This window comes from Luteibacter sp., from assembly GCF_036499525.1.
In the GTDB taxonomy this organism is placed as follows: Bacteria; Pseudomonadota; Gammaproteobacteria; order Xanthomonadales; family Rhodanobacteraceae; genus Luteibacter.
In genome coordinates this window covers 1-42,148 of the sequence record NZ_DASYDO010000007.1, presented here as the reverse complement: position 1 = coordinate 42,148, position 42,148 = coordinate 1, and the positions used below count along the sequence as shown (strand labels likewise).

The window sequence follows — 42,148 nt, the reverse complement described above, 5'->3', positions numbered from 1 at the left end:
GGCGACCAAGGTGCTGGGTCCGATCCTCAAGGAACAACCCACACCGCTGGCCCTCGACGACATGGACCAGGACTTCGACATCGGCACGCGCATCGGCGACACCGGCATCGCCTCGCCCTTCGTGCAGATCGCCCTGGCCACGATGGCCAGCTACAAGCTCGGCGGCCCGTCGGCCACCGTGCATCGCCGCGAGAACGGCGATGTGACCTTCACCCTGATCAGCCCGCCCGATGAGAAGACCAAGGCGGCCTGGGAAGGTGAGGAGAAACGCAATCCCTTCTACGCCCATGTCCGCTAGCGGATCGGTAGCGGAGCAACACGCGAAGGTGGAACGTTTTGACATCGAGTCGTGGGTGTCGTACCTGGTCACATACCTGGACCCCGGCATGCCGTCTTGCGCACCTCGCGCGTACACGCCATTCTGAACGCTTCGCCATCACTGCCGCCTATCACCGCCATGGAAAACCCAGGCTACGCCCGACGTCTCACCCTCATGGACGCGGCGCTCATCGTCGTCGGCGGCATCATCGGCGGCGGCATCTTCCTCAATCCCGGCATCGCCGCGCAGCGCACCGACTCGGGCCTGGTACTGCTGGCCCTCTGGGTAGGGGGTGGCCTGCTCACTCTCGTCGGCTGCCTCTGCTACGCCGAACTGGGCGCGCGCCGGCCCGAAGCGGGCGGCAGCTACGTCTACCTGCGCGAGGCGTTCGGCCGGCTGGCCGGCTTCCTGTTCGGATGGACGATGCTGCTGGTGATCTACAGCGGCAGCAGCGCCGCCGTGGCGACGATTTTCGGCAGTTACGCCACCTCCGTCTTCGGCCTTTCGCCCACGCTGGTGAAGCCGCTGGCCGTGGGCGCGCTCGTCTTCGTCACCGGGCTGAACCTGTTCGGCATCCGCTTCGGCGCCCAGGTGCAGAACGTCTTCGCGATCCTCAAGCTCACCGCCATCGCGGTGCTGGTCGTCACCGGCCTCGCCTTCGCGGGCGCCGGCACCACGCAGGCCCTCACGCCAAGCCCCACCCATGTGGCGGGCGGCCTGGCCGGTGCCCTGTTGCCGGTACTGTTCGCGTTCTCCGGCTTCAGCTACCTCAACAATCTCGCCGGCGAGGTGCGCGATCCGCAGCGCACGCTGCCGCGCGCCCTCATCCTCGGCATGCTGGTGGTGATCGCGGCCTATGTGCTCACCAACTACGCCTACCTCGCCGTGCTCGGCCACGACGGCCTCGCCGCCAGCCAGGCGCCCGCCGCCGACGTGATGAGCCGTGTGTTCGGTGACACGGGAGCAAAGATCATCGCCGTCGGCATCGCGATATCCACGCTCGGCTTTTGCAACATCACCCTCGTGGCCGGCGCGCGCGTGCTCCAGGTAATGGGTGAGGATGGCCTGTTCTTCGCCAGCGTGGCGAAGCTGCATCCACGCTACCGCACGCCGAACATCGCCCTGATGGCGCTGTCGCTCTGGGCCATCGTGCTGGTCTTGGCGGCCAATTATGGCCAGTTGCTCGATTTCGCCACCTTCGGCGATTGGGCCGCGTACGCCGTGACCATCGCCACGCTGTTCTGGTATCGCCGCCATGCAAAGGGACGGCCGGCATTCGTCACGCCCGCCTACCCGCTGCTGCCGCTTGCCTTCCTCCTCACGGTGATCGCCGTGGTCGTGGCCTATGCGTGGGACAAGCCGCTCAGCGCGGGCGTGGTCTGCCTCGTGGTATTCGCCGGCCTGCCCGTGTACGCCGTGTGGCGTCGTCTGTTCAGGCCGGGGACACCCTAAGGCTCGCTGATCCCGGGCACGGATGCCACAATGCCCGGGATACCCTGAGGAAAGCAGATGGCACAGCAAGGCCCGACGTCGCCCGTATCCGTTCCGCCCCGCCAGGCGGCCGGCCAGCCCGCGCCCAAGCCGGTACGTGAAGGCATCGACGTCATCGTCAACGGCAAGCGCTACCGCCACACCGGCGACGAAGCCATGCCCCTGCTGTGGTATCTGCGCGATGTCCTGCGCCTCACCGGTGCCAAGTACGGCTGCGACCAGGGCGATTGCGGTTTCTGCACGGTCATCGTCGACGGCAAGGCCGTGCCCGCCTGCCAGGCGAAGATGGAGAAGATGCGCGGCAAGCGCGTCACCACCGTCGAAGGCCTCGCCGGCGACGACGGCAAGCTCCATCCCGTGCAGCAGGCCTGGATCGACGAGGACGCGATCATGTGCGGCTACTGCCAGCCCGGCCAGATCATGGCCGCGGTGGACCTGCTCTCGCGACAGAAGAATCCTTCCGATGCGGATATCGACAAGATTGGCAACCTTTGCCGCTGCGGCAGCTATGGGCGCATCCGCAAGGCGATCAAGCGCGCCGCCGGCGCCATGAAGGATGGCAAGGCATGAGCGGTGAGGTTCGCCTGTCCCGCCGCCGTTTCCTGAAGTACGCCGCCGGTACGGCAGGCGGGTTGATCGTCTGCGTCGGCACCGTTGGCGCGGTGGATCGTCCGCTCCCGCTGGGCCTGCTCGGCGACGCGTGGACACAGGTGGGTCCTTATCTGCGCCTTGCCGCTGACGGGCGCATCTTCATCGGCGTGCGCGACCCCGATAACGGCGAAGGCACGGCCACCTCGCTGGCCCGGATCATCGCCGAGGAACTCGACGCCGACTGGACCCGCGTGATCGTCGAACCACTGGGCCTTGGTGTCACCATGGGCAACGGCGAACCGAAATTCACTTACGGCCGTCAGCGTAGCGGCGACGCCACCAGTATCCCCGCCGCCTGGGCCGACCTGCGCCAGGCCGGCGCGCTGGGTCGCTGGCTGCTCCTGCAGGCTGCCGCACGCCGCCTTGGCGCTCCCGCGGAAAAGCTGCACAGCGAGAACGGCATGGTCGTAGCGGCCGATGGCCGGAGGCTTTCCTACGCCGATCTGGCGTCCGCCGCCGCCGGCATCGACGCACCGGCCACGCCACCGCCGCTCAAGTCGCCCGACCGCTACCGTCTCGTCGGCCAGCCAGCCGGCGATGTCGACGCGCTCGCCGTGGTCACCGGCATGCTGCGCTACGCCTTCGACGAGAGCATCGGCGATCCCGTCATCGCGGTGCTTGCGCGCTGCCCCTATCCGGGCGGCACGCTCGACCATGCCGACCGCGAGGCCGCGAAGAAGATCGAGGGCGTCTACGATGTCATCGACGTCGCGTCGCAACCGAACCAGCTTCCCGGCATGACAGTCCAGGCGCCGGCGCTCGCCGTGCTGGCACGGGATACCTGGTCGGCGCTGCGGGGGCGCGCGGCACTGAAGGCCACGTGGAAGGCGGACGCGAATCCCGAGCCGGCGTCTTCCGCGCTCGAGCAGCAAGCTGTCGAGGCGTTCGAGGACGAAGCCGTCACCCCTTCCATCCTGCGTAACGATGGCGATATCGCCGTAGCGCGCAAGAAAGCGGCGCATGCGCTCGAAGCCACCTATTTCCAGCCGTGGGTCGCGCATGCCACGGCGGAAACCCCGAACTGCGTCGTGCGCCTCGATCCCGGGGCAAGCGTCACGGTGATCGCCGCCACGCAGTCGCCGCGCCAGGTCTACACGCTGGTGCAGCGAATGACCGGCTTCCGCCCTGACCAGATCGACATCCAGGTGCCGCGCGGGGGCGGCGGTTTCGGTCGTCGCCTCGAGCAGGATTACATCGCCGAAGCCCTGACGATCGCGCTGGCGAAGAAGGCCGACGAGATCCGCAACCGGCCCGTGAAGGTGCTCTGGACTCGCGACGACGACCTCGCCCGCGACTTTTACCGGCCGCTGGCCGTGCACCGGCTCAATGCCTCGCTGGATCGCAAGAAGAAGATCGTCGGCTGGCACCAGCGCATGGCGAGCCCCTCCGCGACGGCCGGTCGCGGCACGGCGGACAACCGGCTGTGGCAGTCCGAACTCATGCCCGACGCGCTGCCGGCCGGCCTGGTGCCGAACTTCCGCAGCGACTGGTATCCATTGTCGTCCCGGCTTGCGCGTGGCGACTGGCGCGGCTCGCCCCATGTCACGCCGACCTTCGCCATCGAGAGCTTCATCGACGAGCTCGCGCACGCCACGAAAATGAATCCGCTCGACTTCCGCCTGGCCTTGCTCGGCGATCCGCAACAACTGCCGTACAACGGCCGCGGCGGTCCCATCGACACGGGCCGCATGATCAACGTGCTGAAACTGGCCGCTGACAAGCTCGACTGGAGCCGCTGGCTGCGAAGCGAGAACGGCCTTGGCATCGCCTGCGCTTACGTGTTCGGCGCCTATGTCGCGCACGCCATCGAGGTGGCGCCGACCACCGACGGCATCGACATCCACCGCGTGGTCTGCGTGGCCGACGTCGGCCGGGTCATCAATCCGCTCGGGCTCGAGGCACAACTCCAGGGCGCCACGCTGGATGCGCTTTCCACTGCCCTGAACCTCGCCATCACGGTCAAGGACGGTAAGGTGCAGCAGAGCGGTTTCCGCGACTATCCGATCGCCGCCACCCAGCCCATGCCCTATGACGTGGAGACGGTGGTCGTGCCGTCGACCGCCGAACCGACGGGTGCCAGCGTGGTGGCCGTGCCGTCGGCGGCACCGGCGCTGGCAAATGCCGTGTTCCGCGCGACCGCGGTACGCGTGCGGCGCCTGCCCCTCCTGCATGAGCTCGCGCGGTTGCGCTAGTTCGTCCCTATCCCGAGGTACCGCATGACCATCGCATCGTTCACCTCGGGCCCGCCGACACAGCGGACCGACGCCGACCTGATCGGCAGCAACAAGCGCTTCTACGACGCCCTCTGGTCGGAGGCGAAGCTGTTTTCGCCGGAGCAGTTCAACACCTGGCCGCTCGTGGCCGACCTGGTCGCCGAAACCACGCGGCGGCTCGAAGTCGCCCCGGGCCTGCGCCCGCGACTGCCGCTGACGGACACCCAGTTCGTGGACCTCAGCCGGCCGGCGCTTGCCGAGCTGGGTCGCCACGGCGCCCGCGTGGCCAACGCCATGATCGGCGCGCTGCCATTCCGCGACGCGAGTTTCGACTTCGTCTGTGCGTTCGACATCCTCGAGCACGTGGTGGACGACGAAGGCGCGCTGGGCGAGCTGGCCCGGGTGGCGGAGCCCGGGGCGCGCCTGCTGATCTCGGTGCCGCTCCATCCGGAAGCCTGGACCGCCTTCGACGATTTCGTGGGCCATTACCGCCGCTACGAGCCGGATGCGATCCGCGACCTGCTCGCCCGCCACGGCTTCGCCATCGAGCGCAGCGCGGTGTACGGCATGCAACCGAAGTCCTCGAAGCTGCTTGACCTGGGCCAATGGTTCCTCACCCACCGGCGGGCTCGTGCGATGTGGTGGTACAACCGCGTGTTCATGCCGCTGGGCGTCCGCTTCCAGAAGCCTCTGGCCTTCACGCCGGGATTCGAGCCGGCCTCCGGGGTGGACGAGGTTTTGCTGGTCTGCCGCAAGGCTATGACCTAAATCGAGCAAAAACAGGGGCTTTACACATGGCGCGGCGCAACTGGTTATGATGCGCGCCATCCCCCTGTCCCGGACGCAGCTGCATGCTCTACCTCATGCACGAATGGCAACGCTCGATGCTCAGCCCGCTGTCCTACTGGGCCGAGGCGGGAGCGAAGATGTTCGGCGACATCGCCAGCCCCTTCGCCCGCATGCCGGGCGCCGACCGGGCCGCGGCGGGTTGCGAGCTGATGTATCGCCTGGGCAAGGCGTACGAGAAACCCGCGTTCGACATTCATAGCGTTCATGCCCATGGCCACGACGTGGCGATCGTCGAACAGGTCGCCATGGCGAAGCCCTTCTGCACGCTGAAGCGCTTCAAGCGTTTCTCCGACGACCAGGCCACCGTGGACCGCATGAAGCACGATCCCGCCGTGCTGGTGGTCGCGCCGCTGTCGGGCCACCACTCCACCCTGCTGCGCGACACCGTGCGCACGCTGCTGCGCGACCACAAGGTGTACATCACCGACTGGGTGGATGCGCGCATGGTCCCGCTTGACGAGGGGTCGTTCTCGCTGGCCGACTACGTGTCGTACGTCGAGGAATTCATCCGCCACGTGGGCGTGCATCGCGCGCACGTGGTCTCCGTCTGCCAGCCGACCGTGCCGGTGCTCGCGGCGGTGTCGCTCATGGCAGCGCGCGGCGAGCCCACTCCCGCCACGCTGACGCTGATGGGTGGTCCGATCGACACGCGCAAGAGTCCCACCAGTGTCGACAACCTCGCGACGACGCGACCGCTGTCGTGGTTCCGCAACCAGCTGATCCACAAGGTGCCCTACCAGTACCCGGGCGCCGGGCGCGACGTGTACCCGGGTTTCCTGCAGCACGCCGGCTTTATCGCCATGAATCCGAGCCGCCACGTCATGTCGCACTGGGATTTTTACGAGAACCTGCGCAAGGGCGACCTCGACGACGCCGATGCGCATCGCAAATTCTATGACGAGTACAACGCCGTGCTCGACATGCCAGCCGAGTATTACCTCGACACCATCGAAACCGTGTTCCAGGAACAGCGCCTGCCCAAGGGTACCTGGGAGGTGAACGGCGAGCTGGTCCGTCCGGCGAAGATCAAGGATACCGCCCTGCTCACGATCGAAGGCGAGCTCGACGACATCTCCGGCCTCGGCCAGACCGAGGCGGCGCACGACCTGTGCAAGGGCATCGCGAAAAAGCGCCGCAAGCACATCACCGTGGAGGGAGCCGGCCACTACGGCATCTTCAGCGGCCGCCGCTGGCGCGACGTCGTCTATCCCGATGTTCGCGATTTCATCAAGGCGTTCGACCGCGGCAACAGCAACACGGGCGCACAGGGCATCCGGAAAGCCTGAGGGCTGAGCGGTAGGAGCGCGCCCTGCGCGCGACAGACTTTCGCCGCTGTCTGCAAATTCACGCGCCAGCGCCGAGGCCCGGCCCCAACACATGTCGCACGCAGGGCGCGCTCCTACAGCAGCAGCCAGCCGATCGCCCCGACCACTGCGAAGAACGGCAGGGACCACAGATGGAACGTGCCCCACGCCCCGCGCTCGCCGAGCAGCCGTAACGCGATGAGGTTCGCCAGCGAGCCCAGCACGAAACCGAACCCACCCACGTTCACGCCGAAGGCGATCGTGCGCCAGTCGTGCGAATACTCCGCCAGCAGGATCGCCGCCGGCACGTTGCTCACTGCCTGCGAGGCGAGAGCGCCCGCGGCATAAAGATGCGACGCCTGTGACAGGCCCAGCCCGCCGACTAGCGACTTCACCGTATCCAGCCCGGCCAGCAAGCGCAGGTCGACGAACATCAGCACGAAGGTAAGCAGCAGTCCCCAGTCGATACTCACCACGACGCGCCGGCGCAGGGTGAGGAACACGATCGCCACACCCAGGAGCCCCCATCCCGCGTAACCCAGGTCGGCGAGCAGGATGAAGGGAACATAGAGCAGCGCGGCGGCCAGCAGCATCGTGTGATCGACATGCGCCTCGATACGCTCATGCACTTCCAGCGACGTGGCAGGAAAGGCGAACGCGGTGAGTGCGAGCAAAAGGACCAGAGCCGCGGCGGAAAGCGGCAGCATCGCCCAGACGAACCCACCAAAACCATTGTTCCACTGCTGCCAGAGGAACAGGTTCTGCGGATTGCCGATGGGCGTGAGCATCGATCCCGCATTCACCGCCAGCGCTTCGAACACCACGATCCGCGTCGCGGGCATGCGCGCGATGCGGCACATGCGCAAGGTAAGCGGCACCACCACGAACAACGCCACGTCATTCGTCAGTAGCATCGAGAGAAGCGCCGTGGATGCCACGAGCCCGAGCGCGGCGACGCGGCGTGTCGACGTGCGATCGATCAGCCAGTGTCCCGCGACGTCGAGCGCACCGCTCGATTCCACCGCCTTGGTAAGCAGCAGCAGGCCGGCCAGTGCCGAGAGCGTCGGCCAGTCGACCAGCCCCGGCCATGCCGGAAGGCGCGACGGCATGGCGATCGCGAACAGGATCGCCATGCCGAGCAGCACGAGGAAGAAGACATCGCGACGCAACTGGCGCAGCGATCCGGGCAACCACGTCATCAAGATAGATCCCGCCGGTGAAGGCGGGATCATAACGGAAGGCTCTGTGGGTTCAGTCGTTGTCGCGCGGGACGTCGACCTTGCCGGTGATGCCGTGCTGGTGGACATCGCCGCTTCCGACCGTGCGCACGGTGAGATCGCCCTTCACGTTGTTCACGTTGAGGTCGCCCGAGCCGATCGTGCCGACCTGTACGTTGCCTTGGGCATCCTCGATGGTGGCGTCGCCCGAACCGACGGTGCCGATGCGTACCCGGCCCGCGCGCTTCGCACCGAAATCGCCGGAGCCGACGGTGTCGATGTCCACCTCGCCGGTGTCCTCGAGCTTGAGGTCGCCCGAGCCCACCGCGCCGCGCACGGCGCCCTTGATGTCGTGGGCCTCGAGGTCGCCCGATCCCACGTCGACGTCGAGCGAGGCCACGTTACGCACCTTCGCATCGCCGGAACCCACGTTGATCTTCACGGGAATATCCGCGGGGATCGTGGCCTCCACCTTCAGGTCGCTGTAGTGGCTGCCCCAACCGTTGAACCAGCCGTGGTCGCGCTGGTCCTTCAGTTCCACCACGAGGGTGTCGCCATCCCGCTGCTGGGTGACGACAAGGTTGTCCACGGTCTCCTGCTCGGAGGCGCAGGCCTTGCCGCGCACCGTACCCTTGCCGGCGGAGGCGCCACCAGACACGAGCAGGTCGTAGGCGTTCGTGATGAAGCGGACGTTATGGACGCCGCGAAGATCGAGGTCCAGGTTGCGGTCCGCGTGGAACTTGCACTGGACCTGGTCGGCCATGGCAGCCGCGGGCAACAGGAGCAGAGAGGCGAGGATGAGTTTGCGCATGGGGTCTCCCCTTCGGATGAGTACGATGACTGGTCATGGATGCGGGCCGGCCGCGAAAGGTTGCAGCCGCGTCTTCACGCGAAGCTGACCGGACGGCAACGAGCCCGTCAACCGGCACGGGGGCGGCACGTTTTTCCCCCTGCAACACCCACCCGGAGACCACCCTATGCAACGCAAGACCCTCCTCGCCAGTGCCGCTTCCCTCCTCCTCGCCGGCTCGGCCGCCTTCGCGTTCGCGCAGGATGCCTCGCCCAACGCCCCCAACGCCCCGGCAGCCCAGTCCAGCCAGACCCGTGACCACCAGGGCATGAAGTGGAATCGCGGCGACCGCGACCACGACCACGGCCGTGGGCAGCACGGCGGCTGGGGCCACCATGGCCGCGGTGGCATGCGCAACGCCGGCGTGATCGGCGACCTGCGTGCCCTCGAGCGTGTGTATGTGATGAACGGCCGCACCAAGGAACTGCCGGCGCTGTACAACGAAGTACTGGCCAAGTCGCAGAACCCGATGGTCCGCGATTACGCCTACCGTCACCTGGCCCGCGCGCAGATGCAGCCGCAGAACGTGGATGCGGCCATCTCCACGCTGCGCAAGAGCCTCGACGAGAGCCTCGCGCAGGACCAGAAGCGCCATGAGGAAATGCAGGCGTTCAAGCAGCGCATGCAGGAACGCGCCTCTGCGAAAAAATAAGCGACATGGCGGGGCCCTGAGGCCCCGCTTCCTTTCGTAGGAGCGCGCCCTGCGCGCGACAGCCTTTTGCCAGGCGCAGCAGGTCCTGCTGCGCCTGGCCTCAAAACATGTCGCGCGCAGGGCGCGCTCCTACGGATCAGATGCCTTCGCGCTTCACGCGGGTCCAGAGGGCTTCCTGGTCTTCCAGGGAATACGAGGACAGGTCGCGTCCCTCGGAAGCCGCGACCGCTTCCATCGCCCGGAAGCGCCGTTCGAATTTCGCATTCGCAGCACGTAGCGCCCGAGACACGTCCACCTTCGCATGTCGCGCCAGGTTCGCAGCGACGAACAGTACGTCGCCGATCTCGTCGGCCAGGCGTTCCTCGTCGGCGCCGTTGTCGAACTCGTGCCGTACTTCCTCCAGCTCCTCGGCCAGCTTGTCCAGGACGGGCCGGTGGTCGGGCCAGTCGAAGCCCACGTTCGCGGCGCGCTTCTGCAGTTTCACGGCACGCTGCCACTCGGGCAGGCCACGTGAAATGCCTGCGAGGGCACTGCTATCGGCTGAACCCTTCGCCGCACGCTCCTCGGCTTTCAGCCGATCCCAATCGCGCGACCGCGCCCCGTCGTTCGCATGTGTCATGTCGGCGAATACATGCGGATGCCGACGCAGCATCTTGTCGCAGATCGATGCCACGACATCGCCGAACGCGAAGTGTCCCGCCTCTTCCGCCATGCGCGCATGGAAGATCACCTGGAGCAGCAGGTCGCCCAGTTCGTCGCGCAAGTCGTGCATGTCGGCGCGATCGATGGCGTCGGCAACCTCGTAGGCTTCCTCGATCGTATACGGCGCGATGGTGGCGAAGCTCTGCTTCACGTCCCAGGGGCAACCGCTTTCCGGATCGCGCAGCCGCGCCATGATCGCGATGAGTTCCTCGACGTGCCGTGTCACGCGCCCTCCTCGGGGTCGATGAGCCGTGCGGGCCAGTCGATGGTGGTGTCGCCGCAGGCGATGAATTCGGGATTGATGAGCGAGTCGCGCGTGTTGTAGCGGAACGGCCGGCCGGCCAGGTCGAGCACGGCGCCGCCGGCTTCCTCGAGCACGCACTGAGCCGCTGCCGTGTCCCATTCCGAGGTGGCACCTAGGCGCAGGTAGATATCGGCGTCGCCGCGCGCGATCATGCAGAACTTCAGTGACGAACCCAGGGCGAAAGTTTCGTGCGGCCCGAGCCTATCCAGCAGTGCCATGGTGCGGCCCGTACCGTAAGAGCGGCTTCCTGTCACCATCAGCATACCGTCGGCAGGCCGTGTGGCGAGCCGTTCGCGTGCGGCATCCGGCGTGCGCTGGCGCCAGGCGCCCTCACCGGCTGCCGCGGCGTAAAGATCGCCGGTGACGGGCGCAAGCACCACGCCCAGCACGCTGCGATGATCTTCCACCAGCGAGATGTTCACGGTGAACTCGCCGTTGCGTTTCACGAACTCGCGGGTGCCGTCGAGAGGATCGACCAGCCAGTGGCGGCGCCATGTACGTCGGTCCGCCCAAGGCGCGGCGAGGGCCTCCTCCGAGATCACGGGGATACCCGGGGCGAGCGCGTGCAGGCCTTCCTGGATGACACGCTGCGCCGCGAGGTCGGCGGCGGTGACCGGCGAATCGTCGTCCTTGCACACTACCTCGAAATCCTGCGCGTAGACGGCAAGGATCGCCTGTGCCGCGCAACGCGCGATGGCGCAGACGGGGTCGAGCCACTGGCCGGGCGACACGGTCACGCGGGGCGGTAGCGGCCGGCGAGGTACTCGCGGGCCATGAACAGCGCCGCGATGGAGCGGCCTTCGGTAACGTCGTCGCGCACGAGCAGTTCGTGCAGCTTGTCCATCCGCCAGGGCACCACCTCCAGTTCTTCCGGTTCGTCACCTTGCAGGCGTTCCGGATAGAGGTCCTCCGCGAGAACCACATGCGCGAGGTGAGTCATGTACGAGGGCGAGAGCGAGAGCGTGCCGAGGATCTTCAGCTTGCGCGCGCCGTAACCCACTTCTTCCTTCAGCTCGCGGTTCGCGCCCTGCTCGGTGGTCTCGTCGCGGTCGAGGCGACCCTTGGGTACGCCGAGTTCGTAGCGGTCCACGCCCACGCCGTACTCACGCACCAGCAGTACCGTGTCCGGATCGCGCATCGCGACGATGAGCACGGCGCCGAAACCGCTGCCCTTCAGGCGTTGGTAGGTGCGTCGCTCGCCGTTGGAGAATTCCAAGTCCACCTCTTCCGCGCGGCGGAGAGGACTGTCCGGTGCATCGCGCGTGCCGAGGATCGTGGGGCGTTTGTTCATCGGTCGATTGTAGCGCCGCCGAGCCGGGCGAGCGCCTCGGCATGGATGGCGGGCGTGCCGGCGAGCACACTGCGCGTGTCCAGGCTGGGCGCGCGGCCGTCGAGGTCCGTGAACAGGCCGCCCGCTTCGCGCACGATCACGGCGAGCGCGGCAACGTCCAGGATGCTCACGTCGGATTCGATCACGAGGTCGAGGCCACCGCGGGCCAGCAGATGGTAATGGCAGAAATCGCCGTAGCCACGGATGCGGCTGCTGTCACGGATCATGCCGCCTAATGCATGCCAGCGCGCATCCATGGTCAGGCTCTTCACGTTGCCGGTGGAGATCGACGCATCGCGCATCGCCGCCGTCGGCGCCACGCGCACGGGCTCGCCGTCGAGGAACGCACCGCGACCGCGCACGGCCCACATGCGTTCGCCGTAGAGCGGTGCGGAGGACACGCCGAGTACGAGCTCGCCGCGATGCATGAGGGCGATCTGCGTGGAGAAGAACGGCGTGCGGCGGACGAAACTCTTCGTGCCGTCGAGCGGGTCCACCAACCAGAGGTACTCGCGCGAGGTGTCGTCGGCACCGTATTCCTCGCCATAGATGCCGGCTTCCGGCAACGCCTGGGCAAGAATGCCGCGGATCGCGAGTTCGGCTTCGCGATCGGCGACCGTGACCGGGGTGTCATCGCCCTTCACGATCACGTCCACGCCGGCACGCCAATAGTGCAGGATGATTTCAGCCGCCGCGCCGGCGGCGTCGCGCGCCGCGCCGAGCGCCTTGTCGAGAACGTCGGTCATGGCTCGATCCGGGGTGCGAGCCCCGCCTTGCGTTGCAGGTTGACGGAACCGTCGCGGCCCGGCGGGCCGAAACGTGCGATGAGATGAGAAAGCGCGCTGTCGGAAAGCCGCGGCACGAGCTTGCCCTCCATGCGCCAGCCCAGCGGCGAGGCGGCGAGCACGGCGTTCACCGCGAGCGAACCCTCGCCGTTATCGCTCAAAGTCGCCCGCAATACGCCACCGGCGCTGGCTGCCTTGAGGCCGAGCCCACCCAGGCCGATGTACCCCTCGGGCGTACGCAGGGCCGCCTTGCGCCAGGCGATCTCGGCGTCCAGGACCACCGGCCAGTTGCCCTGCAGCTCCGCGCGCGGAATACGGCCTTCCACCACGCCGGCGGGCACGAGGTCGGGTGGCAATCCCGCACCGGCAAGAGCCGCGGCATCCAGTCGAAAATCCACGCCGGACCAGGTCATGCGGTCGTCGACGCCACGTTCGAGATGTCCGTCGAAGCGCCCCGCACGTCCATCGAGGTGCAGGTCCAGGTTTGTGCGGCCGAGGATCGCGTCGCGGCCAAGCCGCCAGGTGGCCGTCCCCAGCTCGCGCCCGTCGACCAGCGCCACCCTGCCCGCGCGGCCGTTCCACAATGTTCCGGACAGGTCGTCAAGGACCAGGCCATGCGCGCGCTGCGCAAGCAGGGGCGCGGCCACGGACGCCGGGAGGAACCAGTAGAACAGGCCAGCCGCGGCAACCAGCAGGGCCACGGCCAGGGCGATCCAGCGGAACCACTTCAAACCATCACCTCATTCCAAGGGGGATATCATGGGCGGATGACCTCAGACGCTCTGGTCGCTCGCGACCTCTCCATCCTCTGGCACCCGTGCACGCAGATGCACGACCACGAAACCTTGCCCATGGTACCCGTCGTGCGCGGCGAAGGGGCGTGGCTGGTAGGAGCCGACGGCAAGCGCTACCTGGACGCCGTCAGCTCCTGGTGGACGAACCTCTTCGGTCACGCGGAACCGCGCATCGGCGCGGCGCTCAAGGACCAGCTCGACAAGCTCGAGCATGTGATCTTCGCCGGTTTCACCCACGAACCGGCGCTGGAGCTGGCCGAGGAACTGGTGCGCATCACGCCGCCTGGCCTCGAACGCGTGTTCCTGGCCGACAACGGTTCGGCGGCCATCGAAGTCGCGCTGAAGATGAGCTTTCACTACTGGCTGAATCGCGGCCACGGCGAAAAGACCCGTTTCATCGCCCTGACCGGCAGCTACCACGGCGAGACGCTGGGGGCGCTTTCCGTCAGCGACGTGGCGCTCTATCGCAAGACGTATGCGCCGTTACTGCTCACACCCGAGCTTGCGCCGTCGCCCGATACGTACGAGGGCGAGCCCGGCGAGTCGCCGAAAGACATTGCGGCGCGGCGCCTGGGCGAGATGCGCGCGATCCTCGATCGCCACGCGCACGAAACCTGCGCGGTGATCGTCGAGCCGCTGGTGCAGTGCGCGGGCGGCATGCGCATGTACGATCCCTCGTACCTCACGGGCCTGCGCACGCTCTGCGACGAGTTCCAGGTCCACCTCATCGCGGACGAGATTGCCGTGGGCTTCGGCCGCACCGGCACGCTGTTCGCCTGCGAGCAGGCCGGCATATCCCCGGACTTCATGTGCCTGTCCAAGGGCCTCACGGGGGGTTTCCTCCCGTTGTCCGCGGTACTCACGACGCAAGACGTCTACGCGGCTTTCTATGCCGAATACGCGTCGGGCAAGGCCTTTCTGCACTCGCATAGCTACACGGGCAATCCCCTCGCCTGCCGCGCCGCCACCGCCACGCTGAAGATCTTCCGCGACGATCCCGTGCTCGAGCGCAATCGCGTGCTCGCGGCACACATGGCTGCGCGCATCGCACCGCTGGCAGAGCATCGGCACGTGGCCGACGTGCGTCAGACGGGCATGATCGCAGCCATCGAGCTCGTCGCCGACAAGGCATCGCGCACGCCCTTCCCGTCCGCGGACCGGCGTGGTTTGCGCGTCTATCGTCACGGCCTGGAGCATGGCGCCCTGCTGCGCCCGCTGGGCAACATCGTTTATTTCATGCCGCCGTACGTGGTCACGGAGGAGGAGATCGATTTCATGGTCGACACCGCGATCGCGGGCATCGCGAAGGCCGTCGCCTAGGACACGCTAGAACCGCGAGATACCCACCGGCAGTTCGCCGAGCCGGGCCATCTCGCCCTCCGCGAACATGTCGGGACGGGTCTTTACGTCCGGCGCACCCAGGGCGGCACGGCTGTCGGCGATGCCAAGCGACGCGGCCAGCGGTTCCAGCGCTTCCGCCGTATCCGCGGCGCGGCCATGCGCCCATATCCATTCGAAGATAGCGCCCACGGTATCCAACGGGTCTCCCGCGGTGACGTCCGGACGATAGCGGCCCCGGCGCCTCGCTACAATGCACTTTCCGTGACACAGGGCTCATTCATGCGCACCATCCGCATCCACGTCGATATCCCCCTCGCCAGCGGCAGCGATGTCGTCCTGCCCGCCCAGGCCGGCGAGCACGTGGCCCGCGTGTTGCGGCTGGAGGCCGGCGCGCCGGTGGTGCTCTTCTCCGGACAGGACGGCATGGAGTACGAAGCCACGCTGGTCGGTGTCGGCAGGCGGGAAGTGGTGGCGTCGGTCGGCGCGGGCCGGGCGCCCGGCAACGAATCTCCCCTTGCCCTGACCCTGGCGCAAGGCGTGGCGCGCGGCGAGAAGATGGACCTCATCGTGCAGAAGGCCACCGAACTGGGTATCGCGCGCATCGTGCCAATCCTCACCGAACGCTCCGAAGTGAAGCTCGATCCGGCGCGTGCGGAGAAGCGACTGACGCACTGGCGCGCGGTGGCGGCGAGCGCGTGCGAGCAGTCCGGGCGTGCTCGGCTGCCGATGATCGAACCCACGGTATCGCTCACCGCGTGGCTGGGTTCGCTGGGCGAAGGCGGCCCGATGCGCCTCGCGCTGCTGCCCGAAGGCACGAAACGGCCGGGCGAACTCGCCCTCGCCGACGCGGCGATACTCGCGATCGGCCCGGAGGGCGGCTTCGGCGAACGCGACCGTGCCGCTCTTGCGAGCGCGGGCTTCACGGGCCTGAAGCTCGGGCCTCGCATTCTTCGGACGGAAACCGCGGGACTCGCGGCTATTGCGGCGCTGCAGGCGCTATACGGCGACGTGTAGGAGCTATACGGCGACGTGTAGGAGCGCGCCATGCGCGCGACAGGTTGTCGCGAGAAGCTCCAGGCCCTGTTGCTTGATCGCAAAAAACTGTCGCGCGTAAGCGCGCTTCTACAGGACGGCCGCGGCGATCTTGGCCATCACTAAATCATTCAGCAGCGGCACGGCGTCGAGTGCCTTCAGGTTTTCCTCGAGTTGCGCGACCTTGCTCGCGCCGAGGATCACCGTCGAGACGTTCGGATGCTTCAGGCACCAGGCCAGCGCGAGTCGCGACATCGGGATGCCGAGGTCGTCGGCGATCGGTGCCAGTGCGCGCACGCTCTTCAGGCGCGCGCCGTCGTTTTCCAGCAAGGCATCGCGCAACCACGCGTAGTCCGGATGACCAAGGCGCGAATCGTCCGGAACGCCGTTGTTGTACTTGCCGGTCAACAGGCCCGAGGCGAGAGGCGACCAGATCGTGGTGCCCATGCCGTAGCGGTCGTAGAGCGAAGCATATTCCTGTTCCACGCGCTCGCGATGCAGCAGGTTGTACTGCGGCTGCTCCATCGACGGCGCGATGAGGTTCCGCTCGCGCGCCACGCGATGGGCCTCCTCGATCGCATCGGCCGGCCATTCGCTCGTGCCCCAGTAAAGTACCTTGCCCTGGCGCACCAGCGTGTCCATCGCCTGCACCGTTTCTTCCACCGGCGTTTCCTCATCGGGCCGGTGGCAGAAATACATGTCGAGGTAATCGACGCGCAGCCGTTCGAGTGCCTGGTGGCAGGCATCGAACACGTGCTTGCGCGAAAGGCCCCGCTGGGTCGGGCGCGGATGCTCCGTCGCGCCAAAGTACACCTTGCTCGACACGCAGTACGCATCCCGCGGCAGGTGCAGGTCTGCGATCACGTCGCCCATCAGGCGCTCGGCGTCGCCGGCGTTGTAGGTTTCGGCGTTGTCGAAGAAATTGATGCCACGGTCGTACGCGAGCGCGATCAGTTCGCGCGCCGCGGAACGTCCCACCTGGCGTCCGAAGGTGACCCAGGCACCGTAGGACAGGGCGGAGATCTTGAGGCCGGTCGAGCCGAGGCGACGGTATTCCATGGGGATCACCTGGTGGATACATGGAGGATCAGGAACAGTACGATGGCGGCGAAGATGCCGGCGATGACGTCGTCGAGCATGACGCCGACCCCGCCCTTCACGCGGCGATCGAACCAGCCGATCGGCCATGGCTTCCAGACGTCGAACAGGCGGAACAGGACGAAGCCGCACACCACGGCCCACCACGGCGCCAGTAGCGCGGGAAGCAAGGCGATCCACTGGCCGACGAACTCGTCCCACACGATACTGCGGTGGTCGTCGAGGCCGAGAATGCGACCGGCTACGCCGCAGGCCCATACGCCGATCGCGAACGCGACGACGACGATGGCCAGCCACGCAGTAACCGAAAGGTCGCGCAGCAGCAGCCATGGCAGAAGCGCCGCCAGCGAGCCGAACGTGCCCTGCGCCTTCGGCGTCAGACCGGAACCGAGCCCGCACGCCAGCCAGCCGGCCGGGGAAGCGAGAAGCCGGCGGCGGTCGGCCGGATCGAGGACATATTTCGTGCTCATGCGGCGAAGTGATTCCAGCCGGCGCGTGCCGGCTCGTAGACGTTGCCGTTCCCGTCGAACACGCGCACGCCTGACCCATCGACGATGCGTCCCACGCGCGTGGCGCCGCAGCCCAGGCGGGCCATCGTCGCCCCGACCTCGCCCGCGCGGTCGGCGGGAACGGTGAAGCAGAGTTCGTAATCGTCGCCGCCACCCAGCGCGAAATCCAGTGCGTCGGCATCGGCGAAGTGCGTGAGCAGCGCGGAGGATCGCGGCAGCATCGCCGCATCGATGTCGGCACCGACGCCGCTTGCCGCGCAGATATGGCCCAGGTCGGCGACGAGACCATCCGAGACGTCGATACAGGCGGTGGCGATGCCACGCAACGCCTGCCCAGCCGATACACGCGGCGTGGGGCGGTTCAACCGCTCGACCAGCCCGGCATAGGGCAAGGCATCGGATTCGGCGAGGCAGCGCAGGCCAGCCGCGGCATCGCCCAGCGTCCCGGTGACCATCACCACGTCGCCCACCCGGGCGCCCGAGCGCAACAGCGCTTCGCCGGGCGCGCTGAATCCGTGCACGACCACCGTCACCGTCAGTGGTCCGCGGGTGGTATCGCCACCGACGAGCGCGAGGCGGTACGGCGTGGCGAGTTCCGCGAAGCCGCGCGCCAGCCCGTCGAAGAAGGCCTCGTCGCCGTCGGGGGTGGTCAGGGCCAGAAGCGCCCACGCCGGGGTAGCGCCCATGGCGGCGAGGTCGGAGAGATTGACGGCCAGGGCTTTCCAGCCGATATCGACCGGTGTCGTGTCCACCGGGAAATGCACGCCCTCGACGAGCGTGTCCACGGCAATGGCGAGTTCGCGGCCGGCGGGCACCGCGACCACGGCGGCGTCGTCGCCGATGCCCTCGACGACGTCGTCGCGATTGACCTCGGTATGCCGGCGGATCCGTTCGATCAGATCGAATTCCATGCGTTTCCCTTCAGGAGAGCGCGCGGGAATCGCGGCGCCGGGGGTCAGGATCGCTTTTCGGCCGTACGCCAATGCGTCGCGAGTTTGTCGAGCACGCCGTTCACATAACTATGCCCGTGGTCGGCGCCGAAACGCTTGGTGGCCTCCACCGCCTCGTTGATGACAACGCGGTAAGGCACGTCCGGGCGGTATTTCAGTTCGTAGGCGCCCATGCGCAGCGCGGAGAGTTCGATCGGATCGATCTGCATCACTTCGCGGTCGACGAACGGCTTGATGCCGTTATCGAGTTCCTTCACGTGCTGCTCGACGCCACGCAGGATGTCCTCGAAATACTCGAGATCGGCCACTTCCATGTCCTGCTCGTGGCGAAACTGCTCGATGACAGCGGCCATCTTGCTACCGCCGACCTGCCACGCGTACAGCGCTTGCAGGGCGCGGCGACGGGCGCGTGAGCGCGCGGCAAGATCGAGGCCGTGCGGAGGCGTGGGGCTCATCGGTCGAGTGTCGCGTAGAGGTTGGCCATCTCGATGGCGACCATGGCCGCGTCGGCGCCCTTGTTGCCGGCCTTGGTGCCCGCTCGCTCGATGGCCTGCTCGATGCTGTCGGTGGTCAGCACGCCGAAGCACACCGGCACGCCTGAAGCGTAGGCGGCCTGCCCAAGACCCTTGGCAGCTTCGCCGGCGACGTAATCGAAATGCGGTGTGGAACCGCGGATGACCGCGCCCAGGCCGATGACGGCGGCGTAGCCGCCCGAGCCGGCGACCTTGTGGGCCGCCTGCGCGATTTCCCAGGCGCCGGGAACGCGGATCAGGTCGATCGCGTCGTCGGCCACGCCGTGACGGCGCAGTGTGTCGCGCGCGCCTTCCACCAGCGGTTCGACGACGAACGCGTTGAAGCGCCCCGCGACGATGGCGAAGCGGCCCTTGGGAGTGGCGAAATCGCCTTCGATGATCTTCATGCTCGGAAAGTCCTGTGACGGTCGGCCGCCGCGCGGCCGGTCATTTTACGGGGTTTTCGGTCTGGGGTGACCGCTGAAACGTAACGTGGCCTTGCCGGAAGCGACCGCGAGCCGGGCCGGGGCGCCGAACGGCAGGGTGAGCTTGGCCGGCCCATGGCCGAACGGCAGTCCGCGGACCACGGGGATGCCCGCGGCCTCGGCGATGCGGTCGAGAACCACGTCAACCTCGTAGCCGTTGTCGTAAGCGGAGACGCGATAACCCGTGAAGTCGCCCACGAGGAGCGCCTTCTGGGTGCCGAGCACGCCGGCGTGGAGCAGGTGGTAAAGCATGCGTTCCACCCGGTAAGGCGGTTCCGCGATGTCCTCGACGAAGAGCAGGCCGCCCTCGATCCGGGGGAAATACGGTGAGCCCGCCAGGCCGCCGAGCATGGCGAGGTTGCCGCCCCAGAGGATGCCCTCGGCGGCCAGTTCCGTCGCTTCGGGTGTGGCCCATTCGGCCTGGACCTCCTCGTTGGAGAGGGTGTGCCAGAAATGGTCCCAGGTGAGGGCATCCAGCTCCGCGGCGCCGAAGTCGGCACCGAGCATGGGGCCGCCGTAGGTCACGAGGCCGCTCTTCGCGTACAGGCCACATTGCAGCGCGGTGAAGTCGCTGTGGCCGACCAGCGCGACAGGCGCGCCGGTCAGGCGCGCCTGCAGGCCCGCATAATCGATCATCGGCAGGAGCGGATGCGCACCGTATCCGCCACGAATCGCCAGGGCGATGTCGGGCAGCGGATGCGATGTGTCGGCGAGGGCATTGATGTCGGCCACGCGTTCCGCGTCCGTACCGGCGAAGCGCAGGTCGCGGCGCTCGAGCACCTCCTTGCCGCTCACGCGATGCCCCGCTGCCTCCAGCCGCGCGATGCCGCGCTGCATGGCTTCGGGAGTATGCGGATAACCGGAAGGAGCGATCAGGCGGATGTCGTAACCAGAAGGTACGCCGTGCGTTGTCATCCTGTTTGTTCCACCACCTCGAGGCCGAAGCCTGCGATGCCGACGAACTTGCGTGGCGTGCCCAGCACGCGCAGGCGGGTCACACCGAGGTCGGCGAGGATCTGCGCACCGAGGCCGAGCTGGCGCCACTCCTGGTCGTCCTTTGGTGCCGGCATCGGCGCGGTGTCGCGCCTGAGCCGGGCAAGCAACGCGTCGGGCGTGTCTTCGCCGGACAACACCAGGAGCACACCGCGGTCCTCCGCGTCGATCCGGCGCAGGGCGTCGGTCACGGTCTGGCCAAGGTCGTCGCGCTTCAGGTGGAGCACGTCGGACAAGGTGTTGCGCACGTGCACGCGGGTCAGCACCGGCAGGCCATCGTCGACAGTCCCGCGAACCAATGCGATGTGCAGGCCGTTGCGGATCGCATCGCGGAACGCGACCAGGTTGAAGCGTCCGAATTCGGTATCCACGGCTTCCTCGTGGACGCGCGTTACCGTCTTCTCCGTTTCCATGCGGTAGCGGATGAGGTCGGCGATGGTGCCGATCTTCAGTCCGTGCTTCGCCGCAAAGACTTCCAGCTCCGGGCGGCGGGCCATGGAGCCGTCGTCATGCAGGATCTCGATCAGCACCGACGACGGTTCGAGGCCGGCCAGGGCGGCGAGGTCGCAACCCGCCTCCGTGTGTCCCGCCCGGGTGAGCACGCCGCCCGGCTGGGCCGTGAGCGGAAAAACGTGTCCCGGCATCGTGATGTCGCCGGGGCTCGCGTTCTTCGCGACGGCCACCTGCACCGTGCGTGCGCGGTCGTGCGCCGAAATACCGGTGGTGACGCCTTCGGCCGCCTCGATCGAGACGGTGAAGTTGGTATGGAACGGCGAGTTATTGTCGCTGACCATCGGCTTCAGGCCGAGCTGGCGCGTGCGCTGCTCGGTGAGCGTGAGGCACAACAGCCCCCGCGCTTCGCGAACCATGAAGTTCACGTCTTCCGGCCGCACCTTCTCCGCGGCCATGACGATATCGCCTTCGTTCTCGCGGTCTTCATCGTCGAGGATCACGACCATGCGCCCGTTGCGCAGGTCATCGAGGATCTCGGGAATGGTATTGAATGGCATGTGTCCGCTCCTCTCAGGCGAAGCCGTGCTGCTTCAGGAAGGCCTCGTCGAGGCGCGGACTGTCGCCGCTGGCGAGCAGGCGTTCGACGTAGCGGGCCACGACGTCCACCTCGATGTTCACGGCGTCGCCGGGGCGGCGTGCCTTGAATGCCGTGTGTTCCACCGTATGCGGGATAAGGTTCACCCCGAAACGATGCCCTTCCACTTCGTTGACCGTGAGGCTGGTGCCGTCGATGCAGACCGAGCCCTTGTGCGCGATATAGCGCGCCAGCCCGGCGGAGACCTCGAAGGTCCAGCGCAGCGATCGGCCATCGGGCATGACGGACACGACCTTGCCGGTGCCGTCCACGTGGCCGGAGACGAGGTGGCCGCCCAGGCGGTCGGCAAGGCGCAGGGCCTTTTCGAGGTTCACAGGATCGCCCTGCTTGTGCTTGCCGAGGGTAGTGTGCGAGAGGGTTTCGTTGGAGACGTCAGCGGCGAAACTGGCGGTGTCGAAGTCGATCACTGTCAGGCAGACGCCGGAAACGGCGATGCTGTCGCCAAGGGAGACGTCGGCCATGTCGAGGCCCGCGGTGTCGACGACGAGGCGCACATCGCCGCCACGCGGTTCGAGCCGCGCGACGCGGCCGACGGACTGGATGATGCCCGTGAACATATCAACGACCTCCCTGGCCGAACGCAGGCTGTTGCTGGTTTTTCATGGTCGTTTCCCGCAATGGTGAGCGAAAAACGCCCCAAGGCATGGCATCGCCGCGCACCCAAAGGGGAACGAACGAAGCCGTCTTCTTTCATCCGGACTGTGACCGTCGGCTCCGGCATTCGACCGGATCTGCTGACCTCCCGGCGTGACCGGGAGCGCTCGCGGACTCGTTCCCTTGCGGGAACCTACCGCCGGTGGGGAGTTTCGCCCCGCCCTGAAGACGCTGTGGAGGGCCGGTCTCCCGGAGGAGGCCAGCACGCGCAGGATACCACGGCCGCGACCGGGCTCCGTAGGAGCGCGCCCTGCGCGCGACATGTTTTGTGGCCGAGCCTGCAAGCTGGCGCGTGAGCTCGTGGACCGGAGCGAAGGGTTGCCGCGCGCAGGGCGCGCCCCTACAGGAAACGGTCCCGGGTATTCAGCACCTGGTCCATCACCCAGCTGGTGCGGGCACCGGTGCGCGCCGTCGACGGGCAATATCCCTTCCCCGTCAGCTCCGCCACGATGGTCTCGATCAGGGGCTGCTGGATGTGCTCCGGATTGGCGATGCGGATGTCCTCGCGGCGGGCGCCCGCCTCGAGGAGGATCGGGCCGTCGCCGAAGGTGGCGAACACCAGGCGGCCACGGTCACCCACGATTTCCACGCGGTCCTCGCGGCGGTCCGCGCCAAAGTTCCACAGGCCGGTACCGAGCACGCCGCTTTCGAAACGGAAGGCCATGGCCACGGTGTCTTCCGCCGGATAAGCGTTCATCTGGCTGGTGCTCATCCCTTGTACGTCAGCGAAGGGGCCGAGCAGGAAATCCAGGATGTCCAGCGTGTGACAGCCGATGTCGACGAAGATGCCGCCGCCGGATACCTCCGGACGCACGGTCCACGGCAGGTTCGCGGGATCGCCGTAGCGCGCCTCGAACGGATGATGCAGCAGGACTGAGGCGATGCGCGGCGTACCGATCGCGCCTTCGGCGAGAAGCGCCGCGATGCGACGGAAACGCGGCAGCATCCGCCGGTAATACGCGACGAACACCGGCACACCCGCGGCTTCGGCAGCGGCGATGATGTCCTGGCATTCGCCGTGGTTCATCGCCATCGGTTTCTCGACGTACACGGGCTTGCCGGCGGCGATGGCCATGAGAGAAAACTCGCGATGGCTGGACGGTGGCGTGGCGACGTAGACCGCGTCAACTTCCGTATCGGCGATCAGCGCGGAGGCATCGTCGTACCAGCGCGGTACGCCGTGCCGCTGCGCGTAGTCGCGGGCCTTGTCGCCATCGCGGCGCATCACGGCCACCAGCGAAGAATCGGCCACCCTGGAAAACGCGGGGCCGCTCTTCACTTCGGTCACGGCGCCGCAGCCGACGATGCCCCAGCGGACGTGAGCCAGCGGCTTCATGCCACCGGGCGCAACTGCAGCCGGGTGTCGTCGCCGACCTGGCGGCGGTCGACCGTCTCGAGTTTCCAGCGCGAAGCCATGTCGTCGAGCGGCGGCAGGTGAAGCATCGGGCGCGCGCTGTCCCCGAGCAGGACCGGCGCGATGTAGACGAGCAGTTCGTCGGCGAGGCCGGCGCCAAGCAACGCGCCGCACAGCGCGGGGCCGGCCTCGACGTGCACTTCGTTGACGTCCCGCAACGCCAGCCAGTGCAGCGCCGCATGCAGATCGATGCCGCCCGCATCGCCGCGGCGGATGGCGGCGCGCGGCACGTCCACGAGGTGGGCGGGAACCTCGGCGTCCGGCGCGTGCAGCAGCAAGGTGGGAGCGGCGGCATCCAGCACGTTCGCGCCCGCCGGTGTGCGCAGCGTCGTATCGACGATGGCGCGCACCGGCGGCACGAATCGCCCCTCACCGGGCAGCCGCACGGTGAGATGCGGATCGTCGGCCAGCACGGTGCCACTGGCGGAAAGAATGGCGGACGCGCGTGCACGCCAGTGCTGCACGTCGGCACGCGCGGCTTCGCCGGTGATCCACTTCGACGAGCCGTTGGCGAGCGCGGTCCGTCCATCGAGGCTCATCGCGATCTTCACCCGCACCCATGGCCGGCCGCGCTGGATGCGGCTGAAAAAACCGATATTGATGTCGTGCGCCGCTTCGCGCATCAGCCCGACCTGGACGCCGATGCCGGCGGCGCGCAGTTTCTCGATGCCTGCGCCGGCCACCTTGTCGAACGGGTCTTCGTGCGCGATGACCACGCGCCCCACCCCGGCGGCGATCAGCGCATCCGCGCAGGGTGGCGTGCGCCCGTAGTGGGCGCAGGGCTCCAAGGTGACGTAGGCTGTCGCACCGCGCGCGGCGTCACCCGCTTCGCGCAATGCGAAGACTTCCGCATGCGGCTCGCCGGCACGCTGGTGCCAACCGGTACCGAGCACGGTATCGCCGCGCGCGATGACGCAGCCGACACGCGGATTGGGTTGGGTGGTGTGCAGACCCTTTTCGGCGAGGCGCAACGCACGCGCCATGTGGACGTGGTCCATGGCCGGAAAGAACGGCCGCGACATCAGGGCTTGCGCCCGCGCCGGGCTGCCTCGAGCAGCGGCAGTTGCAAGCCTTCCAGCGACGGCAGGTCACGCTCCAGCTTCTCGATTTCTTCGCGAAACGCGTGCACGTCCTCGAAGCGGCGATAGACCGAGGCGAAACGCACGTAGGCCACCTGATCGAGCTTCTTGAGCTCGCGCATCACCAGTTCGCCGACCTGGCGCGACGGCACTTCGCGCTCCCCACTGCGGCGAAGGTCGTTGATGACGGCGCGCATGGAGGCATCCACCGCGTCGCTCGCCACGGGGCGTTTCTGCAGCGCGCGCTCGAAACTCACGCGCAGCTTGTGGTCGTCGAATGGCTCGCGGCGATCGCCCGACTTCACGATCGCCGGGAGCTTGAGTTCAGCGGTTTCGAAAGTGTTGAAGCGCTCGCCGCACTGCGGGCACTCGCGACGGCGGCGCACCGTGCCCCCGTCCTCGGTAAGGCGGGAGTCGATGACTCGTGTGTCTTCGTGCTGGCAGAACGGACAGTGCATCGATCAGCCATAGACCGGGAACGTCGCGCACTGCGCGGTGACCTTCTCACGCACGGCGGCGATCACGGCCTCGTCGGCCGGTGCGTCGAGCACGTCGCAGATCCACTGCGTAAGCTCCACCGTCGCCGCTTCGGTGTAGCCGCGGGTGGTGATGGCAGGCGTGCCGACGCGCAGGCCGGAGGTGACGAAGGGCGAGCGAGGATCGTTCGGCACGGCGTTCTTGTTCACCGTGATGTGCGCCTTGCCGAGTGCGGCTTCCGCATCCTTGCCGGTGACTTCGCGGCCGATCAGGTCGATCAGCATGAGGTGGTTTTCGGTGCCGCCGGACACGACCTTGTAGCCGCGCTCGATGAGCGTTTTCGCCATGGCCTTGGCGTTCTTCACCACCTGCCGCTGGTATTCGGTAAATGACGGCTCCAGCGCTTCCTTAAATGCCACCGCCTTGGCGGCGATGACGTGCATCAGCGGACCACCCTGGATGCCGGGGAACACGATGGACTGCAGCTTCTTCTCGAGTTCCTCGCCCAGGCCCTTGGCAACGATGATGCCGCCGCGCGGACCGCGCAGGGTCTTGTGGGTGGTGGAAGTAACGACGTGGGCATGATCGATCGGGCTCGGATAGACGCCCGCCGCCACGAGGCCGGCGACATGGGCCATGTCGACGAAGAGGTACGCGCCTACTTTATCGGCGATGGCCCGGAAACGCGCCCAGTCGAGCACTTGCGAATAAGCCGAAAAACCAGCCACGACCATCTTCGGCTTGTGCTCCAGCGCAAGCTTCTCGACCTCGTCGTAGTTCACCAGACCGGTATCCGGATCGATGCCGTACTGCACCGCGTTGAAGATCTTTCCCGAGAGGTTCACCTTGGCGCCGTGCGTGAGATGGCCACCGTGGGCCAGGCTCATGCCGAGGATGGTGTCGCCCGGCTGCAATAGCGCGAAGTACACGGCCTGGTTCGCCTGCGAGCCGGAATGCGGCTGCACGTTGGCATAGTCGGCGCCGAACAGCTTCTTCAGACGCGAGATGGCCAGCTTCTCGGCGATGTCAACGTACTCGCAGCCACCGTAGTAGCGCTTGCCGGGATAACCCTCGGCGTACTTGTTCGTGAGCGAGGACCCCTGGGCTTCCATGACGCGCGGGCTGGCGTAGTTCTCCGAGGCGATCAGCTCGACGTGATCTTCCTGGCGACGGGACTCGTCGGCGATGGCCTTGGCGAGTTCGTCGTCGTAGCCGGCGATCGTTGCATCCTTCGGGAACATCTCGACCTCGTGGAATGGGGGGTAGGAAGACCGAAAGTGTAGCGCCCATCGGGGTTTGCGGCCACTGACGAGCCCGCGTCAGGGCACGGGCGGCTTGTAATGCATGCTGTCCCGTACCAGAAGGGGGTTGCCCACGGGGCAGCCGCCGCAGGAGCGGACGATCCCATACCGGCGGCCCTTAATGGTGTCGTACCACATGTAGGTCGGGCGCTCCGGGAGGAGCCTGTTCTCGCGCCCGGCCTGATCGGAGGCGACACCGAATAACCTGGAGATCCTGTCGCGTACCGGCGGCAGCGACCGGCTGTTGAACTCTCCTTCAAGCGTGCGCGGTGCCGTGGGCTCGACGCGAGGCCGCAAGGCCGTTTGCCAGTCCCGGACCGATCCGTGATAGACCGCGATGTTCAGGTCCGGGCCAGAGATCGCCGCGGCCGGCGCGGATGCCACGGCCAAGGCAAGGACAAGGCTATGTGCCGCACGTCTGGCGGCTTCTTTCGCGAGCGGCATGACGCCTTCCTTTGGCACTGCGGGACCGCAGGCTAACCCAGGGCCTGCCGGCCCAACCGGCCTGCAGGACGGCGGGGGCGGGGGCTGACGCGCATCTAGGACGATTCCGACATCCCTACCCGTCAAGCCGGGGGATCCAGAGGCTAGCCGCGAACCCTGCGCGGTGCTGTCGAACCCTGTGGGGCGCCATCGCCACGCGAATGGTGCCGCCGGGAACCCGCTATAATTGGCTTTTGCCCAGCGGCGCCCCTGGCGTCGACGGCGTGCCCAATCGACGGAGCGTCCATGCAGTACATCTACACCATGAACGGGGTGAGCAAGATCGTCCCCCCGAAGCGCCAGATCATCAAGGACATCTCGCTGTCGTTCTTCCCCGGCGCCAAGATCGGCCTGCTGGGCATCAACGGCGCGGGCAAGTCGACGGTTTTGCGGATCATGGCCGGCGTCGACAAGGACTTCCAGGGCGAAGCACGCGCCAATCCCGGCACCAAGATCGGTTACCTCGCGCAGGAGCCGGACCTCGACCCCGAGAAGACGGTCCGTGAAGCCGTCGAGGAAGGCGTGTCCGAGGTCCTCGACGCCCAGAAGCGCCTGGAAGAGGTCTATGCCGCCTACGCCGAGGAAGGCGCTGACTTCGACAAGCTCGCGAAGGAGCAGGAAGCCCTTGAGGGCATCCTCGCCACGAACGATGCCCATGCGCTGGAGCGCCAACTCGAAGTGGCCGCCGATGCACTGCGCCTGCCGCCCTGGGACGCGAAGATCGGCCCCCTCTCCGGTGGCGAGAAGCGCCGCGTGGCGCTCTGCCGCCTGCTGCTGTCCAAGCCGGACATGTTGCTGCTCGACGAGCCCACCAACCACCTGGACGCCGAATCGGTCGACTGGCTGGAAACCTTCCTGCACGACTATCCGGGCACGGTCGTCGCGGTCACCCATGACCGCTACTTCCTCGACAACGCGGCCGAGTGGATCCTCGAACTCGACCGCGGCCGCGGCATTCCCTGGAAGGGCAACTACACCGAGTGGCTTGAGCAGAAGGACCAGCGCCTGTCTCAGGAAGCCAACCAGGAAAAGTCGCGCCAGAAGGCGATCAAGAAGGAGCTCGAGTGGGTGCGTTCCGCGGCCAAGGGCCGTCAGTCGAAGGGCAAGGCCCGCCTGAACCGTTTCGAGGAACTGAACTCCGTCGAGTACCAGCGCCGCAACGAAACGAACGAGATCTTCATCCCGCCGGGCGAGCGCCTGGGCCAGGAAGTCATCGAGTTCAAGAACGTCACCAAGTCGTTCGGCGACCGCGTGCTGATCGAAGACCTTTCGTTCAAGATTCCGCCCGGCGCGATCGTCGGCGTCATCGGTCCGAACGGCGCCGGCAAGTCCACCATGATGAAAATGATCATGGGCAAGGAAACACCGGACACCGGTGAGGTGAAGCTCGGCCACACGGTCAAGCTGGCCTACGTCGACCAGTCGCGCGACGCGCTCGATCCGAAGAACAACGTGTGGCAGGAAGTGTCCGGCGGTTCGGACATCCTCGCCATCGGCAACTTCGAGATCCAGTCACGTGCCTACATCGGCCGCTTCAACTTCAAGGGCACAGACCAGCAGAAGATCGTGGGCCAGCTCTCCGGCGGTGAGCGCGGCCGCCTGCATATGGCGAAGACCCTGCTGCAGGGCGGCAACGTGCTGCTGCTCGACGAACCGTCGAACGACCTCGACGTGGAAACGCTGCGCGCGCTCGAAGACGCGCTGCTGGAATTCCCGGGCTGCGCGGTTGTCATCTCGCATGATCGCTGGTTCCTCGACCGCATCGCCACGCACATCATCGCGTTCGAAGGCGATTCGCACGTCGAGTTCTTCCCGGGCAACTACAACGAGTACGAAGCCGACAAGAAACGCCGCCTCGGCGACGATGCGGGCCCGAAGCGCGTGAAATACAAAAAGCTGGTCTGACACCCATGACTTTCATGACCTCCCTCGGGGACGCCTGGCGCCGCAACGACTCGCTCGTGTGCGTCGGCCTCGATCCGGAGCCCGGCAGGTTGCCCGCCGGGCTCTCCGGCAACGAAGGCGTCTTCGCCTTCTGCCGCGACATCGTGGACGCCACCGCTGGACAGGTCTGCGCGTTCAAGCCCCAGATCGCCCACTTCGCGGCGCAGCGTGCCGAAGACGTGCTGGAGCGCCTGATCGCGTATATCCACGACCGGCACCCCGGCATTCCAGTGATCCTCGATGCCAAGCGCGGTGACATCGGCTCCACCGCGAAGCATTATGCCTCCGAAGCCTTCGATCGCTATGGCGCCGATGCCGTCACCCTCAATCCGTACCTGGGCCACGACTCCGTCGCGCCCTTCCTCGAACGCGCCGACAAGGGCGTCATCCTGCTGTGCCGGACGTCCAATCCCGGCGGCAAGGATTTCCAAGCCCTGGACTGCGGCGGCCAGCCACTCTATCTGCGCGTGGCGGAAACCATCGCCCGCGAGTGGAACGGAAACGGCAACTGCGCCCTCGTGACGGGCGCGACCTGGCCGGAAGAGCTTGGTCGCGTGCGCGCCGTCGTCGGCGGCATGCCCTTGCTCGTGCCCGGCATCGGTGCCCAGGGTGGCGACGTGGCGGCGGTGATGAAAAACGGCCGGACCAGTGATGGTACCGGTCTCATGATTTCCTCCTCGCGCGCGATCCTTTACGCTGGTTCAGGCTCGGATTTTGCCGACTTAGCACATCGCGCGGCGGAAGAAATGAGAAAATTGACCAATTCCTTCCGACATTGAGCCGGAAAAATTGAAGGCAGTCGCAAATTGGACGAGTTGGCAATAGCAAAAGCGTCACGCTCCCGCTCCGCGCTATCGAACAATACCGGACCAGTAGCGCCCAAGCGTTCCACCGGAGTTGTCATGCCCCCTACTAACCGAGGTTTTTCCCAACGCCTGCATGTCGCGCTGGACATGGCCGGCGTCAAGAAAGGCCGCGGCCGCATTACGCAGCTGGCCGACCTTTTCGACGTCAGCCGGGAAACCGCGCGCAAATGGCTCAGCGATCTCGGCCTGCCCGAACTGGAGCGCCAGATCGACATGGCCATCCGTTTCGGCGTCAATTTCGAATGGCTTGCCACCGGCCGCGGCGCGCCCAACGGAGCGACGGGCGTACGCGAAAGCCCTGCCCTGTATCGAGCCGATTCCCGCGAACAACTGCGCCTCGTCGGCCTCGTGAGCCGGATGACGAAAGAACGGCGCAAGGCCCTGCTCATCATCATCGAAGCCCTGGCCGACGCCGACTAGCGGGCACCCCGCAGGAGCCGCTATAGCGGCTCCTGCGGGATCAGTCGTCCCCGATGTCCATGCCCGGAAACAGCACATCGGAGAACCCGAACCGGGTGAAGTCGGTGATACGGGAGGGATACAGCCTGCCAATCAGGTGATCGCATTCGTGCTGCACCACGCGCGCATGGAAACCTTCGGCGGTGCGGTCGATCGGCTGCCCCAGCGGGTCGACGCCGCGGTACCTGATCAGCGAGTAGCGGTTCACCACACCGCGCAGGCCGGGCACGGACAGGCACCCTTCCCAGCCTTCTTCCATGTCCTGCGAGAGCGGCGTGATCTCGGGATTGAGCAGGATCGTGCGCGGCACCGGCGACGCGTCGGGATAACGCTCGCTGCTATCGAAACCGAAGATCACCAGTTGCAGGTCGACGCCGATCTGCGGCGCGGCCAGACCGACGCCACCGGCGTCGACCATGGTGTCGAACATGTCGGCGATGAGCTCATCGAGCTCGGCCGAGCCGAACATCGCATCAGCCACAGGTGGGGCGAGGCGCAACAGGCGCTCGTCGCCCATCTTAAGGATCTCGCGGATCATGCGCTTTCCGGGGGGGTGTGGGGATGGTCCCAGCATGGTGCCGGAAGGCCACCGGCTCAAGCCTCGGACGGGTTTCGCGTCGCTGGCCATTCGACCAATGGCTAATACCCGAAAGCTCGCCCGGTCATTGACCCCCAAGGCGGCGGGGACGACCCTTGGGGTATCCGCGAGGGGAGTTCCAACCATGCAAAGCGCCATCCCGAAACCCAGCCCGGCCGGCAAGATCCTCTGGGCCGCCATCGCCATCGTCGGGGCCTGGTGCCTCGGGGTCATCACGCTTCGGCGCGGTGAACCGATCAACGCCATCTGGCTGGTCACGGCGTCCATTGCGGTTTTCCTCATCGGCTACCGCTTCTATAGCCGCATGATCGCGACTCGCGTGCTCCAGCTCGATCCTTCGCGCGCCACGCCATCGGTCCTGCGAAACGACGGTCTCGACTACGTGCCCACCGACCGCTGGGTGGTGTTCGGCCACCACTTCGCCGCCATCGCCGGTGCCGGTCCGCTGGTCGGGCCCGTACTGGCCGCGCAGATGGGTTACCTGCCCGGCACCCTGTGGATCCTGGTTGGCGTGGTCTTCGCCGGCGCGGTACAGGACTTCATGATCCTCGGCCTCTCGCTCCGTCGCGACGGTCGCTCCCTCGGGCACATGCTGCGCGAGGAACTAGGCGAACTGCCCGGCGTCATCGCGATGGTCGGGGTGCTGGTCCTCATGATGATCGTGCTGGCGGTCTTGGCGCTGGTCGTGGTGAAAGCCCTCACGCACAGTCCCTGGGGAACCTTCACCGTCGCCGCGACGATTCCCATCGCCCTCCTGATGGGCGCGTACCTGCGCTTCATCCGCCCGGGCCGCATCCTCGAAGTATCCATCCTCGGACTCATCCTGCTGCTCGCCTCGATCTGGTACGGAAAGACGGTAAACGACACGCCGGCGCTGGCCGCGATGTTCGATTTCGACGCGAAGGCCCTGGCCTGGCTGCTGATCGGATACGGCTTCTTCGCCTCCGTACTGCCGGTATGGCTGCTGCTCGCCCCGCGCGACTATCTGTCCACCTTCCTCAAGATCGGCACCATCGCCCTGCTCGCCCTGGCGATCTTCCTGGCCGCGCCCATGTTGCAGATGCCGGCCGTCACGAAGTTCATCGACGGCACCGGCCCGGTCTTCGCCGGCAACCTGTTTCCATTCCTCTTCATCACCATCGCCTGCGGTGCGGTGTCCGGCTGGCATTCGATCATCGCCTCGGGCACCACGCCCAAGCTGCTCGCCAACGAGGGCGAGGCGCGGCTGGTCGGTTATGGCGGCATGTTGATGGAGGCCTTCGTCGCCATCATGGCGCTGATCGCCGCCGCGTCCCTGCATCCGGGCGTGTACTTCGCCATGAACTCGCCCGGCGCACTGGTGGGCACCACGGCCGAGCATGCAGCGCAGACGATCAGCACGTGGGGCTTCCTCGTCACGCCGGCCGAGCTCACCGACACCGCGAGGAATATCGGCGAAGGCACCATCCTGGGTCGCGCCGGCGGCGCTCCCACTCTCGCGGTGGGCATGGCGCAACTGCTTCACGGCATCATGCCGGGCGAAGGCATGATGGCCCTCTGGTACCACTACGCCATCCTGTTCGAAGCCTTGTTCATTCTGACCACCGTGGACGCCGGCACCCGCGTGGGCCGCTTCATGATCCAGGAACTGGCAGGCATGGCCTGGGCGCCACTGAAGCAGACCGAATCGTGGATCGGCAACATCGTGGCCACCGTGATCTGCGTCGGGCTCTGGGGCTATTTCCTGTACCAGGGCGCCGTCGATCCCCTGGGCGGCATCAACACCCTGTGGCCGCTGTTCGGCATCGCCAACCAGATGCTGGCCGCGATCGCGCTGATGCTCGCCACCGTCGTCACGGTGAAACTCAAGCGCGAGCGTTACGTACTCGTTCCGGCGATTCCCGCCGCATGGCTGGTGGTGTGCACGCTGACGGCTGGCTGGCAGAAGATCTTCGACGACAAGATCAGCTTCACGGCCGCGGCGCAGAAATACGCCGACGCGATGGCCTCAGGCAAGCTGCTCGCTCCCGCGAAGACGGCCGACGAAATGCAGCGCATCGTCACCAACAACCGCGTGGACATGGGCCTCACCGCCCTGTTCATGCTACTGGTGCTGACGATGCTGTTCTTCTCGCTGCGCTCCATCGTCCGCGCCTGGCGCGACACCCACGCCACGGCCCATGAAGAACCGTACGTGGCCCTGTCGAGCGTGGCGCAGTAAGGAGATGGGAATGGAAACGAACGCACCGGCGGCACCGCGCTCGCTTTGGCAATGGGCGGTGCAAACCGCCCGCCTCTGCTGCGGCGTGCCCGACTACGATGTGTATGTGAAGCATCTGCGCGAGCATCATCCCGACAAACCCGTGCCGAGCTACGGCGAGTTCTTTCGCGAGCGCCAGGAAGCGAGGTATCGGGGTACCGGCGGTCGCTGCTGCTGAGTATCAGCGACTTCCTGATCCGCCGGAGACGGAAGCCGCGGCACGGCGCTTGAAGGTCAGCGAAATCGACCATGCGCCAGTCGCCCGCTTCCGTGTCCTGCCTCGTTCGCGGACAATCATCGGCAGCGACTTCGTCTCAGGGGGATCCATGCGCAAGCCCGTAAGATCATCAGTCCGCGCGTTACTCGCTCCATGCATCGCACTTCTGCTCGCCATGCCAGTCATCGCCGGGGAGGTATCCGATACGCATCTGCAGGAAGCCTTGACGCAACTGGCCGACAAGGCCCGGCCCGGTGTACTGGGAATCACCGTTGTGGATCTCGACCCCCACACACGAACACGCATTAACGCCGACCGCGCCTATCCCATGATGAGCGTGTTCAAGGCGCCTGTGGCCGCCGCGGTGCTCGCGCAGATCGACGAAGGGCGCATCGCGCCGGGCCAGGAAGTGACGATCGACAAGGAGGATGTCGTCGGCGGTGCTGCCGTGCCATCCATCGGCGCCCATTTCAAGGGCAAGCGCATGCGCTTCACGGTCGATCGGCTCCTGGTGGCCGCCGTGAGCGAAAGCGACAACACCGCCGTGGACACCCTGGTCAGGCTCGTCGGCGGCCCGCGGGTGGTGACAACCTACCTGCGCAAACACCGTATCGACGGGATGCGGGTCGACCTGAGCGAAGGCGACGTCAGCGACATCTTCGAAGATACCGTCAAGGGCCAAACCATTCGGGAAGACGAAACCGAGGCGGCGGAACTGGCACGGCGGCGCCGCGGCTATCAGGCGTACATGGCCGACCCGCGCAACCGCACGACGCCGGATGCGGCCGCCGACTTCCTCGAAAAGCTGTGGAAGGGCGACCTGCTCTCCGCCGCATCGACGAAGCGGCTGCTCGGGCTCATGGTCGACCAGACCGTGCCCAATCGCATGCGCGCCGGACTGCCCACCGGTCTGCGCTTCGCGGACAAGTGCGGCACCTCGTATACGCTGGAAGGCGAGACCGCGGCGTTCAACGACATCGGCATCGTCACCTGGCCGGACGGTCACACCGTGATCGTGGCGGCCTTCCTTACGGGCTCGCAAGCGGATCAGAAGGCGAGGAATGCGCTTTTCGCGGAGATCGGCAAGCTCGTTGCCGGCACCGCCCCCGCCCCCTGGCGGCACCCCGGTTAGTGGTATGATGAAACTAATGTCACTGGCTGGAGGTTGCGTCCCATGCGCAAGAAGCGCTTTGACAGCATGAACTGCACGATTGCCCGCGCACTGGACCAGGTGGGCGACTGGTGGACCCTGCTGATCATCCGCGAAGCCACGCAGGGGACGACGCGCTTCGACGAGTTCCAGAGCGAACTCGGCATCGCCCGCAACATCCTGGCGTCGCGCCTGGAACGCCTTATCGAGCTCGGCATCATGGAACGGTTCCCCCTCGAGAATCGCGCGAACACGGACGGCTACCGCCTGACGCGCAAAGGCGAGGAGATCTACCCGGTCCTGGTCATCCTCAAGCAGTGGGGCGACCGATGGGTCGCTCCGAACGGTAAGCCGACCACTCGTCTGGTCACTGCCGATTCCGGGCACGGTATCGAAGAGATCACGGTGCACGGCCCCGATGGAAAACCGCTGTCGTTTCGCGATGTGCGGTTCGTTCCGGGTCCCGGGGCCACCGCCACCACCATGGCCGTGATCGAGAACCGTAACCTGAAGGTTCTGGGCGAAGCCTGAGCGCGTCCCTCAGGACGACGTGCAGGCGACAGCGCCCAACCCGGGCGACGCGCGACGCGCAACCGCATGGATGCGCCGGTGCGCCAGTTCGGCCACGACCAGCGCCAGGGCCATGAAACCGGCGGACAGCAGACTGAGATGGTGGGCACCCACCGTGGCGAGACCGGCGGCTCCGAGTGCGCCAGCGGCCGACACGCCGAAATACGTGCCGGCCGTGTTGAGGCCCAGCACGACCGGAGCGGTGGCCGGGGCGAGGTGCACGAGGCGATGCTGCTGCGGTACCTGGAAACCCCAGCCGGCGGCACCGAAAACCACGATGACCAGCACACCCGTCGCAAACCATGCAATGGCCCACGGAATCAGTGCCATGTTCACGATGAGCACCGTGAACATGAAGAGCAGTACCTTGCGCGATCCGATCCGGTCGATGTGACGTCCGGCGAGGAGGTTCATCGCCGTTCCGGCCGAGCCCCATAACACCAGAAGTATGCCCAGCGTGGCCGCGCTGCCGCTGATCACGCGGTCGAAGATCACGGCGAAGTACGTATAGACGAGGAAGTTTCCGGTCTGGCCCAGCAGCGTCGTGAGCAGGGTCAGTGCCACGCGGCTGTCGTGCAGTGGGGCGATGCGCTCACGCAGGCTGATCTGCGGTGGTAGCGGTACATCGTGCAGGAGGGTCGCAACACCCAGCGCAGCAGCCGTGGCCAGCGCGGCCACGAAGACCATCGTGTATCGCCAGTCCCCCAGGCCGCCGATGAGCGTACCGATGGGCGAACCGAGCGCCGTTGCGAAGGTCAGCCCGGCGATGATGACGGAGAGCGCGAAACCACGGCGCTCCGGCGGAACGATCATCGCCGCCGTACCGGTGGCCGTGGGAGCGAACATCGCCGCGCCCAGGCCCGCCAGCGCACGCGTGGCAAGAGCGAACCAGAACGTGGGGGCGACGGCGGTAAGGAGATTCGCCACCACGAAGATGGAAAGACTCCCGAGCAGGAGACGCTTTCGCGGAACGTGCGCCGCTACCGCGGCGATCAGCGGCGCAAGGATGGCGTACGACAAGGCATACGCCGTGGTCATCTGGCCGGCGGCACCAATACCGACATGGAAGTGCCGCGCGAGTTCGGGCAGGACACCGGCGACCACGAAGCTGTCGGTGCCGAGGGCGAACATACCTAGGGCGAGCATGAGGAGCCGGCGGTCCATGAGCAGTCTTCCAAACCACATAGTTGCGTCACGCAACTCTAGCTGCATTAGGTAGCATGACGCAACTATTAACCCTGGAGCCCCGCCCGACATCCGCTCCTGTCACGCGTTGAGCGAGATCAAGGCTTCAGCTAGTCCCCAGCTGCTTCAGGAGTTCAAGGCATTCGGGATGGCCGCACCATGCCGCGGCCCGCACACGACGGGGACATGGGTGCCCTTTCGAAGCAGGGAAAATAAGCCGTTGGCAGCCGCAGCTTATGCGTGACCGCACGGGGCATTTTCACACTGACGCGGAAGGAGTCCGGAACGCTGTCCGCCCAGCGCCGATAGGTCATTTTCCTGGTGGGAACGGTAGAAGGACGTGTTTATTACGCTTGACGTTTCCGGTCGTTACGACGGTTCCCAGGCAGCAATGCCGGATTCGAAATAGTGTCATAGCACTTGAGTGCCACGCTACCCATTCCCGCAGAATCTGTAGATTCGTATCGAATCGTTGGTACATCCAAGATTGGGAATCTTGGTCCTTATATACATTCCGTCGATGACGCAGAATCCAACGAAAATCAGTCTCCAAGCCGGAAATGTATGAATCTTCGAGACCGCCGCCACAGCCGGCAAGAAAGCGACCAGGGACAGCCGCCGGCGATCGGCGACCGGATCGCAGACAAATCGACAGCGCCCGATGAACAGATCGTGCGGGACTGGCTCGGACCGAAACCATTCGGGCATTGGAAGAAGCTGACGAGCTGGATCGACCTGTCCTATCCCGATGTCTTCGAGCCCGAATGGCTCTATGGCGGCAAGAAACGTGGCTGGTCCCTGCGCTACAAGAAGACCAAGGCATTCTGCACCTTGCTGCCGGAGTATCGGCAGCTTTCAGTCCAGGTAGTCCTGGGGCGAGCAGAACGAGAGAAGTTCGAGGAACTGCGTTATTCCTGGAGCCCGCCACTGGTCAAGCTCTACGACGAAGCCCGTCCATATCCAGACGGGAGGTGGCTGACCGTTGCAGTCTCGTCCGCGGATGATCGGCATGAGCTGACGAGGCTCCTCAGTATGAAACGCCCGCCGCCGTGACGCGGTTGACTGTCGCCGAAATCGCACTGACTCAGTCGTCAGTTTTGATCAGACCACCCACACATATCTCGAAAACGGATCGCAAAGGCGAGTAATCCACGTTGTATGCCGCTATGTTGGCCTCGACCCAAGCATCGGGCTCAATGTTGCGCCAACTGATTTCGTACCCGACATTGATGATCAGGTTCTCGAACAAGATGCGTTGGACTCGCCCGTTGCCTTCGCGAAACGGGTGAATGACATTGAAATCCCCGAAAAGCTCGGCAACCTTCGAAACAAGTTCGTTTCGGGACATCTCCTCGAGCCAATTCAAAGTCCTCAGTTCTTCAAAGAACTTATGCGCTTCCGGTTCGATGCGGGTAGCCGTGCAGAACCGCGTCGTTCCCTTGCTGATATCGAGCAACCGCAATTCACCAGCCCAGGGATAGACGTCGGCGAACAGGTGACGATGAATTGCGGTGACCGAGCACAGATCGTACGGCGGAGCGAGGAACTCTAAAGCTTCAGCCGCGTCGGCAGTCAAATCCCTCTCAGCCTCCGAAAGCAGGATCTCATCGCGCAAATCGAGCAGATTCTTGAGGGTCGTGGTGCCGGCGTAACAGTACGGATCGTCCTCGACCCCGTACTTGTCCCTGGTCACATGGGCGACCGTGACTGTTTCTTGCCGGCCACACCCGCACGCCGGTGTTTATGGTCCTGCTTTTGAGGTGCGACGAAGCCCTCAAGACGAAGACTGTCCGCGTAATTCGCCGCCCGAACCTTCGCGTAATAGGCCATCTTGTCTTTGAGCGTTGGCGCCTTCATCGACAGTTCTCCGCCAGATATTCACCAAAATGACCGACTTTCCTTATTTTATCAAGGATCTGTGATCGAAGACAGTAAGAGCATTTGCCAGCTGCTTTTTTTGCAGCGCACAGAAGACCGGAGCGCGTGAAGGGAACACCCAGGACCTCATTTAACCCCCTGACATAGCTCGACTATGAGACCGGATAAGGGGCTGGGCGGCGCCGAAGCGGCTGCGGCCGTCGTAGTCGAATCCGCTACACCCGTCCGACCGGTCGGCCCTCGAGCCACCCGACACCTATGTCCCCGCGGGCGAGGTGGCCGAGAGCGCGCCCACTTCAAGCGACCTCGAAACCCTGCTCCTCTGGCACATGGGCGAAGTGCACCCACCGCAAGACCAACGCCGACACGGTGAGCTCCATTCCCCGCACCCAGGAGATGTTCATTGGCGTCCGACGTCCCCCCGCCTTCAGTAGCGGTCCGGTTCGACAACTACCTGTGTCACGAGGTCGGTCGGTTGAAAGCCGGCCACAAGCGGAAGGGGCGGGTGCCAAAAGCGGGGATGGCGGCTCTTGCTCAGCCGCCTTCAGCTTCTCCTTAACCGGCAACGGCACGCGGGTGGCAGTCGTGTCCTGGAAGGGGCGACTTGCCGCATGTCCATTGACGCATGGGTGGTCCACTTGACGATGTTTCGGCATGGGCGGCGCACGGGCACGGACAGCTCACCGCCCCTGGCGCATGCATGCGTGCATCCCGCTCCCGAAGTCTTCACCTGACTGGCGCGACGTTATGCCCAACCTGACGGACCGGCCTCGTCCCGCTCGTGCCGAAGTGGACACCCGGTTAGTCTTGGCTGCGGCCATGGATTTGAGCCATGGTATGACCGGTCAGAACAAAGGAGTCCAGATGACCATCCACCGCCTCAGGTTTCTCTCTCGCCACCCTGTCTTCGCCAACGGCCAGGCTGGTCGCATTCCGGCCTTGTCCGTCACCGCTGCCTTGGCGCTGGCCTGCATCGTTGCCCCTTGTGCAGCGGCCACCCCCGGTGTGGTCCCGGCCAACGTCCAGGCGCTGATGATTCCCGGCGACACGGTGCTTGCCTTTCAGCCGGCTAAACCATTCGGGGTGGAAGACGCGGGCGGCGCTCTTGTCGTGCGCCACGCCCAGCCGGCCCCCTCAACCGGCAATGCCTGTGAACTGTGGCTGCTGCGCGCCACTGGTGCCACCTATGCCGTGACGGCCAAAAACGGCGAGGTGGTCGATTGCCGGTACAACGAGTCGGCCAAGAATGCCGGCCCCATGGCACTCAACCACAACCTGACGGTCGGCCCGACCTCAGTGGCCTACTTCAACGAATTGCCACGCGGTGGCACCACCTATGCATTTGCATGGGATGGACAAAAGCGCGCCTGGCACCTGCAACATGTCGAAGCAACATCCGTGGAGAACGGGGAGTCAGGCGTCATCGTAATGAAATCCGTGCTGGACTATCCGGCCACGCTGCCGTGGCTGACGGTGGATGCGTTTTCACCCAAAGCCATCCGTGAAGCACTTCATGCCCACCGCACCGTTGTGCACTAGGAGCAGACCATGCCGCAGTTCAATGCCAGTTCTGCCCTGCTCTTTAAGCGCTTTGTTGAATCCGGTGTCACCTCCCCCGAGGAGTTGGCCAATGTCATGGGCAACGCGTCGGTGGAAACCGGCAGCTTTAGCACCATGGATGAGCAGCTGAAGGGCTACCACAGTGTCGAGCAGGTTGTCGCCGCGGTCAAAAGCGCGGGCACCAGAAACACCCGGGAGGAAATCCAGGCGGCCGTCGACAGCCAGGATCCAAAGCAGATGGCCCACATCCTCTACGACAACCGCAGTGACCTGCGAAACACCAATCCCGGCGATGGTTGGACCTTCCATGGGCGTGGCTACTTCCAGTACACGGGGCGCGACAACTACGAGCGCTTTGGCGAGAAGTTCGGGGTTGACCTCAAAAATCACCCGGAGCTTGCCAGTGAACCGGAAATGGCGGCAAAGCTTGCCATTGCGTACTGGAAAGACAAGGTGCCTGAGGCTGACCGCAAAGACGCCTATGCGTCGGGTGTGGCAATCAACGGTGGGGAAAATGGCGCGGATGCGCGCATTGACCGCTCCAGGCAGTGGGCGACCCTCATCACGCCTGAGCTCGTGCAGGGGGTAAAAGACGGGTCCATCTCGCTCGAGCAACTCCAGACGATGGGCAACAGCCCGCATCATGGTGCGCACCACGGGCACGGCAATGCTCTTCGCCTGCACGACCGCTCAGACGCCATCGGCACCCTGCAAAACCAGCTCAATGAACTCGGCTACGCCGACGCCCAAGGCCGCCCCCTCGCCGCCGACCATGCCTTTGGACCGGGGACCGAGGCGGCCGTGCGGCAGTTCCAGCAGGACCATCAGCTCAAAGCCGATGGGGTCGCCGGGCCTGCCACCCTGGCCGCCATCAATGAGGCCAGAAGCCACGCCCAGGCCGCGCCTCCTGCCCCAAGCCTGCTCGATGCAGGCCACCCAGCCAATGGGATGTATGAGCAGGCGCATGCCTGCGTCGCCCGCATCGACGAGAGCCAGGGACGTGTACCCGGTCCACACACGCAAAACTTTGCTGGCTCCCTGACCTCGGCCGCAACCGCAGCTGGATTCAGCCGCGTCGACCATGTGGCGTTGTCGGACAATGCGAGCCGGGGCTATGCCATCCAGGGTGAGCTCAACTCGCCCTTCAAAAAGTTCGTGGAGGTCGACGTCATGCAGGCGGTCCAGACACCCCTGGCGCAAAGCAGTCAGGAGGCGGCCGTCAATGTGCAAAACAATGTCCAGCAGCAGGTGCAGGCGCAGCAACAGGTTCAGCAGCAAGTGGCACCGGACGTCCAGCAAGCGGCCGGACCTTCGATGGTGAGATGACAGCACGGGCGGGGCTAGGCTCCGCCCGTGCTAGGGGTTTGACCGACGAAATATGAAACGAGCAACCGAAGGGCTGGACGACCAAAGAAAGAGACCGAGGAAGCCATTGCCGCTGAGTCCAACAAACAGCAGACAGGCGTCACCGGACCAGCATTGGCAGAGGTTACTTCGCCCTTTTCCCTGTCCCCATCCCTGCCGGATGCTTCGTCGTGACTTTGAACATCGGGTCGACCGAAATCTTTGCGATGCAAACGTTCTTGTAGCCAATGGATTCGAGGCGGCGGCAGACGTTCTTTAGAGCAACACGGGCGAAGAAGGGAATGCGGAGATTGGGTTCATCTGACTGGCTGATGATGCCAAACACGATGGTGTATAAGGCGACATCGCGGGGAAGTATGTCGGGGTCATCGAGGACGTATGCCGTCGGCAGTTCCTTGTTGACCTTCTTGACATAGGGGTCAGCTACGATGGCCTGACCATCACCAACCCATACAAGGATGCTCCGGGCGTGGTCAAGCGTTGGCAGGCCAAGGAGCGTGAGTGGCTGAAAGTCCACCGCGAGACCCTGAAAGTCTGAGGCCTCCGGCGGACCGTTATCATTAACCGGGCAGGTTGCCAGCACAGTTGACCTGACTTGGCGGAAGACTTGACCAGCGTCGCCAACGAGCTGACTATCCGATTAAAGTCCGATTGTCGACCCCAAGCAGACATTCATCTGCCGCAGCGGGTTATCGACGCTGATCTCCAACGTTAGATGTGATCGGGCACCGTTGCCAAGCTAGGGGGAAATCATGAACGCATTCGTAAAGATCGTTGCAGCGGTGCTCGTCGCAACAACTGGCCTCAGTGGCTGCACTCTTACGCGAGGCTCTCATCTCGTGATCGGCTCGACGCGGGCGCCGACCAATCCCGCAGACGTCAGGATTTACACTGAGCTTCCGGTAAAGTACGAAAAGATCGCGATGGTCTCTGCCGACAGCAGAAACGACTTTGCTAGTCAGCAAAACCTGAGCGACCACGCAATTGAGCGCCTCAAAAAGGAGGCGGCCAAGGTTGGTGCAAACGGCATCCTTCTTAACGGCTTCGGCAACTATCAAGTCGGCTCGCATGGCGTGGTTTGACCTTGCCCCCGAAAAACGTATCCCTTGACGTGTGATGTAATCCACGCAAGGAGAGACGACGATGAACAAGGCGAAACGGGCGCGCTACACGCTCGAATTCAAGCAAGAAGCTGTACGGCTTGCCCAGAGTGGCCAGAG

The 42,148-nt window shown here is 65.7% G+C and carries 46 protein-coding genes, 1 pseudogene and 1 riboswitch; of the genes and pseudogenes, 20 read left to right on the top strand and 27 right to left on the bottom strand.

Features of this window, described 5'->3' with window-relative positions; translation table 11 throughout:
- The 6 genes and pseudogenes from VGM71_RS00780 to VGM71_RS00755 all read left to right on the top strand — a co-directional run.
- Nucleotides 1–298, top strand: a pseudogene (locus VGM71_RS00780) (hypothetical protein); the annotation flags it as partial.
- A gap of 159 nt (nucleotides 299–457) precedes the next feature.
- Entirely contained in the window at nucleotides 458–1,771 is a 1,314-nt protein-coding gene (locus tag VGM71_RS00775) for an APC family permease (RefSeq protein ID WP_331541850.1), read from the top strand.
- A gap of 57 nt (nucleotides 1,772–1,828) precedes the next feature.
- Nucleotides 1,829–2,380 carry a (2Fe-2S)-binding protein gene (locus tag VGM71_RS00770; RefSeq protein ID WP_331541849.1) on the top strand — a complete coding sequence of 184 codons (552 nt, stop codon included), beginning with the start codon at nucleotides 1,829–1,831 and terminating at the stop codon, nucleotides 2,378–2,380.
- The gene (locus tag VGM71_RS00765; protein ID WP_331541848.1) at nucleotides 2,377–4,653 is read left to right on the top strand and encodes a xanthine dehydrogenase family protein molybdopterin-binding subunit; all 2,277 of its coding nucleotides are present in this window, start codon (nucleotides 2,377–2,379) and stop codon (nucleotides 4,651–4,653) included. The genes VGM71_RS00770 and VGM71_RS00765 overlap by 4 nt, the downstream gene beginning before the upstream one ends.
- A 24-nt stretch (nucleotides 4,654–4,677) precedes the next feature.
- A complete protein-coding gene (locus tag VGM71_RS00760) occupies nucleotides 4,678–5,442 on the top strand; it encodes a class I SAM-dependent methyltransferase (protein ID WP_331541847.1) in 765 nt (254 codons plus the stop codon).
- An 83-nt stretch (nucleotides 5,443–5,525) separates the two neighbouring features.
- On the top strand, nucleotides 5,526–6,809 hold the full coding sequence (locus VGM71_RS00755; protein WP_331541846.1) for a polyhydroxyalkanoate depolymerase: 1,284 nt from the start codon (nucleotides 5,526–5,528) through the stop codon (nucleotides 6,807–6,809).
- Nucleotides 6,810–6,922: 113 nt separating this feature from the next.
- Here VGM71_RS00755 and VGM71_RS00750 read toward each other — a convergent pair whose 3' ends face one another.
- Both VGM71_RS00750 and VGM71_RS00745 read right to left on the bottom strand, forming a co-directional pair.
- A complete protein-coding gene (locus tag VGM71_RS00750) occupies nucleotides 6,923–8,026 on the bottom strand; it encodes an SLC13 family permease (RefSeq protein WP_331541845.1) in 1,104 nt (367 codons plus the stop codon).
- Nucleotides 8,027–8,078: 52 nt separating this feature from the next.
- Nucleotides 8,079–8,855, bottom strand: a complete 777-nt coding sequence (locus tag VGM71_RS00745; protein WP_331541844.1) for a GIN domain-containing protein — start codon at nucleotides 8,853–8,855, stop codon at nucleotides 8,079–8,081.
- A gap of 166 nt (nucleotides 8,856–9,021) precedes the next feature.
- Here VGM71_RS00745 and VGM71_RS00740 point away from each other — a divergent pair, with 166 nt between their 5' ends.
- Nucleotides 9,022–9,546 carry a hypothetical protein gene (locus VGM71_RS00740; protein WP_331541843.1) on the top strand — a complete coding sequence of 175 codons (525 nt, stop codon included), beginning with the start codon at nucleotides 9,022–9,024 and terminating at the stop codon, nucleotides 9,544–9,546.
- A 136-nt stretch (nucleotides 9,547–9,682) separates the two neighbouring features.
- Here the strand turns inward: VGM71_RS00740 and mazG are convergent, their stop codons facing one another.
- The 5 genes from mazG to gspN are packed head-to-tail and all read right to left on the bottom strand — an operon-like array spanning nucleotide 9,683 to nucleotide 13,398.
- A complete protein-coding gene (gene mazG / locus VGM71_RS00735; protein WP_331541842.1) occupies nucleotides 9,683–10,474 on the bottom strand; it encodes a nucleoside triphosphate pyrophosphohydrolase in 792 nt (263 codons plus the stop codon).
- The gene (gene cysQ / locus VGM71_RS00730) at nucleotides 10,471–11,289 is read right to left on the bottom strand and encodes a 3'(2'),5'-bisphosphate nucleotidase CysQ (RefSeq protein WP_331541841.1); all 819 of its coding nucleotides are present in this window, start codon (nucleotides 11,287–11,289) and stop codon (nucleotides 10,471–10,473) included. The genes mazG and cysQ overlap by 4 nt, the downstream gene beginning before the upstream one ends.
- Nucleotides 11,286–11,843 carry an ADP compounds hydrolase NudE gene (nudE, locus tag VGM71_RS00725; protein ID WP_331541840.1) on the bottom strand — a complete coding sequence of 186 codons (558 nt, stop codon included), beginning with the start codon at nucleotides 11,841–11,843 and terminating at the stop codon, nucleotides 11,286–11,288. Before nudE ends, cysQ begins: the two co-directional genes overlap by 4 nt.
- A complete protein-coding gene (locus VGM71_RS00720; RefSeq protein WP_331541839.1) occupies nucleotides 11,840–12,628 on the bottom strand; it encodes an inositol monophosphatase family protein in 789 nt (262 codons plus the stop codon). Before VGM71_RS00720 ends, nudE begins: the two co-directional genes overlap by 4 nt.
- Nucleotides 12,625–13,398 carry a type II secretion system protein N gene (gspN, locus tag VGM71_RS00715; protein ID WP_331541838.1) on the bottom strand — a complete coding sequence of 258 codons (774 nt, stop codon included), beginning with the start codon at nucleotides 13,396–13,398 and terminating at the stop codon, nucleotides 12,625–12,627. The genes VGM71_RS00720 and gspN overlap by 4 nt, the downstream gene beginning before the upstream one ends.
- A 36-nt stretch (nucleotides 13,399–13,434) precedes the next feature.
- Between gspN and VGM71_RS00710 the strand changes: the two genes are divergently transcribed.
- Nucleotides 13,435–14,781 carry an adenosylmethionine--8-amino-7-oxononanoate transaminase gene (locus tag VGM71_RS00710; protein ID WP_331541837.1) on the top strand — a complete coding sequence of 449 codons (1,347 nt, stop codon included), beginning with the start codon at nucleotides 13,435–13,437 and terminating at the stop codon, nucleotides 14,779–14,781.
- A gap of 6 nt (nucleotides 14,782–14,787) precedes the next feature.
- Here the strand turns inward: VGM71_RS00710 and VGM71_RS00705 are convergent, their stop codons facing one another.
- Complete coding sequence (locus VGM71_RS00705; protein ID WP_331541836.1) at nucleotides 14,788–15,000, bottom strand: hypothetical protein; 213 nt, start codon at nucleotides 14,998–15,000, stop codon at nucleotides 14,788–14,790.
- A gap of 81 nt (nucleotides 15,001–15,081) precedes the next feature.
- Here VGM71_RS00705 and VGM71_RS00700 point away from each other — a divergent pair, with 81 nt between their 5' ends.
- On the top strand, nucleotides 15,082–15,816 hold the full coding sequence (locus tag VGM71_RS00700) for a 16S rRNA (uracil(1498)-N(3))-methyltransferase (protein ID WP_331541835.1): 735 nt from the start codon (nucleotides 15,082–15,084) through the stop codon (nucleotides 15,814–15,816).
- A 108-nt stretch (nucleotides 15,817–15,924) separates the two neighbouring features.
- On the opposite strand, the gene VGM71_RS00695 is transcribed toward VGM71_RS00700, so the two are convergent.
- The 13 genes from VGM71_RS00695 to VGM71_RS00635 form a co-directional block, all read right to left on the bottom strand.
- Nucleotides 15,925–16,893: an aldo/keto reductase gene (locus tag VGM71_RS00695; RefSeq protein WP_331541834.1), complete on the bottom strand. Its 969-nt coding sequence runs from the start codon at nucleotides 16,891–16,893 to the stop codon at nucleotides 15,925–15,927.
- Between the two features lie 5 nt (nucleotides 16,894–16,898).
- Nucleotides 16,899–17,402 carry a phosphatidylglycerophosphatase A gene (locus tag VGM71_RS00690; protein WP_331541833.1) on the bottom strand — a complete coding sequence of 168 codons (504 nt, stop codon included), beginning with the start codon at nucleotides 17,400–17,402 and terminating at the stop codon, nucleotides 16,899–16,901.
- Complete coding sequence (gene thiL, locus VGM71_RS00685; RefSeq protein WP_331541832.1) at nucleotides 17,399–18,352, bottom strand: thiamine-phosphate kinase; 954 nt, start codon at nucleotides 18,350–18,352, stop codon at nucleotides 17,399–17,401. The genes VGM71_RS00690 and thiL overlap by 4 nt, the downstream gene beginning before the upstream one ends.
- Nucleotides 18,353–18,396: 44 nt before the next feature.
- Nucleotides 18,397–18,846: a transcription antitermination factor NusB gene (gene nusB, locus VGM71_RS00680; protein WP_331541831.1), complete on the bottom strand. Its 450-nt coding sequence runs from the start codon at nucleotides 18,844–18,846 to the stop codon at nucleotides 18,397–18,399.
- Nucleotides 18,843–19,310 carry a 6,7-dimethyl-8-ribityllumazine synthase gene (gene ribE, locus VGM71_RS00675; RefSeq protein ID WP_331541830.1) on the bottom strand — a complete coding sequence of 156 codons (468 nt, stop codon included), beginning with the start codon at nucleotides 19,308–19,310 and terminating at the stop codon, nucleotides 18,843–18,845. Before ribE ends, nusB begins: the two co-directional genes overlap by 4 nt.
- Nucleotides 19,311–19,355: 45 nt before the next feature.
- A complete protein-coding gene (gene ldcA / locus VGM71_RS00670) occupies nucleotides 19,356–20,303 on the bottom strand; it encodes a muramoyltetrapeptide carboxypeptidase (RefSeq protein WP_331541829.1) in 948 nt (315 codons plus the stop codon).
- The gene (gene ribB, locus VGM71_RS00665) at nucleotides 20,300–21,391 is read right to left on the bottom strand and encodes a 3,4-dihydroxy-2-butanone-4-phosphate synthase (RefSeq protein ID WP_331541827.1); all 1,092 of its coding nucleotides are present in this window, start codon (nucleotides 21,389–21,391) and stop codon (nucleotides 20,300–20,302) included. Before ribB ends, ldcA begins: the two co-directional genes overlap by 4 nt.
- A 13-nt stretch (nucleotides 21,392–21,404) precedes the next feature.
- Nucleotides 21,405–22,046: a riboflavin synthase gene (locus tag VGM71_RS00660; RefSeq protein WP_331541826.1), complete on the bottom strand. Its 642-nt coding sequence runs from the start codon at nucleotides 22,044–22,046 to the stop codon at nucleotides 21,405–21,407.
- A gap of 121 nt (nucleotides 22,047–22,167) precedes the next feature.
- A riboswitch (FMN riboswitch) is annotated at nucleotides 22,168–22,317 on the bottom strand.
- Between the two features lie 166 nt (nucleotides 22,318–22,483).
- Nucleotides 22,484–23,479: a Gfo/Idh/MocA family oxidoreductase gene (locus VGM71_RS00655; protein WP_331541825.1), complete on the bottom strand. Its 996-nt coding sequence runs from the start codon at nucleotides 23,477–23,479 to the stop codon at nucleotides 22,484–22,486.
- A complete protein-coding gene (gene ribD, locus VGM71_RS00650; RefSeq protein ID WP_331541851.1) occupies nucleotides 23,476–24,540 on the bottom strand; it encodes a bifunctional diaminohydroxyphosphoribosylaminopyrimidine deaminase/5-amino-6-(5-phosphoribosylamino)uracil reductase RibD in 1,065 nt (354 codons plus the stop codon). Before ribD ends, VGM71_RS00655 begins: the two co-directional genes overlap by 4 nt.
- Before the next feature lie 38 nt (nucleotides 24,541–24,578).
- Entirely contained in the window at nucleotides 24,579–25,094 is a 516-nt protein-coding gene (gene nrdR, locus VGM71_RS00645; RefSeq protein WP_331541824.1) for a transcriptional regulator NrdR, read from the bottom strand.
- A 3-nt stretch (nucleotides 25,095–25,097) separates the two neighbouring features.
- Entirely contained in the window at nucleotides 25,098–26,354 is a 1,257-nt protein-coding gene (glyA, locus tag VGM71_RS00640) for a serine hydroxymethyltransferase (RefSeq protein ID WP_331541823.1), read from the bottom strand.
- A gap of 78 nt (nucleotides 26,355–26,432) precedes the next feature.
- Nucleotides 26,433–26,858, bottom strand: a complete 426-nt coding sequence (locus VGM71_RS00635) for a hypothetical protein (protein ID WP_331541822.1) — start codon at nucleotides 26,856–26,858, stop codon at nucleotides 26,433–26,435.
- Between the two features lie 285 nt (nucleotides 26,859–27,143).
- On the opposite strand from VGM71_RS00635, the gene ettA reads away from it, so the two are divergent.
- The 3 genes from ettA to VGM71_RS00620 all read left to right on the top strand — a co-directional run bounded on the left by ettA (nucleotide 27,144) and on the right by VGM71_RS00620 (nucleotide 30,127).
- Nucleotides 27,144–28,802, top strand: a complete 1,659-nt coding sequence (gene ettA / locus VGM71_RS00630) for an energy-dependent translational throttle protein EttA (RefSeq protein WP_331541821.1) — start codon at nucleotides 27,144–27,146, stop codon at nucleotides 28,800–28,802.
- A 5-nt stretch (nucleotides 28,803–28,807) separates the two neighbouring features.
- Nucleotides 28,808–29,620 carry an orotidine-5'-phosphate decarboxylase gene (pyrF, locus tag VGM71_RS00625; RefSeq protein ID WP_331541820.1) on the top strand — a complete coding sequence of 271 codons (813 nt, stop codon included), beginning with the start codon at nucleotides 28,808–28,810 and terminating at the stop codon, nucleotides 29,618–29,620.
- Between the two features lie 123 nt (nucleotides 29,621–29,743).
- The gene (locus VGM71_RS00620) at nucleotides 29,744–30,127 is read left to right on the top strand and encodes a DNA-binding protein (RefSeq protein WP_331541819.1); all 384 of its coding nucleotides are present in this window, start codon (nucleotides 29,744–29,746) and stop codon (nucleotides 30,125–30,127) included.
- Nucleotides 30,128–30,167: 40 nt separating this feature from the next.
- Here VGM71_RS00620 and def read toward each other — a convergent pair whose 3' ends face one another.
- Nucleotides 30,168–30,704 carry a peptide deformylase gene (gene def, locus VGM71_RS00615; protein WP_331541818.1) on the bottom strand — a complete coding sequence of 179 codons (537 nt, stop codon included), beginning with the start codon at nucleotides 30,702–30,704 and terminating at the stop codon, nucleotides 30,168–30,170.
- 184 nt (nucleotides 30,705–30,888) lie between these two features.
- Here def and VGM71_RS00610 point away from each other — a divergent pair, with 184 nt between their 5' ends.
- The 4 genes from VGM71_RS00610 to VGM71_RS00595 all read left to right on the top strand — a co-directional run bounded on the left by VGM71_RS00610 (nucleotide 30,889) and on the right by VGM71_RS00595 (nucleotide 34,901).
- Nucleotides 30,889–32,964 (top strand): carbon starvation CstA family protein, encoded by a 2,076-nt coding sequence (locus VGM71_RS00610; RefSeq protein ID WP_331541817.1) that lies wholly within the window; start codon nucleotides 30,889–30,891, stop codon nucleotides 32,962–32,964.
- A 10-nt stretch (nucleotides 32,965–32,974) separates the two neighbouring features.
- Nucleotides 32,975–33,181: a YbdD/YjiX family protein gene (locus VGM71_RS00605; RefSeq protein WP_331541816.1), complete on the top strand. Its 207-nt coding sequence runs from the start codon at nucleotides 32,975–32,977 to the stop codon at nucleotides 33,179–33,181.
- 262 nt (nucleotides 33,182–33,443) lie between these two features.
- Nucleotides 33,444–34,352: a class A beta-lactamase gene (gene bla, locus VGM71_RS00600; protein WP_331541815.1), complete on the top strand. Its 909-nt coding sequence runs from the start codon at nucleotides 33,444–33,446 to the stop codon at nucleotides 34,350–34,352.
- Between the two features lie 42 nt (nucleotides 34,353–34,394).
- The gene (locus VGM71_RS00595; protein ID WP_331541814.1) at nucleotides 34,395–34,901 is read left to right on the top strand and encodes a helix-turn-helix domain-containing protein; all 507 of its coding nucleotides are present in this window, start codon (nucleotides 34,395–34,397) and stop codon (nucleotides 34,899–34,901) included.
- 9 nt (nucleotides 34,902–34,910) lie between these two features.
- On the opposite strand, the gene VGM71_RS00590 is transcribed toward VGM71_RS00595, so the two are convergent.
- Nucleotides 34,911–36,104 carry an MFS transporter gene (locus VGM71_RS00590; protein ID WP_331541812.1) on the bottom strand — a complete coding sequence of 398 codons (1,194 nt, stop codon included), beginning with the start codon at nucleotides 36,102–36,104 and terminating at the stop codon, nucleotides 34,911–34,913.
- Nucleotides 36,105–36,259: 155 nt separating this feature from the next.
- Complete coding sequence (locus VGM71_RS00585) at nucleotides 36,260–36,439, bottom strand: DUF72 domain-containing protein (protein WP_331541810.1); 180 nt, start codon at nucleotides 36,437–36,439, stop codon at nucleotides 36,260–36,262.
- A 250-nt stretch (nucleotides 36,440–36,689) separates the two neighbouring features.
- Here VGM71_RS00585 and VGM71_RS00580 point away from each other — a divergent pair, with 250 nt between their 5' ends.
- Nucleotides 36,690–37,178 (top strand): DUF3788 domain-containing protein, encoded by a 489-nt coding sequence (locus tag VGM71_RS00580; protein ID WP_331541809.1) that lies wholly within the window; start codon nucleotides 36,690–36,692, stop codon nucleotides 37,176–37,178.
- 31 nt (nucleotides 37,179–37,209) lie between these two features.
- Here VGM71_RS00580 and VGM71_RS00575 read toward each other — a convergent pair whose 3' ends face one another.
- Both VGM71_RS00575 and VGM71_RS17605 read right to left on the bottom strand, forming a co-directional pair.
- Nucleotides 37,210–37,818 (bottom strand): Fic/DOC family protein, encoded by a 609-nt coding sequence (locus tag VGM71_RS00575; RefSeq protein ID WP_331541807.1) that lies wholly within the window; start codon nucleotides 37,816–37,818, stop codon nucleotides 37,210–37,212.
- Entirely contained in the window at nucleotides 37,815–37,982 is a 168-nt protein-coding gene (locus VGM71_RS17605) for a YhfG family protein (protein WP_414675065.1), read from the bottom strand. Before VGM71_RS17605 ends, VGM71_RS00575 begins: the two co-directional genes overlap by 4 nt.
- An 885-nt stretch (nucleotides 37,983–38,867) precedes the next feature.
- Here VGM71_RS17605 and VGM71_RS00570 point away from each other — a divergent pair.
- Both VGM71_RS00570 and VGM71_RS00565 read left to right on the top strand, forming a co-directional pair.
- Nucleotides 38,868–39,542, top strand: a complete 675-nt coding sequence (locus tag VGM71_RS00570; protein WP_331541806.1) for a hypothetical protein — start codon at nucleotides 38,868–38,870, stop codon at nucleotides 39,540–39,542.
- Nucleotides 39,543–39,551: 9 nt separating this feature from the next.
- Nucleotides 39,552–40,889 (top strand): XVIPCD domain-containing protein, encoded by a 1,338-nt coding sequence (locus VGM71_RS00565; RefSeq protein WP_331541805.1) that lies wholly within the window; start codon nucleotides 39,552–39,554, stop codon nucleotides 40,887–40,889.
- 163 nt (nucleotides 40,890–41,052) lie between these two features.
- On the opposite strand, the gene VGM71_RS00560 is transcribed toward VGM71_RS00565, so the two are convergent.
- On the bottom strand, nucleotides 41,053–41,511 hold the full coding sequence (locus tag VGM71_RS00560) for a DUF6119 family protein (RefSeq protein WP_331541804.1): 459 nt from the start codon (nucleotides 41,509–41,511) through the stop codon (nucleotides 41,053–41,055).
- Between the two features lie 169 nt (nucleotides 41,512–41,680).
- On the opposite strand from VGM71_RS00560, the gene VGM71_RS00555 reads away from it, so the two are divergent.
- Nucleotides 41,681–42,010: a hypothetical protein gene (locus tag VGM71_RS00555; protein ID WP_331541803.1), complete on the top strand. Its 330-nt coding sequence runs from the start codon at nucleotides 41,681–41,683 to the stop codon at nucleotides 42,008–42,010.
- Nucleotides 42,011–42,148 lie beyond the last annotated feature (138 nt).

Excerpts from the sequence above, each read along its gene's own strand:
- VGM71_RS00710 (WP_331541837.1), top strand. The coding sequence starts at position 13,435 with ATGACCTCAGACGCTCTGGTCGCTCGCGACCTCTCCATCCTCTGGCAC.
- VGM71_RS00740 (WP_331541843.1), top strand. The coding sequence starts at position 9,022 with ATGCAACGCAAGACCCTCCTCGCCAGTGCCGCTTCCCTCCTCCTCGCC.
- VGM71_RS00695 (WP_331541834.1), bottom strand. The coding sequence starts at position 16,893 with ATGGAATACCGTCGCCTCGGCTCGACCGGCCTCAAGATCTCCGCCCTG.
- VGM71_RS00565 (WP_331541805.1), top strand. The coding sequence starts at position 39,552 with ATGCCGCAGTTCAATGCCAGTTCTGCCCTGCTCTTTAAGCGCTTTGTT.
- VGM71_RS00755 (WP_331541846.1), top strand. The coding sequence starts at position 5,526 with ATGCTCTACCTCATGCACGAATGGCAACGCTCGATGCTCAGCCCGCTG.
- ribD (WP_331541851.1), bottom strand. The coding sequence starts at position 24,540 with ATGGCGCGTGCGTTGCGCCTCGCCGAAAAGGGTCTGCACACCACCCAA.
- VGM71_RS00610 (WP_331541817.1), top strand. The coding sequence starts at position 30,889 with ATGCAAAGCGCCATCCCGAAACCCAGCCCGGCCGGCAAGATCCTCTGG.
- VGM71_RS00595 (WP_331541814.1), top strand. The coding sequence starts at position 34,395 with ATGCGCAAGAAGCGCTTTGACAGCATGAACTGCACGATTGCCCGCGCA.
- VGM71_RS00620 (WP_331541819.1), top strand. The coding sequence starts at position 29,744 with ATGCCCCCTACTAACCGAGGTTTTTCCCAACGCCTGCATGTCGCGCTG.
- VGM71_RS00765 (WP_331541848.1), top strand. The coding sequence starts at position 2,377 with ATGAGCGGTGAGGTTCGCCTGTCCCGCCGCCGTTTCCTGAAGTACGCC.
- VGM71_RS00690 (WP_331541833.1), bottom strand. The coding sequence starts at position 17,402 with ATGAGCACGAAATATGTCCTCGATCCGGCCGACCGCCGCCGGCTTCTC.
- VGM71_RS00605 (WP_331541816.1), top strand. The coding sequence starts at position 32,975 with ATGGAAACGAACGCACCGGCGGCACCGCGCTCGCTTTGGCAATGGGCG.
- VGM71_RS00700 (WP_331541835.1), top strand. The coding sequence starts at position 15,082 with ATGCGCACCATCCGCATCCACGTCGATATCCCCCTCGCCAGCGGCAGC.
- pyrF (WP_331541820.1), top strand. The coding sequence starts at position 28,808 with ATGACTTTCATGACCTCCCTCGGGGACGCCTGGCGCCGCAACGACTCG.
- thiL (WP_331541832.1), bottom strand. The coding sequence starts at position 18,352 with ATGGAATTCGATCTGATCGAACGGATCCGCCGGCATACCGAGGTCAAT.
- VGM71_RS00660 (WP_331541826.1), bottom strand. The coding sequence starts at position 22,046 with ATGTTCACGGGCATCATCCAGTCCGTCGGCCGCGTCGCGCGGCTCGAA.
- ribE (WP_331541830.1), bottom strand. The coding sequence starts at position 19,310 with ATGAAGATCATCGAAGGCGATTTCGCCACTCCCAAGGGCCGCTTCGCC.
- ldcA (WP_331541829.1), bottom strand. The coding sequence starts at position 20,303 with ATGACAACGCACGGCGTACCTTCTGGTTACGACATCCGCCTGATCGCT.
- ettA (WP_331541821.1), top strand. The coding sequence starts at position 27,144 with ATGCAGTACATCTACACCATGAACGGGGTGAGCAAGATCGTCCCCCCG.
- VGM71_RS00590 (WP_331541812.1), bottom strand. The coding sequence starts at position 36,104 with ATGGACCGCCGGCTCCTCATGCTCGCCCTAGGTATGTTCGCCCTCGGC.
- VGM71_RS00760 (WP_331541847.1), top strand. The coding sequence starts at position 4,678 with ATGACCATCGCATCGTTCACCTCGGGCCCGCCGACACAGCGGACCGAC.
- glyA (WP_331541823.1), bottom strand. The coding sequence starts at position 26,354 with ATGTTCCCGAAGGATGCAACGATCGCCGGCTACGACGACGAACTCGCC.
- VGM71_RS00585 (WP_331541810.1), bottom strand. The coding sequence starts at position 36,439 with ATGACCTATCGGCGCTGGGCGGACAGCGTTCCGGACTCCTTCCGCGTC.
- VGM71_RS00655 (WP_331541825.1), bottom strand. The coding sequence starts at position 23,479 with ATGAAGCCGCTGGCTCACGTCCGCTGGGGCATCGTCGGCTGCGGCGCC.
- def (WP_331541818.1), bottom strand. The coding sequence starts at position 30,704 with ATGATCCGCGAGATCCTTAAGATGGGCGACGAGCGCCTGTTGCGCCTC.
- VGM71_RS00570 (WP_331541806.1), top strand. The coding sequence starts at position 38,868 with ATGACCATCCACCGCCTCAGGTTTCTCTCTCGCCACCCTGTCTTCGCC.
- VGM71_RS00775 (WP_331541850.1), top strand. The coding sequence starts at position 458 with ATGGAAAACCCAGGCTACGCCCGACGTCTCACCCTCATGGACGCGGCG.
- VGM71_RS00720 (WP_331541839.1), bottom strand. The coding sequence starts at position 12,628 with ATGACCGACGTTCTCGACAAGGCGCTCGGCGCGGCGCGCGACGCCGCC.
- VGM71_RS00750 (WP_331541845.1), bottom strand. The coding sequence starts at position 8,026 with ATGACGTGGTTGCCCGGATCGCTGCGCCAGTTGCGTCGCGATGTCTTC.
- nusB (WP_331541831.1), bottom strand. The coding sequence starts at position 18,846 with ATGAGCCCCACGCCTCCGCACGGCCTCGATCTTGCCGCGCGCTCACGC.
- VGM71_RS00555 (WP_331541803.1), top strand. The coding sequence starts at position 41,681 with ATGAACGCATTCGTAAAGATCGTTGCAGCGGTGCTCGTCGCAACAACT.
- VGM71_RS00745 (WP_331541844.1), bottom strand. The coding sequence starts at position 8,855 with ATGCGCAAACTCATCCTCGCCTCTCTGCTCCTGTTGCCCGCGGCTGCC.
- VGM71_RS00770 (WP_331541849.1), top strand. The coding sequence starts at position 1,829 with ATGGCACAGCAAGGCCCGACGTCGCCCGTATCCGTTCCGCCCCGCCAG.
- nrdR (WP_331541824.1), bottom strand. The coding sequence starts at position 25,094 with ATGCACTGTCCGTTCTGCCAGCACGAAGACACACGAGTCATCGACTCC.
- ribB (WP_331541827.1), bottom strand. The coding sequence starts at position 21,391 with ATGCCATTCAATACCATTCCCGAGATCCTCGATGACCTGCGCAACGGG.
- VGM71_RS00580 (WP_331541809.1), top strand. The coding sequence starts at position 36,690 with ATGAATCTTCGAGACCGCCGCCACAGCCGGCAAGAAAGCGACCAGGGA.
- VGM71_RS00635 (WP_331541822.1), bottom strand. The coding sequence starts at position 26,858 with ATGCCGCTCGCGAAAGAAGCCGCCAGACGTGCGGCACATAGCCTTGTC.
- VGM71_RS17605 (WP_414675065.1), bottom strand. The coding sequence starts at position 37,982 with ATGAAGGCGCCAACGCTCAAAGACAAGATGGCCTATTACGCGAAGGTT.
- nudE (WP_331541840.1), bottom strand. The coding sequence starts at position 11,843 with ATGAACAAACGCCCCACGATCCTCGGCACGCGCGATGCACCGGACAGT.